Raw genomic sequence first — 57,671 nt, 5'->3', positions numbered from 1 at the left:
TGATCTATCCGGTTGCAGAGCTTTGTAACGCTGTTCCCATATCCTAATGGTGTGAGGCTTTATACCCGAGTATTGAGAAAGCTGGGATATGGAAAATACATTCATTGTTTAAATTTATGCAAAAATATCTAAACAAAATTCATGCCTTAATAATATTACAATCAGACCGTCAAATAAATAATGTAACGGCGCCGAAAAAAAGTCACTAAAAAAGCCGCGAAGGTTTTTCGCAGCTCTTTGAATTGAATTTAGAAAGGTAATTTCAGCATTTCAAACCATAGTAGAAAGGCTTAGTCCACTTTCTTCCAATGCTCTTCCACAACCATTCCATTAGGCAAGACCCCACTAGTTATCATTTTATCACCTTCCGTTTTGAATTTGTAAGCGACGGTTACGTTGTCATTCTGAGAGGGCTGGCTGCTGAATTTACTGGTGATCAATATACTGTCACCCTTAATTTCATAACTACCGGAGTTGTAAAGCTCTGGTTCTAATTGTCCTTCCAACAGGTATGCTTCATAGGTATCCGAAGTGTATGTTCTTTGCATCAAAAATTCTGTAGCAGCCTTTCGGGCTTTGCCGTTATAAACACCCCCAGCATATTGCCACTTGCCTTCGACCCCATTAGACGAGCATCCTGTAATTAGAATTAAGCAAATTGCCAATAATGCTGTTGTTTTCAATTTTTTCATAAATCTCAAATCCAGTTAATTCCTTTTTTTAATAAAGCTAGCGTTTTTTCTTCTTCGGATCCGGGTTTCGGTTTAAAGTCGTATTCCCAATTAGCCCGTGGTGGCATACTCATTAATATTGATTCAACCCGCCCATTGGTTTCAAGACCAAATTTTGTACCGGCATCATAAACCAGGTTAAATTCCACGTACCTGCTGCGTCGCTGGTATTGCCATTTTTTATGTTGCTGCTCAAATGGCTTGTCTTTATTTCTTAAAATGAGCTCGGTATAAATCGGTAGAAATGTTCTTCCTACGGCCTTGGAGAATTCAAATATTTCATCCCATTCAAGATTAGTAGATTCCGGATTAAGCCGGTCGTAAAAAATACCCCCTATTCCCCGGGTTTCAGATCTGTGCTTGATGAAAAAGTAATCATCTGCCCATTGTTTGAATTTATAGTAGAAGTCGCTGTTAAACTTATTGCAAGTATCTTTCAGACTTTGATGGAAGAATCGGGCATCCTCATCAATAACGTAATGTGGTGTAAGGTCTATTCCGCCGCCAAACCATCTTAGCTCTTTCCCAGAGTCAGAGGCCATTTCAAAATAGCGTATGTTCATATGAATGATAGGAATCCAGGGATGATTGGGGTGGATCACGATCGATACTCCAGTCGCAAAGAAATCATCTTCATTCACGCCGAATGCCTTTTGTATGCTTTCGGGAAGCTTTCCTTCAACGGCAGAAAAGTTAACACCTCCCTTTTCGATAATATTGCCATGTTGAATTATTCGCGTCCTTCCGCCCCCACCTCCCTCGCGTGTCCACGATTCCTCTTCGAACTTTCCTTTTCCATCAGAAAATTCTAGACCTGCACATATCTCGTCCTGGATCTGTTTATAAGCATCCGCAATTTGTTCCTTTGTGATCATCGCTCAAAAATGATGTTTTTATCAGAGATTTAATTCTTAAGAATGGAATTTTGATAATGCGATGATTCGTATGGTCTCTCTCAACAGTGCTTCACTATATTTTTTTATCAGCGGAAAATCACTGTCAACTGATTTCCACATAGTCCAGGTCTTTTCCAAAGGTTTCCTTTAACTGATACAAGGCAATAAGCGCAATGGCAATCGAAATAAAACCTACTGTCAATGCGCTATTGATAATTCCCATGCTGCCTTTAAGGGCTGTGAAAGAAAGTGTTGCGAGTACCAACGAGCCTCGTACAAAATTGGGTACAGTGGTTGTAACGGTAGCTCTTAAATTCGTTCCAAATTGTTCGGAAGCTATGGTTACAAAGGTTGCCCAATAACCCGAAGAAAACCCCAGGAACAATGCAAGCCAGATAAATTGTTGCGCGGTCATTCCCTTTGCATTTAAAAAAACAACTATACTAACTGCGGTAAGCAATAAAAAGGTTAACATAACCTTCTTTCTTGAACGAAGCATCTGGGCCATGAAGCCGGCAACAATATCCCCTATCGCGATGCCAATATAACACCACATGATTCCTGTTCCCGCAGAAATCGGGTCAGTAGCATTAAGTTCTTTTCCGAATTCAGGAGAGAAAGTAACCAAAACACCTACCACAAACCAAAGTGGTATACCAATAAGTATGCAACTCAGATATTTACGGAACCTCGGGCCATCGTTGAATAACATGAATATATTACCCCTGCTCACTCCATCATTTTTAACATTTTTGAACATTCCGGATTCGGCAAGACCAACTCTCAAACCAAGCAGAAGTAATCCCATTACACCTCCAATTATGTAAGAGGTTTCCCAAGAATAATGTTCCCCAACCAAGGCTGCAGCTACTGCCCCCAGTAACCCTACTCCGGCAACAATCATTGTCCCGTATCCCCTGTTCTCTTTACTCATTGTTTCGGTTACTAGTGTAATACCTGCACCAAGTTCACCTGCAAGGCCAATTCCTGCAATAAAACGGACAATGGCATAGGCTGGAACGGAAGTTACAAAACCATTTGCCATATTCGCCAGCGAATACAATAGAATCGATCCAAAAAGAACACTTATCCTGCCTCTTTTATCACCGATTATTCCCCACAGAAGTCCGCCGAGAAGCATTCCAAACATCTGGCTATTGATAAGCATCGTGCCAACGTCAAGCAGATCAGCATCGGGAACTCCCAGAACTTTTAAACTTTTGACCCTGATCACTGAGAAAAGGATCAAATCATAGATGTCGACAAAATAGCCTAGGGCGGCAACGATTATGATAAGCCGTATATTTTTTGAATTAGCAGCAGTTTGATCCATACATTTAATTTAAGCGTTCAATCTACAAACAAAATTGAAAAACCAAAAACAGACCCCGAATCAAATACTAAAAGCCATGTCAGTCAAATCACATTATCATTCGAATATTTTTGAAATCACCTCGTTTTGCTGATATTGCACGTATGGTTGTTTCCGAAAATCTCCTTAAATGGGCAATGCGTCTGTACCCACCTTTGTTTTTCCAGCGTATTTGGGTTAAGGAGTTTGATAAAGGATTTACCGGTGTTCATGTGAAGATTTCGAAAAGTTTCCTCAATACCAATTATAACAACTCCATCTTCGGCGGAACAATTTTTAGCGCATCAGACCCTTTCTACGCCCTGCTGTTTGACCAATTGCTAAAACGAAAAGGATTCAAAGTTCGAGTATGGTTGAAAAGTGCGAATATTCAATACCTAAAGCCTGGCAGAACCAATTTATATTTCAAAATTTCGTTAACACAAGACGATATAAACGAAGCTGAGGAGGCATTAAACACTGTTGGTAAGTTTGTAAAGGCGTTTCCCTTGGAAATCATAAATTCGAAAGGTGAACTTTGTGCATCAGTAATAAACGAGGTCTATGTCCGGAACTTGTTTTCAGGTGAAGAACGTACAGTTGCTTATTGATTTGTGAAACTGTGAACGCTTCCGGGTGCAAGTGTTTCGTTGACGATAAAACAAGAGAATTCAAATGAAAATCAGAAAGCTCATTTTGGAAGGTGAAGGTGTCAGCCAGGATTTTAAGAAAAAGATCACCAGTTGCGAAAAGATAGCTAAAACGATGGTCTCTTTTGCAAATAATAAAGGTGGAAGATTGCTCGTTGGGATTTCTGATGATGGTACGATTAGCGGGGTAAAATCTGAAGATGAGGAAAAATACATGCTTACCCGGGCAGCGCATTTCTATTGTAAACCAGCACTAGATCCAATCTTTGAAGAAGTATACGTTGATGATAAAATCGTTCTGATCGTCGAAATCAAAAAAAGCGAAATGAAACCTCATTATGCACTCGGCGAGGATAAGAAATGGTGGGTTTATATTAGGGTAAACGATAAGAGCGTGCTTGCCAGTAAGATAGTTGTCGACGTCCTCAAACGCGAAAACAATGAACAGGGAGTCTTTCTGGAATACTCTTCAAAGGAAAAAGCTCTGCTCGAATATCTGGAAGAGCACGAACGGATCACCTCCAGAGAATACAGCCATATGCTCAATCTTTCACGACGCCGCACTCACCGTATCCTGGTAAACCTTGTCCTCTCAGGGGTAATCAGAATGCATACTACCGAAAAAGAAGAGTATTATACTGCTTCTTAACACACCAAGCCATACCCGTTTCGTAACACATCAATGGTAAAACGGATTTATTACAAGTATAAACCCCATTACAAAACTAACCTTAAACTGGCAATACCAGTGGTAATTTCGCAGCTGGGCCATACATTGGTACATACAGCTGATAGTATCATTGTAGGCCACTTCGCTGGTACTATTCCATTGGCCGCCGTAGCCCTTGTGAACAGTATTTTTATGGTTGTGGTTGTAATTGGTATGGGAATATCTTATGGCCTTACCCCACTTATTGCTCAGGAAAGTGGCAGAAAAAATTTTAAAGAGTGTGGAAAGTTGCTGGCGAATAGTTTAATTATCAATTCAATAGTGGGCATATTGCTTTATGTCCTCGTGTATTATGGCTCACTAGCCGTAATTGATCGTATGGACCAGTCTCCTGAAGTGGTTAGGGAAGCAAAACCCTATCTGTCCCTGCTTGGACTTTCAATCATCCCGCTTATGGTTTTTATGACCTTTAAGCAATTCGCGGAGGGTCTTGGTTTTACGAAACAAGCAATGATGATTTCATTATGGGGCAATCTGTTTAACATTTGTCTTGGGGTGATATTCGTCAAAGGACTTTTTGGAATCAGTCCGATGGGTGTAAGTGGTGTGGGCTGGAGCACGCTAACGGACAGATTGATTATGGCGATTGTGATGGCGATTTACGTAATAAGATCGACACATTTCCGAGACTACCTTGGCTCATTTGCCATAAAGTCTATCGACGGTATCCGATCTTTAAGCATTTTGAAGATCGGTGCACCTGTTGCAATGCAATATACCTTTGAGGTCAGTGCTTTTAGTGCTGCAGCAATATTCATCGGAACCATAGGGGCTGTTGAGCAAGCCGCACACCAGGTAGCTATAAACCTTGCTTCCATGACTTACATGATGGCAAGTGGAATTTCATCGGCGGCAACGATTAAAACAGGTAATAATTTTGGCAGGGAAGATTACATGACCCTCCGACTTTCAGCTATTTCGAGTTATCATATCGTGCTGGGATTTATGGCAATAACGGCAATAATTTTCATTGGTTTAAACCAGTATCTGCCATGGATCTATACTTCAGACCGATCTGTCATAGCAGTTGCGGCTCAACTACTTATAATAGCAGGGTTCTTCCAGCTATTTGATGGAACACAAGTTGTTGGATTAGGAGTTTTAAGGGGAATCGGCGACGTAAATATCCCTACAATAATCACTTTCGTCGCTTACTGGATTATTGGTTTACCTACCGGTTACTATCTTGGGATAAGCCTTGGCCTGGGTGCCAATGGAGTATGGTACGGACTAACTGCAGGGCTTTTAGTTTCGTCAGGGCTACTTTTCCTGAGATTCCAGTATTTTTCTAAGAAACTGGTTCAACTAATTCATAAAGAATAGATGCAACCGGAATTTTGATTTCATTGTAAATCTCAGATTGCATTTTCTTGAGCCTTTCGTTGTGATCTTCCAGGCGGTCGTTAATATTCATATACCTGATCAGATCGCCTGTGCGAGTGTCAATAAAACGGTAACGTGTAAAGAATTGCTTTTCCATAATGCGAATCTACAATAAATTAATTGAAAATCAGCATTTTACCAAATATAAACTATATTAAAACTATTATAAAAAAAGATCCCCTGCCACCCTAAATGTATTGCAGTGAGCGTCAACTATATGCTTTATATTCGGAGAGTACCCGCCACCCATACTGATCTGCACAGGGATAGCGTGTTCCTTACATAGCCCAAGCACCATTGCATCGCGCTTCATACACTCTTGAATCGAAAGATTTAACTTCCCCAGTTTATCGGTTTCCAAAACGTCAACGCCGGATAAATAAAAGACAAAATCCGGTTTGAAGGTTAATAATATGTCACATAAGTGAATGTAAAGTAAAGTGACATAACGGAGGCCATTGGTACCATCCTCCAGTCCTAAATCCAGATCAGATTTCTCTTTCCTGAACGGGAAATTGCTTTCCGCATGCATCGAAAAGGTAAAAACCCGATCGTCCCTGGCAAATATCTCCGCTGTACCATTGCCCTGGTGCACGTCCAGATCAATAATTAAAATACGACTTGCCAAAGCATTGTCAAGTAGAAAATTTGCCGCTATAGCTTGATCATTGAGCAAGCAAAAGCCCTCTCCCCAATCGGAGCCGGCATGATGTGTGCCCCCTGCAACGTTCAAAGCAACTTTGTTTTTGATCGCATGAATTGATCCGTTTATTGTGCCCTGTGCAATTCGCATTTCCCTTTCAACTAACTCACGAGAAAGCGGAAAGCCGATCCTTCTGATCTCTGCAGGACTTAATGTCAAATCCCTCACACGCTCCCAATACGACTTACTGTGGGTTCTTAAAATCGATGATTCATCAACCGGATCAGGTGAATGAAGATCACTAGCGGAAATTAGGCCCTCGTGCAAAAGCTGCTCTGGTATAAGTTCGTACTTAAGCATCGGAAAACGATGCCCCGCTGGCAGAGGGTGCGCGTATATTGGATCAAAAGCGATGTAAAGGCTCAGGCTGATTTTGATAAAGGTTGAGTTTTGAATTTACCTGGCCGGAATAAGCGGATCAATAAGGCAATAACAATGACAATAAACGCGCCCCAGGCTGCATTAATCACATTTTGATATTGAATTTCGTCTACCTGCTGGCGCTTTAATGCAATCCCATACAAGGCCCAAAGAATAACCAGCCCAAAGAAAAAGTTCCGGCGGACGAATATTATAAAGAAGGAAAGCAGCGTGGCTACCCCAATCATAATAATTACCCAGTTTATCGATGAAATACCAAAGCCGCTCCAGTTAATTGCTACCAGGAATGCGCTCACATTGGCGATTGTCGCAATACAAATCCACCCAAAGTATATGCTCAATGGGAATTGTGTAAATACTTTACTGGATAACTCTCTTTCAGGGTTAGATATATGTGCCCTAACGCTGATCATGGTCAGGGTTACCAGCTGGATGATGATTAACAGTAATGACAAACCAATGGCTTCATTTACCCACGCTACAAGCCATGCCCCGGTAGCAAGGGTATTGATGATAAACAGTATACCGATAGCCCTGATATCGAAATCAGCCTGCTCCTGTTGGTTAGAATTAAATGCCTTTACCATATGGTAAATACAAAATGCAATTAGTGCAAGATAAATAAGCCCCCAAATGGCAAATGTTAAGCCTGCCGGGGCGAATAATGTCTCATACTTTGCTGACACCTGACCAACATCAAGGGAAGAGAGTTGTTTATTTTGTGCCAGATAAGATAAGCTCAGCATTATTGTAAGGCTCACTGTATTCAGGATGGCTAAAGATTTAGTTGTCATATCTGTTGAAGAATATTAAAAACCATAACATGAATTATACTAAAATGTTCAATGTTGCATACTGGCCTTGTAAAATTACATTCTTGGACGGCTGACAAATTGGTTTCCCTTTACGGAAAATCGCCATGGAATTGTTTTATATGGACCGTCGAAATTCATCCCAACTCGTGCAGATGCCACAACCTCATCATCAGCAAAGTTTTTCCCTTCGTCGGTGATCCATACAACGTCCCCTTGAAGGTCGGTTCCATTATGAAGCTTATTCAGTCCCAATGCTTGCGCCAATGCGCCTGGGCCCTGGCAAAGCCGTTGGTCCTGGCCATAGATGCGCCTTCTATCGCGCATAATATCAAGTCCCTCAATAGGTTCAAGAGCTCGTATTAAAGCTGCATGAGACATGCCTTCCTTCCCGGTTACTATGTTTACCATATCATGAATACCATAACAAATGTACATATACACGACACCTCCCGAGCTGTACATCATTTCGTTTCTTGGTGTTCTCTTATTGTTATAGGCATGAGAGCCCCGGTCATCCGGGCCCCGATAAGCTTCTGTTTCAACAATAATTCCCCCTGTCAGCTGCCCGTCGATTAGTGAATACAAGTTCTTACCAAGTAAAGCCCGGGCAACACTAATGACGTCATCCTGCTTATAGAAACTTAATGGCAACTTATTCTTCATTAAAATCAATGAGATTAACGATCATCGTCAGGTATTTTTCGTCAGTTTCATCAAAAGTGTTTAAATCGGCACTATCGACATCAAGAACGGCTACTACTTTACCGAATCTATGTAACGGAATAACAATTTCTGATTTGGAAGCCGAGCTGCATGCAATATGGCCTGGAAAGCTCTCTACATCCGGGACGATTATCGTCTTATCCTGTTCCCAGGATGACCCGCAAACACCTTTTCCCTTTTTTATACGAGTACAGGCTACCGGACCCTGGAACGGACCTAATACCAGCTCATCATTCTTTATCAGGTAAAACCCTATCCATAAAAATCCAAACTGCTCTTTAAGAGCTGCACTAATATTTGCCAGGTTCGCAATTAGATCTGGTTCACCTGAAAGCAATGCTTTAATTTGGGGTATAAGTGATTGGTACTGATCAGTTTTTGTACCCTGTATGATATTTAAGTCTTCAGCCATAAAGCAAAATTAGCAATGGACCATCAATAAGAAGCAATAATTAAGTCAATTTCATATCTTTTTGAATAAACACCTAAAGAATAAATTTCGATGGTTTACCTTTGGCCACTGTATCACAATTCCCTGGATCAAAAATGATCGTTTCCCTGACTATAATAAGGTATAGACCAATCCTAGTTCCTTTCGCACTTTTGGCTATGGCAATTCACCGCATTCCGCTCGCTATAGATAAAAAGTGCTCTTTCTGGAAGTTAATGGGTTCGGGTAGAAACGGGACTTTCGACCTCAATCCGGATTGGCAGCAGTGGGCGTTATTGGCAGTTTGGGAAGATAAACAAGACTTTGAGAATAGTTCATTTATTCAATCCTGGTGGAAAACATTTACCTACGAAAAGTGGACAATTTTCATGGAGCCTTTAAATAGTCATGGAAAATGGGATGGAAAAGAACCGTTTAGTTTTACTGAAAATGCTAAACCTGCGGATGGTCCCGTTGGCGTTCTGACTCGAGCTACAATTCGCTTCAATAAGCTAAAATCTTTCTGGAAGAATGTAGATCCGGTTGCTAAAATTATGGAAAAGGCTCCGGGCTACATAACATCTGTAGGAGTTGGGGAAGCACCTTTCTTTCGCCAGGCTACTTTTTCAATATGGGAAAGCATGGATACTATGAAAGCTTTTGCTTATGGATCTATAGAACATGGAGAAGTCATTAAGAAAACCCGACAGCAAAATTGGTATAGCGAAGAGCTTTTTGCACGGTTCCGTATACTTTGTTCCGAGGGAACTTTAAATGGCAATAACCCAATGGATGGTATTACAACTAATAAAATGGATGAATTATGAGAGTAGTAGCCGAATTACCACACCCGGATTGCAAGATCACGATCTTCTCGATGAACCAAAAATATATTATAAAACTTGAGAAGGGGAGTTTTGAACAGATCTATAAACTAGCAGAACTTGATATTCCCGAAGGTACAAACGGAGTTTTTCAAATCCTGGATGAAGACTTTATGAAAACTGCAGCCGAAAGATTTGACCAAATGAGAGCCGATTTTCATGCTGCATTCAAAAGGTATGATAGTTAAATATACCCGTTCGTACGAGTAAGGTATATCCTATAACAATCTCATTATCATATCTCTTTCGTTAAGGCCAAATTTAATTTTGCTAAAAAGGCCATCCCATACCAGTTACCGCCTTTCGATATAAACAAACACTAATCATAACTTTATCTATCATTCTGACTTAGTGTATTATATCTTTACTAACAAAATAATGTTTTGCCATAGGTTATTGCCAAATCATTGCAGAATAGACGTTAAATTTTAATTTTGATTGCTTGAAAGGCAAAGGAATTTTTTAGTATTTTTGAACTATGAAAATCAACTCGTCACGTTTTATCGTTTTAACTTTATTAGTTATTCTGGCAGCGTTCAGCCGTGCCCTCCCACTGGTCGTCGATCATACCTGGAATTTTACAGCAGTAGGTGCCCTGGCAATTTTTGCAGGTGCTCAATTTAATGACAAGCGCCTTGCATTCATTATGCCTTTGGCGGCGATGGCCCTTGCTGATCTGCTCTTTTTAAGAAACGGGTTCAGCCTGTTGGTTTACAGTGGATTTATTGCCATGGTAGCCTGTGGTTTTTTAATCCGAAATAAGGTCAATACAATGAACGTGATCCTGGCATCATTCATAAGTGCATCGGTATTTTATTTAATTACCAACTTTTCATTCTTCTACCCTGTAACCTTATATCCTCGTAATTTTGCAGGAATTATCGCTTCTTATACCGCAGCGCTACCATTCTTCAGAAATATGCTTTTAGGTAACCTCGTTTATTCAGCAGTTCTTTTCGGAAGTTTCTACTTATTATCGAAACGTTACCCAGTGCTTGCAAAAGCATAATTGTAAAATATAATAAAAAAGCCCGTCCTTTTAAGAAGACGGGCTTTTTTTATGCCCCAGTATTTAGCAGGCGGGCGACCAGCTTCGGAACTCCCAGGGAAGCCGGTTCGATTATTCGTTCCACATCACCGGGCACCGACGTTTCGTTCAGATCTACAATGAATTTTAACGCATTTTTCGGTACCAGGTCGATTAGCCCCGCAGCCGGATAAACCTGCAAAGAAGTACCAATGACAATAAATATGTCAGCCGTATAACAGATTTCCGCTGCTTTTTCTATCATCGGGACCGCTTCACCAAACCACACGACATGTGGTCGCAATTGAGATCCCTGATCACAAAGGTCCCCCATTTTTAACTCCCAGCCTTCTATATCGTACGTGAGGTTTGGATTGTTGTTAGATTGAGATTTAGTGATTATCCCATGCAAATGGACGATTGTAGAAGAACCCGCCCGCTCGTGAAGATCATCAATGTTTTGTGTTATGATAGTTACGTCGTATCCCTGTTCTAGCTTGACGAGAGCACGATGAGCATCGTTGGGTGCTGCTTCCCGAACAGACTTTCTGCGTTCATTATAAAATTGCTGAACGAGAACGGGATTCCGCTGCCAGGCCTCTGGTGTGGCAACATCGTAAACGTTATGACCCTCCCAAAGTCCGCCGGCGTCGCGAAATGTCCTCAGTCCACTTTCTGCGGATATCCCGGCACCTGTTAATATTACAGCTTTCTTAAGCATTGAAATTCATATTTATACAAAAATAGCGATGGATTTGATATCCACCGCTATTTAAATTTAAGGAGTAAAATTATGTATTCTGAAAGTGTTAACGAAAGTCAAGTCTGAATCCCGCATTGAAATTTAAGCCTTTAGTATTATAACCGCTGAAATCAACATAGTTCTCATCTAATAAATTCTTCACATCAGTAAAAATGGTAATCCTTTGTGTCGCTTTAAACTGCGCATACAAATCCACCATATTGTAAGCTTTCATCTCAGCGTCAATAGTTTTAAACGTGGAATTATCGAAGTAACGATCTTGCCTGTCTCCAGTAAATTTATAAATCAGGTTGAAGCTCAAAGCCTCACTTGCATCAAAACCAGTATTTAAGCCGAAGGAATCCTTTGGACGTCTGAATAGATTAAACGTTTGGCTGGCTGGTGTTGTTACTTCACCGTCCACATGGGCATAAAAGGCCGTTAGATTTAGCGATGTTATTGGCCTGTAGCCAAGTTCAACTTCGAATCCTTGATCTTTTTGATTGTTTTGATTAATGTACCCGAACACTCCCGGTGTAACCTGTCCAAAATCAATTACCTTATCAATATCACGTTTGAAGTATGAAAACGCAAAATTCAGGTTTGAGGTAAAATTAAAATCCAGGCCAGCTTCATAAGTAACGGATGTTTCCGGCTCTAAGTTCAGGTTACCATACTGCGAAAACAACTGATAAAGAGACGGCACCCGGTAAGCTGACGAAACATTAACGAACACCTTATACCGTTCGGCAAATAAATATGAAGGGTTGATGGTGTAAGTGAAATTACTTCCATACTGGCTATGGTCGTTCATACGACCGCCAAGTTCCGCCTGAAAGCCACTATTTGACCGTACAAATAAAGACGTGAAAAGGCTTTTAATATTATTATCAGCAAAAAGTGGGGGGCTGAATGTATTATGCTGGTGAGTTTTGGAAAAACGATAACTGGCACCGCTGGCTATATCGATATTACTATTGAAAGCATAATTAAAGTTGGCTTCCAGATGGCTTATTTTACCGCTATTATTGGTGATTGAACCATTATTGTTGTACCTGTTCCTGACATTGTTCTGGCTAACATTGAAACCGATCGCTCCTTTGTCAATAGTATACTTACCTCCCAGCCCAGCTAGTAACGCAGTCTTATCATACGTGTAGTTTTTGGCGTCAGCGAAGGCACCATTGTCTAAATCAGCCTGGTTATTATTACCCTGGAAATTCCCGCTTAGCCTGAATTTATTGGAGAGCTGTTGCCCCAGGTTTAACGATACTGATTTTTGATGAAATCCATCTTTATCAAAATTTGTTTCGCCCTTGCCGGGTGCAGCAGTTGAAAAGCTTTTTGAATCCAAATTAGAAGCATTAAAGGCTACTGATGTAGTTCCAATTTCACCATTCAATCCTAATACCTGTTTATAAGTATCATAGCTTCCACCGGTTGCGAGCAAACTTGCCGCTAATTTACCCGCACCTTTCTTAGTAATGATGTTTATCACACCAGCCACGGCGTCTGAGCCGTACAAAGTTGAGTTTCCGCCCTTTAGAATTTCTACACGTTCAACCTGATCAACCGGAATGGCTGATATGTTATATTCACCCGTTATTTCAGAAGCGTCATTTACTGGAATTCCATCGATCAGTATCAAGGTGTTGGCAGCTGAAGCACCGCGCAAATAAACAGATTTAACATCCCCCGGGTTGTTGCCGTTTCCTCCAATTGTAATTCCGGCAATATTGTTTAATACTTCTGGAAGAGTTCTGCCCTGGCTTTTGCTTAAGGTTTCAGCTGTGATAACCCGGGCAACTTTACCAATTTCCGAGATTTTTTTGGGTGAACGGCTGGCGGTAACTACCACTTCCCCGAGTGTTTCAGGATTACGATCCTGTGCAGATGCATTGCTGTAGAGCAATACAAATTGTGCAAGGCCGAGCCCTGCTGCAACGTAAAATTTTGTTCTTTTCATTTTGTTGTGAGTTAATTATCCCACAGCAAACAGATAATGAAGAAATACAGAAATGGCCCTGTTGTACACCAGTACCACTCAAGCTTCAATCCCCGAAAGCTATGAATTGTTAAGCTAAGGCAGGTCTTCTGACTTACTCCCGGTTTATCCGGCCTTCCCATCCGCCTGGGGCGAACAGTGACCATTAAATTGGATAACCGTTGTGGAGAACACAGCAGCGGGACTGTCCGGGATTCTAACCCGGTTCCCTTTTAATCCCGATCGTGAAATCGGGAACCTAAAGCGACGCAAATGTAGCAGAAGATTTAATAATTACAAACTTGCATATCGATCTCCGCGTGAGCACCTTCAATATCTCTGTTTATCATATATTTAACATATGAAATGTTAGTGCCCCTTCATCACATTGATTAAGGTATGCTCAAACCCTGAAAAAAAAGATCCTGCACAGAAAACCCAAAAATACGATTGAAACTTAATTAGTCATTCTGTGTTCATCGCTTTAACTAAATAGATTATGAAAGACATGCCTTTAACCGTTAGAAGATCGATTGAATTACTAGGCCTCTGTTTGCTCGGAGCATTACTAGTCCTGGGTCAGGGTATTATAATGCCTGTATTGATGGCATTTTTCGTCAGTATAATGCTGCTTCCGGTTTATCGGTTTCTCAGAAGAAAAAAGGTTCCTGAAGTCCTTGCAATCCTGCTCCCAATATTGTTAGTCGCCATATTCATCGCTGGAATCATCTGGTTTTTCTCCTCACAAATTAGCCGCCTTGTTGCCGACTTCCCGTCCATTCAGAAGAACGTGTCAATACACCTAAGCAGCCTGAGCGACTGGATCAATCAGAAAACTAATTTCAGCACTCAGGAACAAGTTAAATTTCTGAAAGATCAAAGTAATAAAATGTTCACTAATGCCGGAGCAATGGCCAGTGGCGCGGCTGTTTCACTTAGTTCAGTCTTCGTTTTCTTTGGCTTGATGCCGATTTATATTTACCTCTTTCTATTCTATAAAAATTTACTCCTGCGCTTTGTTTTCATCTGGTTTGAACCCAGCCAACACAAAAAAGTGGAAGAAGTAATGAAAGAAACCGAAGTGATCATCAAAAGCTATTTGATCGGCCTTGTGATACAGATCGCTTACATAACGGTTTTACTTGGTGGCATTCTGATGCTGATTGGAATAAAGCACGCATTGCTCATTGGGGTTATCTTTGCCATTCTAAACCTTATTCCTTACGTCGGGGCACTGGTTGGAAACCTGATTGGTGTGCTCCTAACCTTGACATCTTCCCAGGAAATAGGCCCAATTTTTATCGTTCTTGGTGTTATAGCCTTAGTGCAGTTCCTTGACAATAACATATTGATGCCCAGGATAGTTGGTTCTAAAGTAAGGATCAATGCATTTGCTGCTATCCTTGGAGTATTTATTGGGGGAAGCCTGGCTGGAGTGTCGGGAATGTTCCTTGCACTGCCGATGATTGCTGTACTTAAAATTATTTTTGACCGTGCAGATATGTTTAAACAATGGGGTGTGCTATTGGGCGATGAACGGCCACAAAAAAGTCCGATGAGTTTTCTGAGGTTACGTCGGAAAAGCGATAAGGTAACCCAGGAGATACAGGCTAAAGATGATATTAAGCCAACAAAGGCAAAGAAATAATTGCTGCTAAGAAATTATAAAAGATGAGCAAAAGATCTAGTGAGTGAATCAGCTGGACCATTTGCTCATCGTTAAGAATAGATTTACTATCTGATTGAATATAAAAGTGTGGCTCCCTTGTAATCAGGATTAACAGAAGGACTTAAGCTAAAATTGCTATTACTTCCTTTCTTATGCAATTGAGGAACTAAAATTCCTACTCCAGCTCCCAATGCATAACCTAACAAGTTGTCACTTAAAAAGTGCTGACCAGCCCGCAATCTCAAATATCCCACAGAAGCAGGTACAAGTGCTGCCGCTGCCCATACATATGGCTTCGCTTTTGAATCAGGATTAAAGTCCTGAAAAACTTTAGCCAGGAAAAATGTTGCAGTTGCTGTTGCGGCCGTATGTCCAGCATAAAATGCACGTTGAGAATCTTTATCCATACGCTTGTCTAACGGTGCTTCCGTACCGTAAACAAACGGTCGGCTTCTTTGGACAGATCCCGCAGTTAAACTAAACATGGCTCCGGTTATGGCCATAGATTCCGTGAACAGAACCATAATCTGCCCGGCTTTTTTGCTTTCATTCTTATTCAGAAGCATTACAACCGGTGCCGCAAATGAAGCGTAGAAAGGTATGTAGCTATCTTTATCTGCTTTTTCAGAAAAATCACCTGCACTAAATCTGTCGAATCCGTTTACATCGTCCGGCGTTTTCGCCATAGCTTCTGATACAGTCAGGGCATCTTTGTTCTTTATCATGTTTAAGCCAAGATAACCCAAACCAAGGCTACCGAGGATTATTGGACCATCAGCCTTAAAGGAAGTTTTGTAAGGGGAATCATTCTGGGCAAATGCAGAGAATGTGATAATCAGCGCTAGTAAAGTAGTAGTTATAGATTTCATAATATTTGATTTTGGAATTGTTCTTCAATTCCTAAGCCAAATAATGCAAAATCATATTTTACCGGGTCAGAGGGATCAAACTGACGCAGATTGTGAGTAAGCTCGAGAGCTGTCTGCCAGTCAACCTGCTTGCGCTGAATGAGCTTGAGTTTTCTTGCCACTCGCTCCACGTGCAGGTCTGTCGGACATATCAAATCCGCGGGTCGTAAAGACTTCCAGATTCCAAAGTCCACACCTTTGTCGTCATCCCTAACCATCCATCGTAAAAACATGTTTAAGCGCTTGCAGGTCGATTTTTGAAGTGGCGAGGAGACATGTTTTATCGTTCTCCGTGGAAAGTCTGGTAATGAAAAGAAGTACGACCTGAAATAATTAAGTGCGTTTTCAACGACCAATGAATTCGTCTCATGTGCGTAGCAAGGGGCAGAAGATGGCCTTGCTGATCCTGTATTACTATGCCAGGAAATCGTTGCAAAGTCATCACGAAATTCCGGCATACAAGGTTCATTTACCCGTGGATTAAATGCCGACTCCAATGAAGGATAAATTTTATAGTGTTGTTTAAAAAACTCAACAAAATAAAGCGTATCCGTATCGTTAAATGTACGATGTTTGAATTCGGTGAAACGCTTAAGGTCTGTATCCTGATGATTCATGATAAAATCATAAGGTGCCCCATCCATAAGACCGATTAGTTCATTGCACTTGTTGATTATGGTTTTACGTTGCCCCCAGGCCAGCATGGCCGACCAGAAACCCATAATCTCGATATCTTGTTTCAGTTGAAATTTATGGGGGATACAAACAGGATCTAGTTCAATAAAACCCGGGCGATTGTACAAATCGGCTTTCTCATCTAAAAATTCTTTTAAAGAAGTCCTATCAAATTGATGACTGCCGTTTTCCACTTCCACCTAAAGTATTACGATAGGGCTTGCTTGATATCCTCCAGCAAGTCCTCAATATCCTCCACTCCCACGCTTAATCTGAGCAGGTTATCAGTAACACCAACTTTTTCCCTTTCAGCCTTTGGAATAGACCCGTGGGTCATGGACACAGGATGATTGATAAGTGATTCAACGCCTCCTAGCGATTCGGCGAGTGAAAAGACCTTGAATGAAGAAGCAATTCTATACGTCTCCTGCAGATCAGCTCCCTTCAAGGTGATAGATATCATTCCGCCAAAATCACGCATTTGTTTCTTAGCAATGTCATGATTAGGGTGATCAATAAAGCCAGGCCAGTAAATCTTATCGACTTTCGGATGAGTCTTTAGAAATTCTGCAATCTGCCTTCCGTTTTCACAATGCGCTTTCATCCTTAAATGAAGAGTTTTTAAGCCGCGTAGAACGAGGAAACTGTCCATCGGTCCAGGAGTAGCACCACATGCATTGTAAATGAACCAAAGCCGCTTGTAGAGATCATCATCGTTCACCATTAAAGCTCCCATGACCACATCCGAATGTCCGCCCAAGTATTTGGTGACAGAGTGCATTACAATATCAGCCCCCAGATCTATCGGATTCTGAAGATATGGAGAAGCAAAGGTGTTATCAACAGCCAAAAGAACCTGACGCTCCTTTGCGATGCCTGCAACCGCTTTAATGTCCACAATCTGCATGGTTGGATTAGTCGGAGTTTCAATCCATATTAGTTTTGTGTTGCTGTTAATATGTTGTTTCACATTTTCAGCTTTGGTCATATCCACGAAATGGAATTTAATCCCATAATTTGCAAAAACCTTGGTGAATATGCGATAAGACCCCCCGTATAGGTCGTCTCCGGTAATAACTTCATCCCCGGGACTCAATAATTTCAATACGGCATCTGTGGCCCCCATGCCACTGGAAAAAGCAAGTCCGTGTTTTGCATTCTCTAATGCAGCAAGACACGATTCCAAAGCCTGACGGGTCGGGTTTGTACCGCGTGAATATTCAAATCCTTTGTTATCGCCCGGCGATTTTTGCCAATAAGTCGAGGTTTGATAGATCGGGGTCATTATTGCCCCTGTAGTAGGATCAGGTTCCTGTCCTGCATGAATAGCTTTGGTTCCGAATTTCATGTTAACGTATTTTGCAGCTCTACTGCTAGAAGCTGGTTAGTTTAGATTTTGAATTAGTCAATAAACTGATAACTCTTGACTCATTTCTTATTGTTGGGAATTACCGTCGGGTCAAGCTCAGTTCTGAATTTATAGCCCATTCTTTTCCCTGTTGGGTAGCCCGAGTTTGCACCCATAAATTGCTTTTCCTGAAGCGTAATTTGTCTGACCGTCTCGAAAGGTGGTGTCAAAAGATCAAAATCCATACAGTAAACTATTGCCAGCTGCAGGATCTCAATTATCTGACTCTGCTTAATCTTGCCTTTCCCAAATGAGTTAAAAAGGAAACCGAGCTGACTTTGTCCATCCACAAAAAAGTGCTCCTCCTCATTAATGAAAATCCTGCCAAGGAGGTATCCCATGTCGGAAGAACGATTGTATTTGAGCGAATCAGCCAGAAAATTGTGAATGTGAATTATTCCACAGTATTTCCTTGTCGGATTTGCTTTAACATAGGCCAACTGATTAACAGCGTGCTCAGGTGGGAAACTAAAGACATTACTGTGCATGGAGATCACTAAAACATCTCCCGAAAACTTTAACTGAGCTTCAAAATCACCTTTATCAGAATATGAGATATCAACAGTTGCGTCTTTGTCCTTAAAATCTGAACGCATCCTGGTTCCGATAGTTTCCAGTTCTGTTTTAAAACGACTGAAAACGTCAGAAGTGGTCCTGAATATCTGCTGCTTCAGACGTGCTTTATCTTCAAGCAGCTTAAGTATCTGATCATAAGGCGTCGTTTCTGCCATGGAAGTATCTTGTTAGCTTCTAATTCTTATTCGTAATCCCTTAATACGCCCTTGCAAACAATACACGTTGAGAAGATGGCTTTCCGGTAACCATGCACACACCTTCTTCCAACTTGTTATTCAAAGGAATACAGCGTATGGTGGCTTTTGTTTCATCCTTGATCCGTTTCTCAGTTTCGGAAGTACCATCCCAGTGCGCTGATACAAAACCTGCCTTTTCATCCAGGATCGCCTTGAACTCCTCATAAGTATTGGCCTCCCGGGTATTATCTTCCCTGAATTTCAAAGCTTTATTAAAAATGCTTTGCTGCATTTCGATCAAAAGATCCTCAATATGTCCAACTAATCCATCTCTGGAAATCGTCTGCTTCTCCTTGGTATCTCGTCTGGCTATCTCAATTGTTCCATTCTCCAGGTCGCGGCCTCCAATAGCGAGCCTCACCGGAACACCCTTGAGCTCATACTCAGCGAATTTAAATCCAGGCCGCAGTGTATCTCTATTGTCATACTTAACAGAAATGTTCTTTAGCTTAAGCTCCTTCGAAATTTCTTTTGCTAATTCTGATATCTTATCAAACTCCTCATCAGACCGATATATAGGGACGATCACCACTTGTATGGGTGCGAGTTTTGGTGGCAGCACTAACCCGGAATCATCAGAATGCGCCATGATCAATGCGCCAATTAATCGGGTTGAAACACCCCAAGACGTTGCCCACACATGGTCAAGCTTACCTTCTTTGCTGGTAAATTTAACATCAAAGGCCTTTGCAAAATTTTGTCCCAGGAAGTGACTCGTACCGGCTTGTAAAGCTTTACCATCTTGCATCAGCGCTTCAATACAGTAGGTATCCAAAGCACCGGCAAAGCGTTCGTTCGCTGTTTTCTTTCCTCGGATAACCGGAACTGCCATCCAATTTTCGGCAAAGTCTGCGTACACTTCAAGCATTCTTTCCGTTTCCTCTATAGCCTCCTGCGATGTGGCATGTGCTGTATGTCCTTCCTGCCATAAAAACTCTGCTGTCCGTAAGAAAAGGCGTGTTCTCATCTCCCACCGAACCACATTTGCCCATTGGTTAACAAGAATTGGCAAGTCGCGGTACGATTGTATCCAGCCTTTGTAAGTATTCCAAATAATCGTTTCTGAGGTAGGCCGTACAATGAGTTCTTCTTCAAGCTTTGCATCTTCGTCCACAATAATATTTCCGTTGCCATCATTCTTCAATCGATAATGAGTAACTACAGCACACTCTGTGGCAAAGCCTTCCACGTGCGAAGCTTCTTTTGAAAAGAAAGATTTCGGGATAAATAAGGGGAAATAAGCATTACTGTGACCAGTGTCTTTAAACATCTTATCGAGTGCAGCTTGCATATTTTCCCATATGGCGTAACCATATGGCTTTATAACCATGCATCCACGAACGGCAGAGTGCTCGGCCATGTCTGCTTTTGTAACAAGTTCATTATACCACTGTGAATAATCGTCTTCTCTGCTTGTTAAACCCTTGCTCATAACTTGAAACGGAATAGATTTCGTATATTTATTAATTGAATTGTTCAGTCAGCAAAGTTATAAAACTACCCGAGCTATTATAATTTTGAGATGCAACCATTCTAAGAATACTATCGTCTTGAAATTAAACGTTGATTATAACCAAATAACTGCCGTTATGAAAACTAAACTTACACACCTGCTGGCGATCTCATCGCTTCTGATCATGGGCTCCTGCGCAACAAACAAGCAAACAGCCCAGGTTGATCAAAATGATGATGTTTACTATTCTGAAGCAAAGGCTAAAGAAAAAGCAGAAGTTGTTGCTCAGGCTGATCCTGAGACCCGTAAATCCGACTATGTCACTGATGAGGAACTCTATCGGGACGCATACAGTGGTGATTATGCCCAAAGAATTTACCGCTTCCGTAATTACACTCCGTGGAGAGGATATTATAATAATATTTATGGATATAATTATGGCAGCATATACAATGGCTATTACGGCAACATGTACAATGGCTATTACGGCAACATGTACAGTAGCTATTATGATCCATTTTACAATCCGTTTAGCTTCTACGGCGGCCCCGGTATAAACCTGGCGGTAGGCATCAATGGAGGGTTCTTCAATTATAATCCTTGGAGATATTACGGATACAACTACACCAGTAATTTCTGGGGGACTACCTCTTACTATAATCCATATGGAATAGGCTTTGGGGGCGGTTACGGAAACGGATATTATGGTGGTGGCTACGGTGTTGGTCGTCCCGCTTATACTTCACCTAATTATCGTCCGCGGCCGGTAAGGGGATCAAATGGTCTTCCCATCGATCCTGGTGCTGTAAATGGCGGAAACGCTGGAGGCGTTATCAGAAACGGCAATAACCCTAATGTTATCCAGTCTGGCGGAAGTCGTGCCGGTCGTTATGACGGCAGTACTTCAACTGCTCCAACGTCAAGGCCTGCTGCAACACAACCAAGACCGGAGCGTGTCAGCCAGCAGCCGCAAAGGAGTTCTCAGCCAGAACGCATTAATTCCGCACCTCCGTCAAATAACAACAGCGGCGGCGGCAGAAGTGATGGTGGCGGTAGCAGCAGTGGTGGTGGCGGTGGCCGTCCATCAAGAGGAAATTAATGCCTATTAAGTAAAACCTTATGAATTTCAGAATACTATTATCCATGGCAGCCATAGTGGCTGCTACCGGACAAGCATATGCCCAATATTCAGGAGATGCCCTTCGTTTCTCGCAAACTCCCTTCGGAAGTACAGCCCGATTTAAAGCTATAGGAGCCCAAACAGGTGTTGGTGGCGACCTGAGTTCAGTTGGGGCCAATCCCGCAGGATTAGGTTTATTTACCCGCTCTGAATTTAGCCTCACGCCAGAATTCAACAGTTTTACTGCAGATGCTCAATATCTTGGTCAGAGAAACCTTGGACGGAAAGACCAAATGGGTCTTGCGCATGCTGCAGTTGTGTTTAACTCCACAGTAACCAAGCCTAAAGGAGCTCAGTTGGACAAAGGCTGGATCAGCTTCAATTTCGGACTGGGATATAACCGTACAAAGGGTTATGGCAATAACGTGACGTTCTCCGGCACAAACGGAGTTAATTCCGTTGCGGATTACTATTCTGAGTTAGCTACAGATAATTATGGTGCACCCAGCACCCTGCCGGTAGGAACCTTAGAGCGTATGGCGTATGATAACTACCTGATAGGCTATGACGCCGCTGGTTACTATTTCCCGGAAACGGATGTCAACAATGTGCAGACAAATACTACAGACAGGACCGGATCCCAGTCGGAAGTCAACTTTGCATTTGGTGCAAATTATGAGAACAAGTTATATATCGGAGCTAGTATTGGATTAGCAAGCATCAATTATAATAGCTACACTGAATATATTGAGGACGGCTATAATGTTACCGAAGGCAGTGACTATGTTCTTAATTTTAATCAGCGGCAGCTGACCAGAGGTTCAGGTATAAACGCAAAGGTTGGTGCTATCTTCCGTCCTACTGCAAACGTAAGACTTGGTGCTACTTTCCAAAGTCCCACCTGGTATACCATCGAAGATACCTACGCAGAAAATCTCGACACCCGTTATTCTAAAAGTGTTAATGGTGCAACTCAATACTTGAATGACGAAGAAGTATACGATTTCAGATACAAACTGCGAACTCCAATGAAGCTTAGTGGTGGTATTGGCTATTTCTTCGGAAATCAGGGATTCCTCTCCGCTGACGTGGACTTTGTGGACTATTCAACTATTAACTTCCTCCCATCACAGAATGGGGACAATGCACTGATCAACGATAATAACCGTGATATTTTGGATAATTACAAAAGCACTGTGAACTATCGCGTTGGAGCTGAATACAAGATTGAAAACATTATGCTGCGCGGTGGTTACGGAGTGCAGGGCAATCCTTATAAAAATCTATCTGACACCGATTTAAATACCAGCACCTATAGCGGCGGGTTGGGTTACAGAATAAGGAATTACTATGTTGACCTCACTTACCAGAACGTTGGCTTTAATTCAGACGTGAAGCCCTATACGCTTAATAATGGGACAGGCCCGATCGCGTCATTAAAGAACACCCGCCACAATGTCTTTCTGACTGTAGGCACACGGTTTTAAATTGTGCTTAAGATAAAAAAGCCGCCTCCTATTAATGGGGCGGCTTTTTTATTCCTCAATCAGTAGATCTTAGCTTTTTCCTGCAAATGATCTCAACATCCACGTATTCTTTTCCTTAAACTGCATAAACTTATTAATCAGGTCATTTGTCCCATCATCTCCTGCATCGGCAGTAGTGCTCATTATCTCGCGCTCAAGCTCGATAAGGTTGCTGAAATCATCCAGTATTGCTGCGACCATATCACTATCCTTCATTCCTATTGTGTTCGCTTCCTTAATTTTTGAAATCTTAATATAATCAGCAAACGTGCTGTAAGGTGATTTGCCTAGTGTTAATATCCGCTCTGCCAGCTCATCAATTGTTTGCTGGGCGTTATTATAAAGCTCTTCGAACTTTATGTGCAGTGTGAAAAAATGCGGACCCTTGATATTCCAATGGCATCCCCGAAGTTTTTGATAATGAATATGGTAGTTTGCCAAAAGATCATTTAACTGGTCTACAATAGGCTTCACTTCCTTTTCCTCTAAGCTGATTTCTTTAGCGTTCATGATAATTAAATCTGGTTAATATTTTTTCTGGTAACACTATACAAATTTCTTGCCTGAATAAGCGAATGGTAAATTAAATACTATGGTGACACTTAAATTGGCAAATTGACTTAATTTGCGAATTATGCGTCCCAATAATAATACACTTGTTCCAGGCTTGAATGAGAAGTTTTCTGGTTTCGTCTGGAAGATAAAAGTTCACGGCAGCGGCTTGTTAGCCATTGAAACCCGCAATTCTGAATCAAAGCAGGTTTCGTTTAGCTCATTAAATTTCAAAACTGGCCAAACGTATTTTAAGGAACGCTTATATCACGAAACCTGGAATCTCAGCCTGGCTTTTGCGGGAAGTCAAAACTTCATCCTCAATGCTTTTGAACATTCCCAAACACCGGAGAGCAAGGGAGTTCTTTCGGTTAGTGCAAGTGACGGAACAGTTTTGTGGGAACAATATAACATTTCTCTAAATGAGGTTCGCGACGGTGGATTGGGGGTGTACGACACCAGGATTCAGCCAAGAAAATACTATTGGATTGATCATCTCACCGCTTCACCTATAGCCCCGCCGGCAGTGGACAACCCTGCTGAAATTTCCTTTCCGGAATATGAAAATTCCTTTACTTTCCCGGGATTCATACAACACGGCGAAGTGGCAGGGGAAATATCATTCTTAGAACATTCTGGCAAGAATTTACTCAGTTTTCATGAGATCGAAGGAGGCCGAATGAAACAACGATTAGTTGTATATCAGGAAGATAAGATCCTGCTGGATGATATATTAATATCCGGTATACAAAAACTACAACCGGAAGCGTTCTTTATCCAGCAAAATCATCTTTTCTACGTTCGAAACAAGGAAGAAATACTTGCATATTTAGTATAATTGCAAACTTTTAACAAATTTAATTCAATGCTGATACGACTGGTATTATCACTTTGCTTTATCTTCTTAGTGGGTAAAGTGAATGCATCTATAACTCTAGATTCGATAAGTGTCGAGAACTTAAATGGCAAAAAAACTATAGTACATAAGGTTGAGGCAAAAGAAACCTATTATTCTATTGGCCGAAAATACAACGTTACACCACAATCCATTATACAATTCAACAGTAACAGAACACTCCAGATAGGAACTATTCTCAGAGTTCCAACAGACCGGTCATATTCAGCTCCTCAAGCTCAGGCAACTTATGAAAAACCAGAAGCTACCGCACCTTCCAAATTAGCTGTAATCGATTATAAAGTTGGGCCGAGGGAGTATCTGGTTGCGATAGCCCGAAAATTCAATACAACAGTTGAAGATATCAAGGCACTGAATAATCTAACCAGCAATAACCTTGCTATCGGCCAGATCATTAAGGTGCCCTACGGAAATACCAGCGCAGTCGTACCTCCACAGGCACCTCCCCTCGATATTCCTAAAGCGGAACCAAGAAACTCTTCGACTCAAATCGACAGCAGTATGAATGCTGGTGACCGACTCAAGTTGCCACCCGCCCGGTATGGCCTGCGTGAGGTAGATGAGCGCGGGGTCGCCATTTGGATCTCAGATGAAAACCTGGACGGAACTAAAATGCTTGCGCTGCATCAAACTGCCCCTATTGGCACAATTATTAAGATCACAAACCCAATGACCGGCAAAAGCACTTTCACTAAAGTTGTTGGTAAATTCTCTCAAAATGAGTCAACAAAAGATGCTATCATTGTTATAACGAAAGCTGCTGCTGATCTTATCGGCGCAATAGATAAACGATTTCAAGCAACGATAGTATACGGTGTCCCTAATGAGTAATAAGCCATTTGTCATTGGTATTGCCGGCGGTAGCGGTTCCGGTAAGACGTTTTTCTTAAAGTGTTTTCTGAATCATTTTAAAGATAATGAGGTCTGCCTGGTATCACAGGATGATTATTATTTCCGCGTCGCCCATAACATGACGGCAGAGGAAAATAAGCTTTACAACTTCGACGAACCCTGCACCATTGATAATGATCTTTTCATGAGCGACATTTCAAAGCTCATTAACGGGGAAACGGTATATCAGAAAGAATACACTTTCAATAACCCAAATGCTGAACCCAGGCTCCTGGAAATTAAACCAGCTCCAATTGTAATTGTCGAAGGGTTATTTATCCTGCATTTTAAGGAGATTTCAGAACTGTTGGACCTTAAAATATTCATCGACACCGACGAAGACATCGCATTGCAGCGCCGCTTAAAGCGGGATCTGCTGGAACGTGGCTATCCGGAAGGCGATGTGCTTTACAAGTGGAATAATCACGTCGTCCCTGCTTATAAAGCCTATTTGCTGCCATATAAAGACGAATGTGATGAAGTGATAACCAACAACACGCACGTGGCCGAAGATATTATTATGATCACTGATGAAATTTCGGAAAGGCTCAGAGCTACCGTGTTAAGTTCAGACACTTAACTTCTTACTTCTTCTCATTAACAACCCATCTTTCCTTAAGTAGTATCGTTGTGTGATTGCAAGCGCAGCGAAGCAATTTTAGTTTGATTCCAGGCAAATTTAACACACCTACAACATCATTTCAGGAATCTCTCCTTCAATAATTAACTCACCCGCAGTTGCTTTCTGAATGTCCTCAACAGTTACCCCCGGAGCTCTTTCAAGCAGCTTAAAACCCCCTTGTGGTACAATTTCTAATACTGCAAGTTCGGTGACTATCTTTTTCACACACCTGACTCCTGTAAGCGGCAGGCTACATTCCGGAAGCAGCTTACTTTCACCCGCCCTATTTACATGCTGCATGGCAACAATAATGTTTTTAGCAGAAGCCACCAAATCCATGGCACCACCCATACCTTTTACCATTTTACCTGGGATCTTCCAGTTAGCAATATCACCTTTCTCAGAAACTTCCATCGCACCAAGTATGGTCAGGTCCACTTTCTGCGAACGTATCATCCCGAAACTTAAGGCTGAATCAAATATCGCAGAACCTGGCAAAGTAGTTATGGTCTGCTTGCCGGCATTGATCAGGTCCGGATCCTCTTCTCCCTCAAAAGGAAATGGTCCCATGCCCAGCAGGCCGTTCTCCGACTGGAGTACAATATTTATACCTTCAGGAATATAGTTCGCTACCAGCGTCGGTATACCAATTCCCAGGTTTACGTAATATCCGTCCTTTATTTCCCGCGCAATGCGCTTTGCAATTCCGTCTTTATCTAACATTTCAATATGATGATTTGAAAATTTGTTAATTTGAAAATGTACTAAGTCGTCGATTTTGCCGAAGCAATTATTTTTGATAATACCTTGACGATAGATTGTATTTGTTGCGTGGGTACATCAGATACCGAAAGATATTCAGATTGCGAGATAAGTTCAAGGTAGTATTCCACTTCATCAGCTTCCTTCGCCGCTATTTTCATTTTATGAATAAAATCTGCCTTACTTTCTGCATTTTGAGCTTCTTTGACATTGGCTCCGATCGAAATCCCTGCCCGAAGTAACTGATCAGCCAATGAGTAATCACGTTTTTTTTGCAATTCCCTTGAACATCTGATTATCTGCAGAGCGAAATCGAATGTCAAAGTCACAATCAGATTTTCTTTGTCGTTTCGCATAGCATCATCAAATTAACAAATCTTCAAATTTCTCGTTCTGCCTTTCTATTCGTCCTCTGCTCTATCCTTTTCTCATAGTCCCTCCCCTGGAAGATCCGGTGTACAAAAATACCCGGGGTGTGAACGTGATCCGGATCGAGTTCTCCTACTTCCACCAGCTCTTCAACTTCTGCGATAGTAATTTTGCCTGCCATGGCCATAACCGGATTAAAGTTTCTTGCGGTAGAACGGTAAACAAGGTTACCTGCAGTATCACCCTTCCAAGCCTTCACGATTGCAAAATCAGCTTCAAAAGCTGCTTCCATAAGATAATCCTTGCCATTAAAATTGCGTACTTCCTTTCCTTTGGCTACTTCGGTGCCTACTCCTGCGGGTGTAAATATTGCCGGCATCCCGTAGCCTGCAGCCATGCAGCGCGTAGCCAGGGTACCCTGCGGAATAAGCTCAACTTCCAGTTCCCCCGAGAGTAACTGCCGTTCAAATTCTGCATTTTCACCTACATAGGAAGAGATCATCTTGCGCACCTGTTTTTGCTGCAGCATCAGCCCAATTCCAAAATCATCAACTCCTGCGTTATTAGATATGCAGGTAAGATCACTTGTTCCCTTCTTTACAAGGGCATTAATACAGTTCTCAGGAATACCGCAGAGCCCAAAACCACCCAGCATCAAAGTCATGCCATTGCTTATGTCCCGGATTGCTTCATCAGCATCAGTAACTACTTTATTGATCATACTTAATTGGTTAGTTGACGAAAATACAAAAGCTATCGGACTTTACTTCTTCATAAGCACAATGATCTTGTCATTCGAGCCATTACTCGTTGCCACAAATACTTTCCCCTCCGGTGAGACGCAAACATCTCTTAGACGCCCGTAAGTACCGCTAATTAGTTTTTTAGACTCATCTACTTTATCGCCTGCAGCGTTAAGCCTAAGCTGATACAGGGTTTCGTCTTTAAGAGTAGCCAGGATCAGGGAGTTTTTCCATTGAGGGATAGCGTTGTTGTTATAAAAATCCATTCCGGAAACTGCCAGAGTTGGTGTCCAGCGGATAATAGGCTGGGCGACATTGTTTGCGGTACAAAAGCTTTGTTCACCATTCTCATCACATAATCCATTCACTGTTGGCCAGCCAAAATTCCTGTTCTTCAGGATAATATTTACTTCATCGTCCTTGTCTGGACCATGTTCCGAGCTGTAAAGTTTGTCGTTAGCGAAAACTAGTCCCTGCGGGTTTCTGTGGCCAAAGCTCCAGACCGGATTGCCTGCAATAGGATTATCAGACGGGATAGTACCATCGAGATTAATTCGCAAGATCTTGCCGCTGGTAGAAGTCAGATTCTGGGCCGAGGGCTGATTGGATGCATCGCCGGTGGTGATATAAAGTTTAAGGTCTGAACTTATCAGTAAGCGGCTTCCATTGTGGATATTGGAAGCCGGAATGTTGTCCAGAATGATGGTAGGGCTCGTTAGCGTGGAACCATTGTAGGTATACCGAACCACTTTTTCCGTATATGTGCCGGCCTTGTCATAATTATAAACAACAAAAACGTGCGGATTTGCCGTAAAGGAAGGATGTATGGCCATTCCCAAAAGACCACCTTCTCCTGTCGCCTTTACATCAGGAATAGTGATAACATTTGTAACAGCACCTGTGCCTGGATTTACCCGGCTAATTCGCCCGCCTCGCTCCGTCATCCAGATCATATTGTCTGGCCCCCAGGTGATTTCCCATGGCAAAGTGAGATTTTGCGACAATACCTGTATATCAATTGTTGCGTCAGTCAGAACAGGCTCCGGATCATTCGAGGATTTCTTGCAGCCGCCATAGATTAGCAGCCCGGCAAAAAGGGTTAGTAAGAGTAGCTTTTTCATAACAGGAAGTTTGAAATTAAACATCCCGTAATGGAAATTGTTCTGCTATTTCAGGTACACGTATGTGATGCCATCCCCGCCCCGATCAGCATGTTCGTCTTCCATACGGTCTACCTGCGGATATTTACTCAAATACCCCCTGATAAGCTTACGTAAGATTCCATCACCCTTTCCATGTATTATTTTCAAGCTGTTCAGTCCCATCATCACCGCTCTGTCCAGGTATTTCTCTATTTCGTATAAGGCTTCGTCGCCCCTGCGGCCACGAAGGTCGAGCTCGGTACTGAAAGTTGAAAAATCCTGGGTGAGATCGTGAGCATACGATTTACGGATTTCTTTTGGTACAGCCTTATTGGAAATCTTTTCTACCCGCTTAAGCTTTACTACCGATCTTAGATCACCCATAGCCAGGATGACATTGTCTCGGGCTATCTCTATAACCTGTCCGATCGTTTCCGAATCCATTAGTTTTACCCAGTCACCTTTTTGCAATTCAGCAACAGTCTGCGGTTTAGGGGCTTTCTTTTCAGGGACAGTATGTTTCTTCAGTTCCTGCTCCAGGTTCTGACGCAACTTCTGTGTTTGCTCTTTCTCCGCCTTATTCTCTTTGATCTCTGAAATAGTATTCTCAATCAGCTTATTGGCATTCTTGATAATATTCTGAGCTTCAACCTTGGCATCCTTAATTATCGACCGTTTATTCTCCTCGAGATAGGTTTTCAACTGCTCATTCTCTGCCAGCATGACTTTCAACCTGCGCTCCCCTTTTTCCAGGGATACCCGCGTATCAATCAGCTCTTTTTTATCCCGTTCCAGATCAACCAGCAGTGTGTCAACTTTTTTCTGGTAATCACCAATTTTATTTTTCGCGGATTGGAGCACCTTTTGGCTCAGGCCGATCTTCTGGGCTATTTCAAATGCATATGAGCTTCCAGGCTTGCCCAGCGACAAGATATATAAAGGCTGCATTTCCTGGTTGTTAAATAGCATTGACGCATTTTCCAGTCCTGGTGTAGAGTTCGCAAAGGTCTTCAAATTGGAATAGTGGGTTGTAACCACCCCTCTAACTTTCTTTTGATTGAGTTCTTCCAGAACAGCCTCCGCAATTGGTCCGCCAAACTGGGGATCAGTTCCCGTACCAAATTCGTCAATAAGTATAAGCGTTCTCGAATTTGCCATTTCGATGAAGTTCTTCATCTTCGACAAATGCGCACTATAAGTACTCAGGTCACTTTCAATCGACTGATCGTCGCCAATGTCAGCACAGATTTGCTTGAACAGGCCTATTTTGGAATGTTCGTCAGCAGGAATCAACAATCCAGCCTGCACCATGATCTGCAATAAGCCCACCGTTTTCATACAAACCGACTTACCTCCAGCATTGGGACCAGAAACAACGATAACCCGCTGCTGCTCATCAACTTTGATATTTAAAGGTACAACTGTCTGCTGGTCTTTTTTAAAGTTCAGAAAAAGCAAGGGATGCCGTGCATTAATGAGATCCAATTCGGCTTCCTTAATCAAAACAGGCATTTCCGCGTCGATACTTATCGCGAACAGAGCTTTAGCGCGTACAAAGTCAAGCTTCGTGAGCAATCCATGGTACGATAGCAGCAAGGGCACATAGGGTCTCAATTCATCTGTTAAGGCAACAAGTAACTTGATGATTTCACGACGTTTTTCAAACTCTAAGTCCCGGATAATATTATTCAACTGGAACACTTCCTCAGGCTCGAGGTAAACGGTCTGCCCGGATGAGGATTCGTCATGAATAAAACCCTTTAACTTTCGTTTATTCTCTGCAAGAATTGGAATACATAATCTGCCGTCACGAACAGTCAGGTTTCCGTCTGCAGTCCAGCCATTGTTCTGGGCATTCTTAAATATCTGATCAATTCGCTTTCTTGCTTCTTGTTCTGCTTTGGCTATATCTGATGTTATATTTTGCAGCTCAGATGACGCATTGTTTTTAATTTTCCCTTTGGGATCAATAATCCTTTCAATCTTGCCTAATATGGATTTTTCAACCGGCAAGTGCTCAAACAGAGCTTGGAGATTTGTATACTGTCCCTCCCGTTCAAAAAAATAATGAATAACGGCAAACACTGTACTCAGCGACACAGATACCCTGAAAAATTCATCTTCCGTCAGGTAAGTCCCTTCGATCCGTGCTTTTTCCGCCAGGGTCTTGATATCGAAAAAGTTGGTTATAGGCAGCGGAGAGTCATTCAGCAGTATACTTTTAAATTCATTGGTCTGCCGCAGGAATTTATTGATATGATCAAAATTAGTCATCACACTAATCTTATCCACCATCTGCTGACCCATCGTGCTCAGGCAGTACGATTTGATCAACTCTTTTATGTCAAGAAATCCAAGCTTCTCAGCCGCGGTATTGGGGTAGATCATTTAACTAAGGTCTTCTTTCTTTGTTCCAGCTCGTAAATTTTATTCAACCTCTTCTCTTTTGCTTCCAGACGCTTACTTACTTTGCTGTACATACTGTCGAGTAATACGGGCTGAAGGCTGTAATACTTCATGCTCTTGTCGAAAACCGCTTTACTGGTGTTATGGTTTTTATAAACCGTGGCATAGTAGTTCTTCCCTTGTATCCTCAGCGTGTCACTGTACAAAAGTGTCGCCATATACCCGTCAACCACAGACAGATCAGTAAGGACCTCAACCATCTGCTTTTCTTCGAGAATTCCCTCCGGCGCCGCATGACGACGACAGGCAGTTAGCATGAAGATGGAAAGAAGCAATATAAATATGTGTTTCATCGCTGATGTTGGATGTTTCAGTACCCTCCGGTGTCTTTGTTCTTTAATCTTTGCTCTTGGTTCTTGGTTCTTGGTTCCTGTTTCTTCCCCCTTGATACTCTCCCTCTTATCCCGTAGGTTTACCCCTTTCAAATTTCATACAAAAATACGCATTTAATGAGCATTGCAGCTAACATATCAGCGATAAAGGATGAACTTAAAAATACCGGAGTTCAGTTAATTGCTGTCTCTAAGACTAAACCTGTAGAAAGCATCACGGAGGCATATGAAGCCGGACAGCGGATCTTTGGAGAAAATATGGTGCAGGAACTTGTAGAAAAGGCCGAGAAATTGCCAAAGGATATCGAATGGCACCTAATCGGTCATCTCCAAACCAATAAAGTAAAATACATCGCGCCGTTTATCTCGATGATCCATTCCGTCGACAGCATCAAACTGCTTCAGGAAATAAACAAGCAGGCCTTGAAAAACAACCGTGTTATCGACTGCCTGCTGCAGATTTATATCGCTGATGAAGACACTAAGTATGGAATGGATTTTGCTGAAACCATTGAGCTATTACGCTCCGACGAATTCAAGGCGTTAAAGAACATCAGGATAAGGGGTGTTATGGGTATTGCCACGCTGACAGAAAACCCACGGATGATCCGTGATGAATTTCATGAGCTTAAGACCTTTCATTCCGGCTTGAAGGAAACCTTTTTCCGGAAAGACCCGGGTTTCGATCAGGTTTCTATGGGCATGTCCGGGGATTATAAAATCGCCGTGGAGCAGGGAAGCACAATGGTAAGACTGGGTAGCACATTGTTTGGAAACAGAACTAAAAAGAATTAGCATTTGGGAAGTACAGACTATCTGCGCTTAAACTGACAACGATTAAACCTGATAATCAAGAATGGATATTACGATACGTGTAGCCCGAAAAGAAGATTGCAAACGCTTACTGGAGCTTGTTCAGGAACTTGCGGTTTACGAGCGCGCACCTGACGAGGTGACTGTCACCCTCGAGGAATTTGAAGATGCCGGATTTGGCCCTCGGCCGGTTTGGAAGGCTTTTGTTGCTGAATCTGAAGGCATAATACACGGGTTTGGACTCTATTACATTAGATACTCTACCTGGAAAGGCTGCCGTTTATATCTCGAAGATTTATTAGTAACGGAAGAAATGCGTGGTCAGGGTATAGGTAAGATAATTTTTGACAGGCTGATTGAAGAAGCAGTAGAGAAAGGCTTCAATGGAATGTCCTGGCAAGTACTCGACTGGAATGAGCCAGCAATTAATTTCTACAAGAAATACAACGCACCCCTTGATGGCGGATGGCTTAATGTTTCGCTTTCTAAAGAACAATTATCCAATTTCAACTAATTTAACCAGACTGGCAGGTGATTAAGATCTTTAAATTTGGTGGGGCATCTGTCAAGGATGCGGAAGGGGTAAAAACATTAGCGAATATCCTGGAATTACATAAGTCGGATAAAATCCTGATTGTCGTTTCGGCAATGGGTAAAACGACCAACGCTCTTGAAAAGCTGACAAAATCCTATGTTGCGCAAAACGAGGATGTACACCAGGTGTTCGATGAAATTAAGCAATATCATGAGCAGATTATGAATGATCTGTTCGAGGATAAAAACCATTCTGTATTTAATGATGTTGCAAACGCATTTATCGAGATAGACTGGATCCTGGAAGAAGAACCGCACCCGGAGTATGACTTTAACTATGATCAAATAGTATCTATTGGCGAGCTGGTATCCAGCCGGATTGTTGGGGCATACCTCGATTCTATCGGGTTAAAAACCCGTTGGGTAGATGCCCGTGGAATGATTCATACCAACAATACCTACCGTGAGGGCAAAATTGATCTCGACAAATCGCGTTCAGCTATCAAAGGACTTACGGATACACTTCAAGATCAATTTATAATCACCCAGGGTTTTATCGGAGGAACATCCGAGAACTTCACTACTACCCTCGGTCGTGAGGGTTCCGACTATTCTGCTGCAATCTTTGCTTCCTGTCTCGGCGCGGAGTCAGTCACCATCTGGAAAGATGTTCCCGGCGTACTGAATGCGGATCCGAAATTATTTGAAAATAGCCGGGTCTACAGCCATATTCCATATGTCGAAGCGCTTGAAATGGCTTATTATGGGGCAACCGTCATCCATCCCAAAACAATAAAGCCGCTGCAAAATGCCGGGATTCCACTGTTCGTCAAACCCTTTATGCAACCGCAGGACAGTGGTACCTGCATTGACGGTCAGCCAGACTTCGACAAGGAACTTCCTGCCATAATCGTAAAGAAAGAACAAGTTCTCGTGTCCATCCGTACGTCCGACCTGTCCTTTATTGATGAAGCAAGTTTAGGCACAATATTCAGTTCGCTTTCAGCGATCAACATAAAGATTAACATGATGCAGGTCTCAGCTCTGAGCCTTTCACTTTGCTGCGACTTCAATGAAGCTCGACTGGAACGGCTGATCAAAAAGCTTTCAGATTATAAGATCAGGTATAACACTGGCCTGGATCTGATAACTATCCGCCACTACACCCGGGCTGATATTGACAAACTCACGTCTAACAGGTCGGTTTTGCTGGAACAAACAAGCAGGAATACTGCCCAGTTTGTATTAAAGTAAGAGATTGAACAAGGCGATATTAAACCCACCAGTTCAGGAGTTTATACATGAAAATGCTCGTGCAGATGTCGCTGCTGTCAGTCTGGCGAAAAGTCCCTTCCCCGACGTCAACTCAAAAGAGCTCGCCCAGCAGATCGACGGAAGGAAGCGCTGTGAGGTGAAATTGCGCTTATGGCATAACACTCCGGGAATATATTACCCCGACAAACTGGCGCTCGAGCAATGCTCCTCAGAAGAAACTGCAAAATATAAGGCTAGGCTGGTTAAAGGTGAGAGTTTAATTGACCTGACCGGTGGCTTTGGAGTGGATGCAGGATTTATGTCCACTAAGGTAAATCATACTATTCATTGCGAACTTAATGAGGAATTATCGGCTATCTCGAACCATAACTCCCATGTGCTGGGCTTTAATATCGAACATATCCACTCTAACGGCATTGATTACCTGAAAGAATCTTCAAACCCCTTTGACACGGTTTATATCGACCCGTCCAGAAGGGTGAGTTCCCGTAAAGTGTTCATGTTAAAAGACTGTGAGCCAGATGTAGTGACAGAAATGAACCCACTGTCAGACAAATCTCAACGGATCATCATAAAGACTGCACCCCTCCTCGACATATCATTGACTATAAAAGAGCTGGGCAGCGTATCTGAAGTTCATGTACTGAGTGTAAGGAACGATTGCAAGGAAGTAGTTTATGTTATCGACAAAGGATCAAACGAAACTGATCCGCCAATCACCTGTGCTCTACTAAACAAAGAAGCAGTCCAGGAATTTACATTTCGGGCATCCGAGGAGAAAGCTTTTTTATTGGGACACTATTCAGCTCCCCGGGCTTTTCTTTACGAGCCGGATGTGGCCCTGTTAAAAGCCGGATGCTTTAAGCTGATAACAAGGGAATTCAAAGTTGACAAACTTCATCAGCATACGCACCTCTACACCTCGGACTTGCTCAGCAAAAGCTTTCCCGGAAGAACATTTACTGTGATCAGCACAAGGGAATACGGAGATTTTATCAAAAAGAATTCCCTAAAAAAAGCAAACATCATCTGCCGTAACTTCCCGCAAGATGCTGAGAAAGTCCGGAAAAAGCTCCGGATCAGCGATGGCGGTAATGATTACCTTTTATTCTGCACCGGCCCTAAAAACGAACTTTTGGTGATCCATTGCAACCGAATAGCTTAGTGTCTTAATAGGTAGGCTGGCTCTTTCTTTATGCTTTCTTGACATTCGTCGCCTGCAGTCCCTTCCGCCCCTCTTCTATATTAAATTCTACATTGTCGTTCTCCCTGATAGCATTTGCCCCGCCCTCAACATCTTTGAAATGAACGAAAATCTCCTTGCTATCATCATCATTTACGATAAATCCATACCCCTTCTGAGTATTGAACCATTTTACTTTTCCTGTTGCCATAATAAATAAAAAAATAAAAGCTCTATGTACTTAAACACAGAGCTATTAACTAATATAAATATAAAGAATCTCTCGTCATCCAAAAGAAATTATTTATTCCCTGGCGTTTCTAAATTCTAATCCCCTTTGCACAACAGAGGAGGTTCCAGCCTGCCTGCGGTAGGCAGGCTTTCGCTGGAATCGGCGTAAACCAGAAGCTATCACATTTTTCTGCGTCCCCTACGCTTTGTGGAAATCCCTGCCTGCCGACAGGCAGGTTGATTCTTGGTTCTTGATACTTGATACTTGATACTTGATTCTTGACTCTCGATCCTTCCTCCAACTATTTATTCGGTTGGGGAGTCATTCTCAAATACGGCTTAATCGCTGTATAACCCTTCGGGAACTTAGCCGGAATATCTTCGGTCTTAATCGCAGGAACAATAACCACATCCTCACCTTCCTTCCAGTCAGCCGGAGTTGCAACGCTATAATTTGCTGTAAGCTGCAAAGAATCAATTACGCGCAAAATTTCCTGAAAATTCCTTCCCGTAGAAGCCGGATAGGTGATCATCAGTTTAATCTTCTTGTCAGGTCCGATAATGAACAATGACCTTACGGTAAATGTCTCAGATGCATTTGGGTGAATCATCCCATATAGTTCAGCCACTTCTCTGTTCTCATCAGCAAGTATTGGAAAAGTCACCTCAACATCTTGTGTCTCGTTAATATCCTTGATCCAGCCTTTATGAGATTCTTCGTTGTCAACGCTTAATGCAATTACTTTTACGTTACGTTTCTCGAATTCGTCTTTAAGAGATGCCGTTTTCCCTAATTCCGTAGTACACACCGGAGTATAATCTGCCGGATGCGAAAACAATACCGCCCAGCTATCTCCTAAATATTCGTAAAAATCGATCTCACCCTGAGATGATTTAGCCTTAAAGTTTGGCGCAATATCGCCTAGTCTTAAACTCATAATACCTTGATTTAATTCCCTATCAAAAATATAATAGACTACTAATTTAGTGGATATTCGTTAGCAATTCAAAAAAAATACCCCTTAATTGAATAATGGGGTATTTATTTACAGTGCGATGAGGAAAGTTATATGTTGTACGTTTTACGTTGTACGTAACTAAACGCTCGCTTATCCACCCAGACGTATAACGTAAAACGTACAACGTACTACTTACTTCTGTTTCAACTTCAACTTCTTATCATAACTCATCCCTCTAAACCTGTTTCCATCAAGTTTATCAGTCATCACTTCAGCTTCTTTTACCGACATGGGTTTAACACTGCTGATAGTCGTATTCGGCTTAATCAGGCTAAATGTTCCTTTTTCGGAATAGCTCAGAGCTGCTGCTAGTAATGATTCGGTTTTGTCGCCAAAATCTTTTGTCACATCATCTGCAACAGTGAAATCAGGTGTCATACCGGTGTAGTAACCGCCGACATTCTGTGAATTCTTGGTTTCAAACTGTGGAATATAAAGGTCAAGCTTATCAATGCCGATGGCAAAGAATCCAACTGGCTTACCGTAAGTTGTCCTTCCAATTAGCTTAACATCCATATGCGGTTTCAAGTTATTGATAAGTAGCTCACTCGCAGAGGCTGTTCCTGAAAGAACCAAGAAATAAACCTTGCTGATATTCGCAGAACCAACTTTCGCAAAAACCTCTCTGTTTGCCGCAGGCTTGTAATCAATGTCAGCATATGTAGCATATACTCCATTTACCCCGCCAGTAAATGGCTGTAATTTACCATTGCCGTCTGTTAGTGGTTGATTTGATAAAATACTAGCTTTACCATCCTGCATCGTTTTGGTCCAGAACGTAGTATACATGGTGGTCCCGTTCAATGATGCTGGTGCTATCAGATTGGTAAACACATCGGCTGTTGCAACAGAACCACCTCCATTATACCTCAAATCGACAACAAGCTCGGTAACACCGGCCGCAGTAAACTCGGCCATCTTTGCTGTCAGGGCATCTCGGGAGTTGGTAGTAAAGCTATTGAATACAATATAACCTACTTTCTTGCTGCCCGCCGTTAGCACCGAGGTATGGAATATCGGTGTGGTGGCATATGTACCGCGATTAACTACTACGTCTTCTGTTGTTCCGTTCGGCTTTTGAACAGTAAGACTCACCGTATTGGCCGATCCAAATACAGCATCACTCACAAAAGCAACGTTAGCATCTGCACCAGTACTCAGTTCAGTTCTGCCGTTGATCTTGGTAATCCGGTATCCGCGCTTAAGCCCTTTGCCGGCTGCTGGCGAGTTCGGAGAAACATACTTGATCCGCAGGTCGCTTGTTGGGGTCGTACCATTATAAAAAACAGAAAAACCATAGTCACCGCTTACCCCGCCTAGTTCTGATGAAACAGATCCATCATCCAGGAAGGAATACTTATCTACAGGCTTGCCTGTTCCCGGCAATTTAATAATAGCATCTAACACCGCCTGGTTACTAGCATAACTGCGTGGTTTAAAAGCATCATATGATGGGAATGGCTCATTCCAGTAATAGGTTTGTGCGGCATACAGGAATATAGAATCTTTAGTGAGCTCTGCTCTGGTTGGTGGTGTTACGACTGGCGGTGTAACGGGTGTTGGAGTAGGTTTTGGATCTTTCTTACATGCAGAAAAGCCAATCAGAACACCAAAGGTCAGGATTACAAGCTTTTGAATAGTTGACTTAATTATCATTGTTTATTTTAATTTATAATTGGTTTTTCACTAGTTACAAGATGAATTTACAGAAAGTCATCCACATTCACATAATCTACTCCGCATGATGCCGCAAAATCTTCATCTGTTTGGGTAGCTCCTATGATAACAACTTCTTTCCGTACTAAGTTATTGTCTTTGAGTATATACGTTAATACGTCTGGTTCGGGTTTAAGTTTTATTTCTTCTGCATAAAAAACGCGAAGATACTTTTCCAGGCCATTCCATTCCAGCTGCCGGATCTTATTGAGCTGAATTTCGGGCTTACCATTGGTGATTAAAAACAGCTGTTTTCGGTCAACTATAATCTCCTGCATCAGCTTCAACACTTCCTTGTACATTAGCAGCTTTAAAGGAAGAATGGCCGAATAGTGCAGTCTGTCAAAGTTGAGCCTGTATTTCTCATCGATATTAAAGGCCTCTTTTGCCTTATCAAAAATTTCAACTGCACCATGATGCTCATAGGCCGTTTTAAAAAAAGACGTGAGTTCTGCAGAAGAGGGCACGCCTTCTGTAAACTCGATAAAGTTTGAAAAAAGGTAATAAACCTGTAGTAAATAGTCTTTCTCGGGGTAAATAACATTATCCAGCTCGAATACAAATGCTTTCTTCCCCGGATCGAAGTCTTTATATTCCAGCATCATTCACTAAATATAAGCTATACTCTGTTTTTTGTTCTTTGGTTGCCCGGCTAAATACGCCGGTCTCATTTTTCAATTGCATATCATTGCCCACTGCCACTCCTGCTACTAGCATTCCCCCGTCCAGCACACTTATCTCGCCTGCCTTTTGAGCCACCTTATTTGCCTTTTTATCAAGCCATTCATTGGATGGGATCATCAGCCTGATCTGGTATTCATCAAAAAGGTCTCTTGCTTTAGCGAGCTCACGAATTTCTCCAATCCTTAAAGGGTATACTTTTGTGATACCAAGATCGAGACAGGCTTTTAAGGTTTCGTGGACAAAACTTGGGGAGTCATAATGCGGTATTACCAAACTTGTCTTTCCAGGAAGCTGTGGAAGCTCACTCACATCGGCAAATACCACAGGCTGAGCATCTCGTTCTCCACTTCTCGTTTCTCGCTTCTCGGTTCTCGCTTCTCCCAAAATCCGCTCAAGCCGGTACGATTCCGGACTTAAGCCTGCAGTTATCAATACGGGCATTGCTACATGATTATTTGTCCGTCTTTCATAATGATCTTGCGATCCGCCATGTTCGCCAGGTTCTCGTTATGGGTAACGATCACAAACGTCTGCTGCAAGCGATCCCGAAGATCGGCAAACAGCTGATGCAGGCTCTCGGCATTATTCGAATCCAGGTTCCCTGATGGTTCATCAGCCAGAATAATGGATGGACTATTGATCATTGCTCGTGCTACCGAAACTCTTTGCTGCTCCCCTCCCGACAATTCATTCGGTTTATGATTAGCACGGTCTTTCAAACCCAGCAGATCCAGCAGCTCCCTTGCCCTTTCTTCGGTCTGCTTTTTACCCTTATTAGCTATATAAGCAGGAATAGCAATATTTTCGAGGGCGGTGAACTCGGGCAGCAGGTGGTGAAACTGGAAGATAAAGCCAATATGTTCGTTACGGAAAGCGCTGAGTTTTTTTGGTGAAAGCGTTGCGATATCTATGTTATTCAGGCGCACCGTACCCTGATCCTGGCGATCAAGCGTACCGATAATATGAAGCAGAGTACTTTTTCCTGCTCCGGAAGCTCCTACAATCGTGATGATTTCGCCTTTTTGTACTTCGAGGTCAACGCCCTTAAGGATATGAAGTTTTCCGTATGATTTATGAATTCCTGTTGCCTGAAGCATATATAAGGTCAGATTGGAATTGCAAAGGTGCAAATTGTTTACAATACTGTTTGCAGACTGCAACAAAAACAGTGATTTTTTAAGAATTGCTTAACCTGAATTTTCAGGTTTCCACATAAAAACGTAGTTTTACTTCAAATAATAAGTACATGAACATTCACGAATATCAGGGTAAAGCAATATTAAAGAGCTTCGGTGTCAGAGTTCAGGAAGGCATCGTTGCATCAACTGCTGAAGAGGCTGTTGAGGCAGCTAAAAAGCTGAAAACAGAATACAATTCAGACTGGGTTGTAGTAAAAGCACAGATCCATGCGGGTGGTCGCGGTAAAGGCGGCGGCGTTAAGCTCGCAAAGAATCTTGATGAGGTGAAAGAAAAAGCGGGCCAGATCATCGGCATGCAGCTGATCACCCCTCAGACCGGTCCGGAAGGCAAGCTGGTTAGTAAAGTTTTGATTGCACAGGATGTGTATTACCCTGGAGAAAGTGAAACAAAGGAGTTTTATGTTAGTGTCCTTCTTGATCGTGCCAAAGGTCGTAACATCGTGATGTATTCTACCGAAGGCGGTATGGATATCGAAGAAGTAGCAGAGCACACTCCGCACCTTATATTTAAAGAAGAAGTAGATCCTAAGGTTGGCCTCCAGGGCTTCCAGGCTCGTAAGATTGCATTCAACCTCGGACTTAGCGGCGATGCATTCAAGGATATGACCAAGTTTATCGCTGCATTATACCGTGCATACGACGAAACGGATTCATCCATGTTTGAGATCAACCCGGTTCTGAAGACTTCAGACAACAAGATCCTTGCTGTTGATGCGAAAGTAAACCTGGATGATAACGCCTTATTCCGTCACAAGGATTACGAAGCAATGCGCGATACCAGCGAAGAGGATCCAACAGAAGTTGAAGCCAGCAAATCAAACCTGAACTATGTAAAGCTTGATGGAAATGTGGGCTGTATGGTTAACGGTGCCGGTCTTGCCATGGCAACTATGGATATCATCAAGCTTGCAGGCGGTGAGCCGGCAAACTTTCTGGATGTGGGCGGAACTGCAAATGCTGAAACGGTGAAAGCTGGTTTCAATATCATCCTTTCTGATCCAAACGTAAAAGCTATCCTGATTAACATTTTTGGCGGTATTGTTCGCTGCGACCGTGTTGCACAAGGTGTCATCGATGCTTACAAAGAGATCGGAAATATTCCGGTGCCAATCATCGTGCGCTTGCAGGGAACCAATGCTGTAGAAGCTAAAAAACTAATAGACGAATCAGGACTGAAAGTATACTCTGCTATTTTGTTGAAAGAAGCTGCGGCTTTGGTAACGAAGGTTTTGGAGGAGAAGTAATAAGGAACAAAGAGCAAAGAATAATGACACGCCCCCGGTAATTTATCGGGGGCGTTTTTTATTGCCGATATTCTTAAGGGTGCGTGAGCGGTGTGTACGCTAGTGCTCCCCTTCCTGCAAGGGGAGCTGTCCTGCTTTTGGCAGGGCTGAGGGGTCAAATCCTACCCCTGTCACTATCGTACAGCCTGCTCATAAAGTGTCCCATGCAGCGCCTTAAGCGTCCCCTCAGACATCTTTACCACCTTCCGGTCATACGTCATCAGGCCATTCGTTTCAACCTCAACATCTGTAGTCTGCGTGTAGATTGCTGCAGATAGTCCCAGAGGAATCAATACCCGAAGATCAGTGATCAATTTGGTGTAGCGCTTCAACAGTTCTTCTTTAGTTTTAAAGCTTTGATAACCCCAGTTTCCTTTGTCCAGCCACGTATGACCCTCGATCGGCAGACCCAAGCCACCGAACTCACCCAAAACGAGTACCTGCTTGTCACCAAATAAAATCGGAACCGGCATTGCTGGATCGGGATAGTTGTGAAGATCGGCTATATGCCCGACAGGAAAGTAATTACCGCCACTCGCGCTGTTTACTAATCGTGACGGATCTTTCTTCATCGTCCATTCCGTAATTTCTTTCGTTTTGAACTGTCCCCAGGCTTCATTGAATGGTACCCACATCACGATAGAAGGAAAGGGGTGCAAAGCCTCCATAATTTTTTCCCACTCAACGCGGTACGATGTTTCAGAGGCTTCCGATCGTAACTTATCCTGTGGTTTTCCGGATATCTGACCCGGCCTGCTGTCCCACGCCGACCCTTGTATGTCGCCGCTCGGCATATCCTGCCAAACCAACATACCAAGCTTGTCGCAGTGGTAATACCAACGTGAAGGCTCAACCTTAATATGCTTCCTGATCATATTGAAGCCCATGTCCTTCGTTTTCTGCACATCAAATGCCAGCGCTTCATCCGTTGGCGCAGTGTAAAGACCATCCGGCCACCAGCCCTGGTCGAGTGTGCCGTACTGGAATAAAAACTTATTGTTTAGTAACATGCGCTGTATCCCTGCAGCATCTTTCTGCATACTAATTTTGCGCATGGCGAAATATGAGCTTGCCTCATCTACAATCTTACCCTTCCTGATCACAGAAACTTTCAGATCATAAAGAAAGGGTTGCGAAGGGCTCCAGAGCTTCGGATCGCTGATCGTCAGTGTATGGCTTTCTCCTGCACTGCGCACACTATTGCTTACTTGTTTTGCCCCATCCCACGCGCTTACCGCAACCTGGTCCCCGGCTTCCGCATTCGTGACTTCTACATTCACATCAAGCGCATTACGGTCAATATCAGGAGTAGGCTTCAGCGTGGTGATATAGGTTTCCGGAAGCGATTCTAACCAAACCGTCTGCCAGATCCCCGTCACTGGGGTATACCAAATTCCATGGGGATTTTTGGTTTGTTTGCCCACTGGCTGAGTGCCGTCATCCGTAGGATCAAACACCCGCAGGGCTATTTCCTGCTGTTTGCCTTTCTTCAGAAACGAACTGATATCAAAACTGAAAGGATCGAAACCGCCTTTATGCGCGCCCACCTTCCGGCCGTTTACATAAACTTCGCACTCCCAGTCCACCGCGCCAAAATGAAGCAGCACCCTGGGCTTTTTCAGGTTATTCGACAGTTCAACAGTCCTTTTATACCACAGAATCGAATCCTTCCCTACCCTTTTACCCACACCGGAAAGTGACGACTCGATAGCAAAGGGAACCAGGATCTCATTATCAAAGCCAGATGGAATATCCCGTTGGTCTAATTTCGTCAACTTATATTTCCATAGGCCATTGAGATTTTGCCAGTTACCGCTACGAGCCAATTGCGGTCTGGGATATTCCTGTAGGGCATTGTTAGGAGTTACCTTCCCAGCCCATGGGGAGGATATTTTTCCGGTCACCGCTTTCCAGGGTTCCTGAGCGGCCAATGGGTGTAGTAAACATGAAAGAATTAGCAGTACGAAGTAGTTTTTGAATGCCATAGGTGGTCGGGTATAAGTTTGTTTGTATCAAATATATAAAGATTAGCATTTAGCCGTAAGATTAGTTCTTATTGTGAATTATGGAAATTACTCCTCGACTGGTGTAATTGGTTACGCTTTCATTTATCCTGATACGCGAATTAAATTTATTGAAGATTATTCCACCACTCATAGAGTAGGCCTAGTTCTTTACTCCAGGTCAGATAGCGCACCCCCACCGCTGCGCCATGCGCTACTTAATCTAATGCTGAGTCTTTATCTGTGGTTTAACGCACTCCCTCAATAGCGGGACGGAATGACCGTGAACGAAATTCAGTGCACGCGCTCAAGCAGCGTCCAGTAGCTGTCAACCGTCCGCTGTCAACCTTCAACTCATAAAATAACTTTTAGCAGAGTCTTCATACTTACCCCTCCTTCGCTACACTACGGCGGGCGCAGCGCCTATTTGCAACAACGAATTTCGTTCCTGTACGCTTCGCAGAAGTCTTGATTCTTGGTTCTTGATACTTGGCTCTTAAAAAATAACTTTTAGCAGAGTCTTCATACTTACCGCCTATTTCGCGTTCGGTGTACTTCCGAAGTTCGGAATCACCATACTAACGGCACCATTGGGGATTTGAACCCTGACTGTAATGCACCAGCCTTAATCAGTTGAAAGTGGACAGTGGAAGTTGACGGTTAGCATGATGCATAGCCAGTCGAATAAGTAGCGCTCCTCTCCGCTCAGCCGCTGTCAACTGTCAACTCTCAACTATGAGGGAGGCCCGCGGTGTGTACGCAAGCGCTCCCCTGCCAAGGGGAGCTGTCCCGCTTATTGCGGGACTGAGGGGTTATCCTCTCCGCCCCAGCCGCTGTCAACCCTCAACTGTCAACTGTCAACTATGAGGGAGGCCCCCGTCCACTTAACCGCCCCAATCTTTGCTCTTTGCTCTTTGTTCCTTGCTCCCGCATTCCACGTACCTGGCTACCTGAGAAATCGACCGCACCAACCGCCTCCTTCGGTACACCCCATCTCCTGCCCGCCCACCAGCCCGCTCAGGCCGTGAGTTAATACATTGAATTTTGATCTTGCCATTTTAGTAAATTTTAAAAGTTTAAAAAATCAGCGCCTTTGTTATACCGGTATGTGGTGCTCGGATCAAACATCGCAAGCATTTAAAAGCCAGCGAAATTCTGACCGGATTTGACCGAATTTGACCGAATTTGACCGACCTCGTGGCATAAACCCGCAAAAAATCGTGTGATCATGAAAAACCCGCAGGTTTACGCAAGGTCAAAGACAGTGCTATCTAAGGGTGATCTCAGGGTGATCTCAGGGTGATCTCAGGGTGATCTCAGGGTGAGGAACAAGGGAGAATTAGGACTGGAATACGTGCGGTTTTTCGGTAATAACCTGCAAGTATTGCTGGCATAAGCTCGCTGTGCACTCGGCGAACTTTGTGTTCTTCCTCTGTGCACTCCGCGTTAAAACCTAAGTGCTTTACAAGCCGAGGCTTGCACATAATGTTAATTTCACCACGAAGGACACAGAGGAAGGAAGGGAGAACACTAAGGAAGACACGGGTAAGATTTTTTGTCCTTGGTTTAAGAATTTATTGGGTCCTTAAATTTAACAGACTAGAGGTTCCAGCCTGCGCTGGAATGACATGGCTTTTTAGTAAAATTAGGAGATTCCAGCCTGCGCTGGAATCTTATTTCATAAACCTGTTCGCCAAGTCTAAAACCGATTGCCGATGGTAATAACATCTGCCCCCAATTTTAAAGTACGGCAGGATGCCATCCCTACGACGCCGATAAATGGAGCTGGTACTCCAATGTAGATTATTTCTCAGGTCGGTATCGTCCCACCAGTCGCCTAACTCTGCAGCTCGGGCCGCTTTATCTGCATGTGCAAAATCATTCGCTTCCCGGCCTCCGGCTGATCCGTGGTTAACGATCAGCTGCAACTGGGCGACGAGCGATTTAAGTGCAGATAAGTCCAGGCCTTTCAAGTGGAATAGTTTTACCACAAATTTCCGGACGACCCTGGTTATATCCTAGTTATAAATGGTTATATCTGGTTATATTTTGGTTATATCTGGTTATATTTTGCATATATCTGCTTATACTTCCTTATATTCTTATGCATGGGCGGGCATTACAGCGGCAGACCCTACTTTTACTTTTTTTTGATCACATCCATTTTAAGCTAAACATTTCTCCTATCGGAATGCCTTCAGCTCCCAAATTAAATGAGTTTTACCAGGGAGGTTGGTTATCCTTGCCAGTCCTATTATCCGTGAATTTTGATCTCCTCACTTAGCATCGCGACAAACTTCTCAATCTTCGATTTCCTTAATTCCGGATTCTTAGTTCCACGAATCCGATAGTTGAATGCAAAAGTATTCGCCTTATTCAACGTCGCCCAAAATGCTTTCGCTTTCGTATTGGCCTCCAGCGCCGCAGCAAAATCCTCAGGCATTGTCATCGTCGCCGGACCAGCATAAGCAGCGTCCCACCGCCCGTCTGCCTTTGCCGCATCAACTGCTGCAAGTCCGGCTGGCTTCATCCTGCCCGCCTTCTCCAGTTCAGCAATCTTTGCTACATTAATCTTAGACCATACACTCTTAGCCCGGCGGGGAGTGAAACGCTGCAGGAAATATTGCTCATCATAGGTCTGCTTCTGTCCGTCGATCCATCCATAGCATAGGGCGACGTCGAGGCCCTCAGCGTAACTGATAGTCACACGTCCCGATCCTTTCTTAGCGATCTTCAGCCAAAGACCTACGTCAGAGATATGAGCCTCAATCCATTCCGAAAACGCAGCTGTTGTCTCAAATGATAGCACAGGCAATCCATCCTTTAATTCCAAATCCATATGGTGCGTAAGTTAAAAAAAATGGATGATTTCTTGTTTGAGCCCTTCCCGATCAACCACTCAGATTCCAGCGAACGCTGGAATCTCCCAATTTTAGATAAACGTGATGTCATTCCAGCGAAAGCTGGAACCTCCCAATTTCAAATAACTGTTTTGTCATTCCCGCGAAGACCTGCGTACGGTAGGCAGGCTGGAACCTCGTGCCCTCCCTTAAAAGGCTTGTGAATATTCCTGATTAATCGATCGCCTAAACTCCCATATTCAAATATAATAAACCAAAGGCCCGTTTGATTGTCAATTTCAATATGGAACCATTTGAAATTAATCTAGTTGGAGAGAATTTAACCGTTACGCCAATCGAAAATGGCAGCTATGTAATCACAAAAGCTGGTAGAGAAGTTACTGTGTTAGTGCCGGAAATAACCGATGGTGCATTGACGATCTGGAAGTCGAAGGACATGTCGATAGACCAGGCTATGCAGATTGGCGAACTAATCGAAGAACATTACCTTTAAACCAGGTTAACGAATCCGAAAAAGCGGATAGGCATTTTTATCAAATTATTTCCCATGCATTTCGGCAGAGACAGTAGCACAGAATTAGGCGACATTGACTTTACACTGCCGCCGGATCATCCGGTTACTTCGGACACCCTGCAACGCAAAGGTGATCCCTCAAATTTCGATCTGCGAATCGGCAGTTCACTCTGGGGCCGCAAGGAATGGATTGGAACCTTGTTTCCTGAAAAGACTTCAGAAAAGAACTTTTTGACAGAGTACGCCCGGAAAGTCAACTACATTGAATTAAACGCTACATTTTACGGAATGCCTCCCCGCTCCCGTATAGACGGCTGGTATGAAAAGGCCGCCGGTAGGGATTTTATATTTGCCCCAAAAATACCAAGAAGCATCACCCATATCCTGAGGTTTAAAAATACAGGTGAACGCATCCGCGAATTCCTTGATGTGGTCAGTGGGTTAAAAGAAAAGCTCGGGCCGGTATTCTTTCAATGTAATGATAATTTCAGACCTGACCAGTATCCTTTGCTAATCGAAGCGCTGGATAATGCGACATCATCATATAAGACCGGGACATTTACCGTGTTTGTCGAGCTACGCCATGAAGAGTGGTTCGCAGATCCGGAGTTTTTCGATCGCGTTGCCACCGACCTGGCTGCACGGAATATTGGCCTTGTGCTTAATGATACTCCTGTCCGACGGGATGTCTTACATATGGCGCTTACCGTACCAAAGCTGTTCGTTCGTTTTAACGGGAACGGCGATCATCCGGCCGATGAAAATCGCATCAGGAATTGGGCTAAACGGATCGCTAGATGGAAAGCTCAAGGCCTGACAAATGTTTATTTTACCATCCATCAGGAGGATATAGAAACTTTTCCAGTCTCACTGGAGCGGGTCCGTGCTATCTTCGCAGAACATAGTGTATAGCAGTGATTACTTTTGGTCCATATGCGACCACCTTCGGGGTCGGGATGACACCATAAACAATTTCTATATAGATTTGACCCCTTCAGGGTCACGCCGACTACCCTTAATCCTATGAATCCTATCATCCTATGAATCCTGTCTCCTATCAATCCCCATTAATCCTATGAATCCTATCATCCTATGAATCCTATCATCCTATTAATCCTATCATCCTATGAATCCTAGTATCCTATCAATCCTATCATCCTATGAATCCTATCATCCTATGAATCCTATGAATCCTATCATCCTATGAATCCTGGTATCCTATTAATCCTAGTCCTAAACAAAAAAAGGGAGCCTCTCGACCCCCTTTTCATAATTACATAATAAACAATCTTATTTCACGGTATCAACTACCGCTTTGAAAGCTTCCGGGTGATTCATTGCAAGATCAGCCAAAACCTTACGGTTTAATTGGTTGCCGTTTGCAGTTAATTTTCCCATTAATGCTGAATATGATAATCCGTGCTGACGGGCACCTGCGTTGATACGCTGGATCCATAATGCTCTGAATTCTCTTTTCTTGGTTTTACGGTCACGGTATGCATATTGCAAACCTTTCTCGACTGTGTTCTTAGCAACGGTAAAAACCTTGCTTCTTGATCCCCAATAGCCTTTGGCTAGGTCTAAGACCTTTTTTCTTCTTCTTCTTGACGCTACTGCGTTAACCGAACGTGGCATGTTGTTTTGTGTTTTGGTAAGCGGTGTCCCTTCTCGGAAACTTTAAGACCTGATACCTGGTTAAATTAATTTGTTACTTATTTGCCGATTGTAAGCATACGTTTAACGTTGCCCATATCTGCGTCAGATACTAAACTGCTCTGACCTAAAGCACGCTTGCGTTTAGTGCTCATCTTGGTTAAGATGTGGCTCTTGAAAGCGTTCTTTCTTTTGATTTTACCTGTTCCAGTAAGCTTGAAGCGCTTTTTTGCACTGGAACACGTCTTCATTTTTGGCATAACTCTGTTTTATATTTATTTGTCAATGATTCTTATTCGTGATAACTGTCAACTGTCAACTTATCAATTACTTTTTACCCGCGTTTTTCGGCGCTACCGTCAAAAACATCCTCTTTCCTTCTAACTTCGGTAACTGTTCTACTTTACCCACATCTTCCAATGCCTGGGCGAACTTTAATAAAAGGATCTCTCCCTGCTCTTTGTAAACAATTGCACGGCCCTTGAAGTGAACATAGGCTCTCACCTTCTCACCACCTTCAAGGAATCCGATCGCATGCTTCAGCTTAAACTGGAAATCATGATCGTTGGTATTAGGCCCAAAACGGATCTCTTTAATGATCGTTTGTTTTGCATTGGACTTAATTTCCTTCATTTTCTTTTTCTGCTCGTAGATAAACTTGTTGTAGTCAACAATCTTACATACAGGCGGAACTGCATTTGGGGAAATCTCAACAAGATCAAGATCTTGTTCAATCGCCATTGCTAAAGCTTCTCTGAACGGATAAATACCCGTGACAACGTTGTCACCGGTAACCCGGACCTCCGGGGCCCTGATCAGATCATTGATCTTGTGCTCAGCTTCCTTCTTTTTAAACGGAGGGCGTGGTCCTCTATTAAATCCTGGTCTTCCTAATGCCAAATTACTATTTACTTAAATTGTTATTTCTTTAACTAACTGATTGCTAAACTCTTCCAAGGTCATGCTTCCTGCATCCCCGTGGCCATGTTTCCTAACAGAAACCATACCATCATTCATTTCCTTTTCACCAATTATGAGCATGTACGGTATCTTCTTCACTTCGGCATCGCGTATTTTGCGGCCAATCTTCTCATCTCTGGAGTCAATCAAGCCGCGAATATCGGAATTATTAAGCGATTCTAAAACTTTTTTTGCATAATCCTCATATTTTTCAGAGATCGGCAGCACGATAAATTGCTCGGGTGTAAGCCATAATGGAAATTCGCCGGCGCAATGTTCAATAAGCACCGCTACAAAGCGCTCCAGCGATCCGAAAGGTGCCCTGTGGATCATTACCGGGCGGTGTTTCTGATTATCGCGGCCAGTGTACTCGAGTTCAAATCGCTCCGGCAGATTATAATCTACCTGGATGGTTCCCAGCTGCCATTTTCTGCCCAATGCATCCTTTACCATGAAATCGAGCTTCGGACCGTAAAATGCGGCTTCGCCAAGCTCAACTACAGTTTTCAGTCCTTTCTCTTCGGCTGCTTCAATGATGGACGTTTCAGCCAGCTGCCAGTTCTCATCAGTACCGATATACTTGGTTTTGTTTGCCGGATCACGAAGTGAAATTTGAGCGGTATAGTCCTCAAAGCCAAGGGCTTTAAAAACATATAATACCAGGTCAATTACCTTCTTGAACTCTTCCTTTACCTGGTCCGGGCGACAGAATAAGTGCGCATCGTCCTGGGTGAAACCACGTACACGGGTCAGGCCATGCAGCTCGCCACTTTGCTCATAACGGTATACTGTTCCGAACTCGGCATACCGTACAGGCAGATCTTTATAGGATCTTGGTTTAGTTTTATAAATTTCGCAGTGGTGCGGACAATTCATTGGTTTTAAGAAGAACTCCTCTCCTTCCTGCGGGGTTTTTATCGGCTGAAATGCATCAGCACCATATTTATCATAGTGGCCGGAAGTAACATAAAGATTCTTGTGCCCAATATGCGGGGTAATCACCTGCTCATAACCGGACTTAACCTGTGCGCGCTGCAGGAAATTCACCAGCTTCTCGCGTAAAGCAGTTCCTTTTGGAAGCCATAGCGGCAGGCCCATTCCTACTTTTTCCGAGAAAGCAAAAAGCTCCAGCTCTTTACCAAGCTTGCGATGATCGCGTTTCTTGGCTTCTTCGATCATGTGCAGGTAATCGGTCAGTTCGCTTTGTTTCGGAAAGGTAACTCCATAGATCCTGGTAAGCTGTTTACGGGTTTCATCCCCGCGCCAGTATGCCCCGGCAACGTTCATCAGCTTAACCGCCTTAATGAAGCCAGTATTGGGGATATGCGGCCCGCGGCAGAGATCAGTAAAATTGCCCTGGGTATAGAATGTGATGGTGCCGTCAGTAAGATCCTTGATCAGATCCAGCTTATACTCATCATCCTTTTCAGTAAAATATTTAACAGCCTCATCTTTAGAAACTGCTGTTCTGGAAAACTCAGCCTTGGTGCGGGCCAGTTCCATAATCTTCTCTTCAATCTGCTTAAAGTCGTCGGAAGAAAACTCGCGGTCGCCGAAATCTACATCATAATAAAAGCCGGTTTCTATCGCCGGACCAATACCAAACTTAGTTCCGGGGTATAGCGCCTCCAAAGCCTCTGCCATCAGGTGAGCTGAAGAATGCCAGAACGTATTCTTGCCTTCGAGGTCGTTCCAGGTAAGCAATTTAACTTCGGCATCAGCCTCGATCGGGCGGGAAGAATCCCAAACCTGTCCGTTAACCTGTGCTGCTAGTACATTTCGCGCTAAGCCTTCCGATATCGAAAGGGCAATCTGGTGGGCTGTCACGCCCTGCTCATATTCACGAACGGAGCCGTCCGGAAGGGTAATCTTAATCATATACAAAATGATTTATTAGTTATGTAAAATGAAACAAGCGGTCATATACAGAGTGACCATCAATTCGGGTGTAAAAGTAGGGATTTAAGTTATACGTTGTACGTTATACGTTGTACGTTATACGTTGTACGTTCTTGTCATACACGGTACCGGGTATGATGTCGATAGATTTGGTATTAGCGATGGGTACGCTAGTGCTCCCCTTTTTTCAAGGGGAGCTGTCCCGCTTATTGCGGGACTGAGGGGTTTAAATATACGATTATATTAACATACAGAAGCCTCACGACAATTCACTCCACATATTTCGCCACCAAAATAACATTAACCACAAAAATCATCCAGCACATATAAAAGATAATTGGCGTTGCAGCAAAATTTCCAAATTCAGAACGGTTTATAATTGCCGAGTAAAGGCCGGAAGTAAATAGTAGTAAAAAGAATTCTATGAACATGTATTTTTTGAACATGTATAAATTGAATAGATCTTTTGCAGCACTTGACTTTTTGAAGCCTATAATCCCAAACAGCACGCCCATTATTAAGGCAACCATCCCTATGATCGGGTCCTTATCATCTCCAGTGTGCAGCGACTCATAGAATAAAACGACGCATATAACTACATACAGCCAGGAAAAAGTTATGAAAAAGAGCTTGAAGGTTTTAAAACTTATCTGCATGTTAGTAGGTCATAAGGTACGGGAGACCCGCGGGCCGAAGGCCGGCCCGTCTACAAAAGCTAAGCGATGTGTACGTTTCTTAAGCCTCAGCACTGCATCCCCGTTCACCGTCAATCCGCATTGGCTGGTGCGGCAACCGCAGGCCACGCCTCAGTAGTTGCTTCAATAGCATCAGGCGCAGCGGCGGCTTTTTGTTACTTTTCAGCTGAAGGAAAAGTAAAGATGCCCACGCGGCATTAGCGGAAATCTCAATAAAACACCGTATACAACGCCGTCAATATCCCCACAATAATCACCGACCCCACAATAAACCCTGGCGAACACCTGAACATACTCGTATCAATAACCAGCGCTTTATGCCTTTCCTTACCACTCCTGTCAGCAAGGCTCATCACAACCATAAGCAGCATGAGGAAAACAAAAACAACTGTCATCCGATCCATAAAAGGAAAATCCGGGAAGGCACCGTTCGTCCACAATGGCAGGAATTTAAGTACTGTAGAAAGCGGAATAGTCAGGATAGCGGATGTAAGAGCTGCAGCGGATGTGGTTCTTTTCCAAAAGAATCCCAGCAGGAAGATGGAAAGTACTCCCGGAGAAATAAAGCCGACATATTCCTGGATAAATTGGTAGGCCTGATCGAGGTTCCGCAATGCCGGCGCAACAATACTTGCCAGCACCATGGCCACGATGACGGTGATCCTCCCGGTGCGTACCAGCTGCTTGTCTGAAGCGTCTTTTTTGAAGAACTTTTTGTAGATGTCCAGTGAAAATATAGTTGAGATACTATTTGCTTTTCCTGCAAGCGATGCAACGATCGCTGCGGTCAATGCTGCAAATGCAAGTCCCTTAAGACCGTTCGGTAACAGGTTCATTAAGGTCGGGTACGAATGATCCGGTTTTACCAATCCGTTCACGTCCGTCATCTCCGCCTGGAACATGCCATTCTGATACATGACATACATCGTGATTCCCGGGATCACAACAATAAGCGGGATAAGGAGCTTCAGGAATGCCGCGAAAAGAATTCCTTTTCGTGCTACCGGCAAACTTGCTCCCAAAGCGCGCTGCGTGATATATTGATTACAGCCCCAGTAGTTCAGGTTATTGATCCACATCCCTCCGATCAATACCGACAGGCCGGGCAAGTCGGTATAATATGGGTTCGACTTATCAAAAATCATGTGGAAGTGGGAAGGTGCTTTGTCTTTAATAACCGCGAGGCCTTTCAGAATATCTCCTCCATAACCGAATTTTTCGGATACCAGTGTAAGTGCGAGGTAACAGGTTACCAGTCCGCCGAGGATGAGCACCAGAACCTGGATCACATCCGTATATCCAATAACTTTCATCCCTCCGAGGGTAACGACGATAGAAAATATCCCCAGGCCAACCATGCACCATTCGAAGCTGATGCCCGAGATGGAATTAATAGCCAGAGCACCCAGGTAAATGATGGAGGTTAAATTGACAAACACATATACCAGCAACCAGAATATCGCCATCAGCGTTGCTACAGTATCATTATAACGCTGTGAAAGAAACTGCGGCATCGTAAATATGCCGTTCTTCAAATAGATCGGAATAAAAAATACCGCCACAATGATCAGCGTAGCCGCTGCCATCCACTCATAGGATGATATAGCAAGCCCCAGCGCGAAGCCTGAACCCGACATCCCGATGAAGTGCTCGGCCGAAATATTCGAAGCAATCAGCGATGCCCCTATTGCCCACCAGGTAAGCGAGCCCTCAGCCAGGAAGAACTCCTTCGAATCCATCCCCCCTGCCAGCTTCTGTTTGGCTGTTTTTTGATGGTACACCCAGTACCCATAACCACTTACAACGATAAAATATATAAAGAAAACTACATAATCCAGGGATTGTAAATGGTTCATAGCGGGCTTGTGATTGGATGAGATTATTTTTTAAGATAAATATTTAGTTAAGATAAAGGGTAAAGTAGAAATGAACAAAGAGCAAGGAGCAAAGAGTAAAGACTATACCCGGTTAAATAAACATATTGTTCGGGTGGCCAAAATGGTCATTTACCGACCTGAAAAAGTCTTTTATCTTTGCTCCTTATTCCTTGCTCCAATGAACAACTATCTTTTGGGAAATTACGATCCCCTTGGAATTCACACCCCCGAGTCTTGATTCTTGGCTCTTGTTTCTTGGTTCTTGCTCCTTGCTCCCTTCTAGTATCCCGGATTCTGCTTCAAATACCCCGGCAAATTCGACGCACCGTCGATTGCAGTTTGTGGTATCGGAAACACCCTTTTATTCTTATCAGAATTGGTCTTTTCAGTCCAGGTGCCTTCATATTTTCCAAAGCGGATCATATCAGGGCGTCTGAGCATCTCCCAGTAAAATTCAAAGCCACGCTCGCGGAAAAGAATATCCAGGGTCATGGATGTAAGCGGAGCCGCTGGTTTAGTGAATGTACGTGCGGCTCTCACAAAGTTCGCGTCAGCTAGTGCACTGGCAGCATCTCCTTTTCTTAGCTTGGCTTCAGCACGCATCAGGTAAACATCAGCAAGACGCAGGATCACGATATCGTGCTCCCCGAAGTTACGGCCGCTTACCGAGGTCTTACTGAATTCATATTTCAGCACTCTGTAGCCGGTATTATAATTACTGCCGGCAACGGTATAATCCACATTTTCAGTGAAATCAACTGGCAGTGTCGGCCTGTTGCGGGTATTGTAAAATAGTTTACCAACTTTCATCTTGCCATCTGCGCACTTTTCAAATACGCCGTTAGTTCTCAGCAGTCCGTATTGCTGACCGCGCAGGATACCCCTGTTCACATTAAATACGGCAGCATCTACACACTCGGCAGCTGGATTGGTATAGATGTCCAGGTTTTGTCTGTGGAAACGCGGATCAGCTACTGCCGGATCAAGCGGAAGATTAGCATTCACCCAGGTGCGGTAAAAGTCTGGGGTAATAGCCGGTCCATCGGTTCCGTTGGCTCCGGTATAGGCCGGAAGCGGGAACTGGTCGCCGGATATAGAGAAGTATGCCATACGGTTATGGCCGTTAAGGTTCGCGCGCTGATCCACAGCGAAGATCAGTTCTTTATTGGTGTGATTGTTATCATTGAAAATGGAGAAGTAATCTGCTGCTAAAGCATACTGACCTGAATTAATGATCTTATCACTGTATTCGATTACCTTATCCATGTCCTCCGTTTTGAAGGTAAATGTGGGTGCATATACGTCGCGATATACCGCTGAGTTCAGGTATAGACGGGCAAGCAGCCCCCAAACCCCACCTTTGGTTAAACGGCCGGGGCCGGTGGTATTTTCAAGTACTGGCTCGATGGCAAGTAGTTCTGATTTGATGTAGGCAATAGCTTCCTCTCCTCGAAGGATCTTCGATGTTTCTTTTACATCTTCTTTCACAAAGATTAAACCCCAAAGGTCAAGCGTAAGCATGGAGTAATAAGCTCTCATACCTCGTGCTTCTGCCAAAAGAAGTTTTGCACTCGGATCAGGGTTAGACGGCAGCGCATTGATTGCCGTTACAGCCCGCGACAATCCAATCAGGATATGGTCCCAGGTGTTCTTCACATTCACATCCGAACTGATGTTTTCATGTTTGTGAAGCTGCTGATAGATGCCGTTATCGCCCCAGTCGGTACCGCCGCGGAATGGCAGGATGGCCTCATCAGTCGAGATCTCCTGCAGTGAAAAATAATTGGTGTGCGTAAAGATATCTTCAAGCTTTGCGTATGCCGGCACTGTTATGCCTTCTGCCTGTTGGAGACTGGTTAATCCGCTGGTTGAGGCTTCGTCGAGGATATCTTCTTCGAGCTTCGAGCAGCTATTCATTACTGTCAGGCCTATAGTAAGCAGGAACAGGGTTGATATTTTCTTTTTCATTACTTAAATATTAAAATGAAAGGTTTAGACCAAAGATTACTGATTTTGCCCTCGGATAACTTAGAAAGTCTATACCGTAAGACGATACCCCGCCAATGGCACGGTCAGCATTTACTTCTGGATCGTAACCATCGTATTTGGTGATCACAAAAAGGTTTTGTCCGGTTACCGACAGACGCAAGGTATTAGCCCAGCCTATGCCGAGTTTACTGGTATTGAAGTTATAACCAAGTGAAGCATTGTTCAGCCTGAAATAAGCTCCATCCTTCAGATAACGGGTGCTCACCATGGCTGCATTATTGATCGATTCTTTTGTATTAGCAACTGATTCTGGTGTTGCATTCACGTTCTTGGCAAGTCTTAATTTAGAGAAGCCCACATTAGCGGTATAGTCGTAGGTTTTGTTGCCTGACACCCCGTTCATGTTTACGCTCAGATCAAAGCCTTTAAATGCCACGCTTCCAAATACACTATAAAGCATATCAGGTACTGCGGTTCCTGCAGAGATCCGGTCTTTATCTGTAATGATATTATCTCCGTCGAGGTCGCGGTAGGTGCTTAAACCGTTGGCATCAAATCCGGTGAATTCTTTCAGGAAGAATGTCCCGATTGGCTGACCATTGAGGTATCCATTGATAGTGGATGAGGTGATCCCTGCACCTGATACCGAACCGGAAGGAATTATAGAATATGGCGAATTCTCAACTTTGTTCTTGGTATGGGTGATATTTCCGCCAATATTATAAGTGAAATTATTTCCAGTGGTATGGCTGTAGTTAAGGGCAAATTCAACACCCTTGTTGGTAACGGTCATGTCTTTCACATTCGACCATACCGTTGATGCCGGTTGAACAGGATCTGCTGGTATTACCTGTAACAGGATATTATCAGAGACTTTGTTAAACACATCAAGGGTTCCTGACAATGCGCCATTAAACAATCCAAAATCAAGTCCTATGTTAGTTTGCTTCGAAGTTTCCCACTGAATATCCGGATTGGCAAGCCTTGAATACGTTGTACCTGCGGCGTAAACAGAAGTAGAGTTGAGCGGGTAGCTGGCCGATGCCAGTGAACTAAACAGGGCCTGGGTGATCTTTGGTGGAATTTCCTGGTTTCCGGTGATTCCGTAACCCGCACGCAGCATGAGGTTGCTGAACATGGAATTCTTAAGAAAACTTTCTTCAGATATCTTCCATCCCAATGAGAACGACGGGAAATAGCCATACTTGTTGTTCGCTCCGAACTTCGAAGAACCGTCGGTCCGGAAATTAGCCGTCAGCAAATATTTACTGTTGTATTGGTAGGTTACCCGGCCAAAGAATGATTGCAGCTCATTATTGAATGCAAAACCTCCGGGGCGATTATTTGCGAGGGTAAGCTCCTGACCAACACCAGGGTTATAAATCGGGTCTGCATTACCCACAATAAATTTGTTAATACTGTAATTACGGCCCTGAACAAAGATCTTCTGGAATGAGTGACCACCCAATGCTGAAACATTGTGCTTA

Annotated in this window: 58 protein-coding genes, 1 pseudogene and 1 riboswitch (2 of these 60 cut by a window edge); of the genes and pseudogenes, 19 read left to right on the top strand and 40 right to left on the bottom strand. The window is 43.2% G+C overall.

What is annotated here, in order from left to right; translation table 11 throughout:
- From B5X60_RS03445 to B5X60_RS03430, 4 genes are all read right to left on the bottom strand, one after another.
- On the bottom strand, positions 1–105 hold the 5' portion of the coding sequence (locus B5X60_RS03445) for a MerR family transcriptional regulator (RefSeq protein ID WP_079701255.1). The gene continues 789 nt to the left of window position 1, outside the view; only the first 105 of its 894 coding nucleotides appear in the window; the start codon lies at positions 103–105; its stop codon lies beyond the left edge, outside the window.
- 185 nt (positions 106–290) lie between these two features.
- Positions 291–692, bottom strand: coding sequence for a hypothetical protein (locus B5X60_RS03440; RefSeq protein WP_079701254.1), 402 nt, complete (start codon positions 690–692; stop codon positions 291–293).
- Positions 693–697: 5 nt separating this feature from the next.
- Positions 698–1,606 (bottom strand): oxygen-dependent coproporphyrinogen oxidase, encoded by a 909-nt coding sequence (gene hemF / locus B5X60_RS03435; protein ID WP_079701253.1) that lies wholly within the window; start codon positions 1,604–1,606, stop codon positions 698–700.
- A 124-nt stretch (positions 1,607–1,730) separates the two neighbouring features.
- The gene (locus B5X60_RS03430; RefSeq protein WP_079701252.1) at positions 1,731–2,960 is read right to left on the bottom strand and encodes an MFS transporter; all 1,230 of its coding nucleotides are present in this window, start codon (positions 2,958–2,960) and stop codon (positions 1,731–1,733) included.
- A gap of 143 nt (positions 2,961–3,103) precedes the next feature.
- Between B5X60_RS03430 and B5X60_RS03425 the strand changes: the two genes are divergently transcribed.
- The 3 genes from B5X60_RS03425 (at position 3,104) to B5X60_RS03415 (ending at position 5,681) form a co-directional block, all read left to right on the top strand.
- Positions 3,104–3,589, top strand: coding sequence for a DUF4442 domain-containing protein (locus tag B5X60_RS03425; protein ID WP_079701251.1), 486 nt, complete (start codon positions 3,104–3,106; stop codon positions 3,587–3,589).
- Positions 3,590–3,653: 64 nt separating this feature from the next.
- The gene (locus tag B5X60_RS03420) at positions 3,654–4,277 is read left to right on the top strand and encodes an RNA-binding domain-containing protein (protein ID WP_079701250.1); all 624 of its coding nucleotides are present in this window, start codon (positions 3,654–3,656) and stop codon (positions 4,275–4,277) included.
- 33 nt (positions 4,278–4,310) lie between these two features.
- Positions 4,311–5,681, top strand: a complete 1,371-nt coding sequence (locus B5X60_RS03415) for an MATE family efflux transporter (protein WP_079701249.1) — start codon at positions 4,311–4,313, stop codon at positions 5,679–5,681.
- On the opposite strand, the gene B5X60_RS03410 is transcribed toward B5X60_RS03415, so the two are convergent.
- The 5 genes from B5X60_RS03410 to B5X60_RS03390 form a co-directional block, all read right to left on the bottom strand.
- Positions 5,647–5,838 (bottom strand): hypothetical protein, encoded by a 192-nt coding sequence (locus B5X60_RS03410; RefSeq protein ID WP_079701248.1) that lies wholly within the window; start codon positions 5,836–5,838, stop codon positions 5,647–5,649. The two genes, B5X60_RS03415 and B5X60_RS03410, sit on opposite strands and share 35 nt — an antisense overlap.
- 66 nt (positions 5,839–5,904) lie before the next feature.
- Complete coding sequence (locus B5X60_RS03405; RefSeq protein ID WP_079701247.1) at positions 5,905–6,744, bottom strand: histone deacetylase family protein; 840 nt, start codon at positions 6,742–6,744, stop codon at positions 5,905–5,907.
- Between the two features lie 62 nt (positions 6,745–6,806).
- Complete coding sequence (locus tag B5X60_RS03400; RefSeq protein WP_079701246.1) at positions 6,807–7,619, bottom strand: hypothetical protein; 813 nt, start codon at positions 7,617–7,619, stop codon at positions 6,807–6,809.
- Positions 7,620–7,694: 75 nt separating this feature from the next.
- On the bottom strand, positions 7,695–8,303 hold the full coding sequence (locus B5X60_RS03395; protein ID WP_079701245.1) for a DNA-3-methyladenine glycosylase: 609 nt from the start codon (positions 8,301–8,303) through the stop codon (positions 7,695–7,697).
- On the bottom strand, positions 8,293–8,775 hold the full coding sequence (locus B5X60_RS03390) for a GAF domain-containing protein (protein WP_079701244.1): 483 nt from the start codon (positions 8,773–8,775) through the stop codon (positions 8,293–8,295). The genes B5X60_RS03395 and B5X60_RS03390 overlap by 11 nt, the downstream gene beginning before the upstream one ends.
- A 197-nt stretch (positions 8,776–8,972) precedes the next feature.
- Between B5X60_RS03390 and B5X60_RS03385 the strand changes: the two genes are divergently transcribed.
- From B5X60_RS03385 to B5X60_RS03375, 3 genes are all read left to right on the top strand, one after another.
- The gene (locus tag B5X60_RS03385) at positions 8,973–9,620 is read left to right on the top strand and encodes a DUF3291 domain-containing protein (protein WP_245803460.1); all 648 of its coding nucleotides are present in this window, start codon (positions 8,973–8,975) and stop codon (positions 9,618–9,620) included.
- Positions 9,617–9,865: a hypothetical protein gene (locus B5X60_RS03380; protein WP_079701242.1), complete on the top strand. Its 249-nt coding sequence runs from the start codon at positions 9,617–9,619 to the stop codon at positions 9,863–9,865. The genes B5X60_RS03385 and B5X60_RS03380 overlap by 4 nt, the downstream gene beginning before the upstream one ends.
- A gap of 290 nt (positions 9,866–10,155) precedes the next feature.
- Positions 10,156–10,686 (top strand): DUF6580 family putative transport protein, encoded by a 531-nt coding sequence (locus B5X60_RS03375; protein ID WP_079701241.1) that lies wholly within the window; start codon positions 10,156–10,158, stop codon positions 10,684–10,686.
- Positions 10,687–10,735: 49 nt separating this feature from the next.
- Here B5X60_RS03375 and B5X60_RS03370 read toward each other — a convergent pair whose 3' ends face one another.
- Positions 10,736–11,425 (bottom strand): SIR2 family NAD-dependent protein deacylase, encoded by a 690-nt coding sequence (locus B5X60_RS03370; RefSeq protein ID WP_079701240.1) that lies wholly within the window; start codon positions 11,423–11,425, stop codon positions 10,736–10,738.
- An 88-nt stretch (positions 11,426–11,513) separates the two neighbouring features.
- Positions 11,514–13,412, bottom strand: a complete 1,899-nt coding sequence (locus B5X60_RS03365) for a TonB-dependent receptor plug domain-containing protein (RefSeq protein ID WP_079701239.1) — start codon at positions 13,410–13,412, stop codon at positions 11,514–11,516.
- A gap of 101 nt (positions 13,413–13,513) precedes the next feature.
- Positions 13,514–13,708, bottom strand: a riboswitch (cobalamin riboswitch).
- A gap of 221 nt (positions 13,709–13,929) precedes the next feature.
- Between B5X60_RS03365 and B5X60_RS03360 the strand changes: the two genes are divergently transcribed.
- The gene (locus B5X60_RS03360; protein ID WP_079701238.1) at positions 13,930–15,078 is read left to right on the top strand and encodes an AI-2E family transporter; all 1,149 of its coding nucleotides are present in this window, start codon (positions 13,930–13,932) and stop codon (positions 15,076–15,078) included.
- A gap of 86 nt (positions 15,079–15,164) precedes the next feature.
- Here the strand turns inward: B5X60_RS03360 and B5X60_RS03355 are convergent, their stop codons facing one another.
- The 5 genes and pseudogenes from B5X60_RS03355 to proS form a co-directional block, all read right to left on the bottom strand.
- Positions 15,165–15,968, bottom strand: a complete 804-nt coding sequence (locus B5X60_RS03355) for a phosphatase PAP2 family protein (RefSeq protein ID WP_079701237.1) — start codon at positions 15,966–15,968, stop codon at positions 15,165–15,167.
- Positions 15,965–16,882, bottom strand: a complete 918-nt coding sequence (locus B5X60_RS03350) for a TIGR02757 family protein (protein ID WP_245803459.1) — start codon at positions 16,880–16,882, stop codon at positions 15,965–15,967. Before B5X60_RS03350 ends, B5X60_RS03355 begins: the two co-directional genes overlap by 4 nt.
- A gap of 8 nt (positions 16,883–16,890) precedes the next feature.
- Positions 16,891–18,036 (bottom strand): annotated as a pseudogene (locus B5X60_RS03345) (cystathionine gamma-synthase); the annotation flags it as partial.
- 74 nt (positions 18,037–18,110) lie between these two features.
- Positions 18,111–18,821: a hypothetical protein gene (locus B5X60_RS03340; protein ID WP_079701235.1), complete on the bottom strand. Its 711-nt coding sequence runs from the start codon at positions 18,819–18,821 to the stop codon at positions 18,111–18,113.
- A gap of 40 nt (positions 18,822–18,861) precedes the next feature.
- Positions 18,862–20,334: a proline--tRNA ligase gene (proS, locus tag B5X60_RS03335; protein WP_079701234.1), complete on the bottom strand. Its 1,473-nt coding sequence runs from the start codon at positions 20,332–20,334 to the stop codon at positions 18,862–18,864.
- A gap of 157 nt (positions 20,335–20,491) precedes the next feature.
- Here proS and B5X60_RS03330 point away from each other — a divergent pair, with 157 nt between their 5' ends.
- Complete coding sequence (locus tag B5X60_RS03330) at positions 20,492–21,454, top strand: hypothetical protein (protein WP_139377349.1); 963 nt, start codon at positions 20,492–20,494, stop codon at positions 21,452–21,454.
- A 20-nt stretch (positions 21,455–21,474) separates the two neighbouring features.
- Complete coding sequence (locus tag B5X60_RS03325) at positions 21,475–22,962, top strand: OmpP1/FadL family transporter (RefSeq protein ID WP_139377348.1); 1,488 nt, start codon at positions 21,475–21,477, stop codon at positions 22,960–22,962.
- A 69-nt stretch (positions 22,963–23,031) separates the two neighbouring features.
- Here the strand turns inward: B5X60_RS03325 and B5X60_RS03320 are convergent, their stop codons facing one another.
- Positions 23,032–23,511 carry a Dps family protein gene (locus B5X60_RS03320; protein ID WP_079701231.1) on the bottom strand — a complete coding sequence of 160 codons (480 nt, stop codon included), beginning with the start codon at positions 23,509–23,511 and terminating at the stop codon, positions 23,032–23,034.
- 124 nt (positions 23,512–23,635) lie between these two features.
- On the opposite strand from B5X60_RS03320, the gene B5X60_RS03315 reads away from it, so the two are divergent.
- From B5X60_RS03315 to B5X60_RS03305, 3 genes are read left to right on the top strand one after another with little or no spacing between them, the layout of a single operon-like run.
- A complete protein-coding gene (locus B5X60_RS03315; protein ID WP_079701230.1) occupies positions 23,636–24,391 on the top strand; it encodes a DUF4905 domain-containing protein in 756 nt (251 codons plus the stop codon).
- Positions 24,392–24,418: 27 nt separating this feature from the next.
- Positions 24,419–25,300 (top strand): septal ring lytic transglycosylase RlpA family protein, encoded by an 882-nt coding sequence (locus tag B5X60_RS03310; RefSeq protein ID WP_079701229.1) that lies wholly within the window; start codon positions 24,419–24,421, stop codon positions 25,298–25,300.
- Positions 25,293–25,940 carry a uridine kinase family protein gene (locus B5X60_RS03305; protein ID WP_079701228.1) on the top strand — a complete coding sequence of 216 codons (648 nt, stop codon included), beginning with the start codon at positions 25,293–25,295 and terminating at the stop codon, positions 25,938–25,940. The genes B5X60_RS03310 and B5X60_RS03305 overlap by 8 nt, the downstream gene beginning before the upstream one ends.
- A gap of 108 nt (positions 25,941–26,048) precedes the next feature.
- On the opposite strand, the gene B5X60_RS03300 is transcribed toward B5X60_RS03305, so the two are convergent.
- Genes B5X60_RS03300 through B5X60_RS03275 form a run of 6 tightly spaced genes read right to left on the bottom strand, consistent with a single transcriptional unit; the run spans position 26,049 to position 31,757 of the window.
- Positions 26,049–26,705, bottom strand: a complete 657-nt coding sequence (locus B5X60_RS03300) for a CoA transferase subunit B (RefSeq protein WP_079701227.1) — start codon at positions 26,703–26,705, stop codon at positions 26,049–26,051.
- A gap of 41 nt (positions 26,706–26,746) precedes the next feature.
- Positions 26,747–27,100 (bottom strand): four helix bundle protein, encoded by a 354-nt coding sequence (locus B5X60_RS03295; RefSeq protein ID WP_079701226.1) that lies wholly within the window; start codon positions 27,098–27,100, stop codon positions 26,747–26,749.
- A gap of 23 nt (positions 27,101–27,123) precedes the next feature.
- Positions 27,124–27,834 (bottom strand): CoA transferase subunit A, encoded by a 711-nt coding sequence (locus tag B5X60_RS03290; RefSeq protein WP_079701225.1) that lies wholly within the window; start codon positions 27,832–27,834, stop codon positions 27,124–27,126.
- Positions 27,835–27,876: 42 nt separating this feature from the next.
- On the bottom strand, positions 27,877–28,977 hold the full coding sequence (locus tag B5X60_RS03285; RefSeq protein WP_079702288.1) for a PQQ-dependent sugar dehydrogenase: 1,101 nt from the start codon (positions 28,975–28,977) through the stop codon (positions 27,877–27,879).
- Positions 28,978–29,022: 45 nt separating this feature from the next.
- Positions 29,023–31,386, bottom strand: a complete 2,364-nt coding sequence (locus B5X60_RS03280) for an endonuclease MutS2 (protein ID WP_079701224.1) — start codon at positions 31,384–31,386, stop codon at positions 29,023–29,025.
- The gene (locus B5X60_RS03275) at positions 31,383–31,757 is read right to left on the bottom strand and encodes a DUF4296 domain-containing protein (protein ID WP_139377347.1); all 375 of its coding nucleotides are present in this window, start codon (positions 31,755–31,757) and stop codon (positions 31,383–31,385) included. Before B5X60_RS03275 ends, B5X60_RS03280 begins: the two co-directional genes overlap by 4 nt.
- Before the next feature lie 156 nt (positions 31,758–31,913).
- Between B5X60_RS03275 and B5X60_RS03270 the strand changes: the two genes are divergently transcribed.
- From B5X60_RS03270 to B5X60_RS03255, 4 genes are all read left to right on the top strand, one after another.
- A complete protein-coding gene (locus tag B5X60_RS03270; RefSeq protein ID WP_079701222.1) occupies positions 31,914–32,591 on the top strand; it encodes a YggS family pyridoxal phosphate-dependent enzyme in 678 nt (225 codons plus the stop codon).
- 61 nt (positions 32,592–32,652) lie between these two features.
- Complete coding sequence (locus tag B5X60_RS03265; RefSeq protein WP_079701221.1) at positions 32,653–33,123, top strand: GNAT family N-acetyltransferase; 471 nt, start codon at positions 32,653–32,655, stop codon at positions 33,121–33,123.
- Positions 33,124–33,140: 17 nt separating this feature from the next.
- On the top strand, positions 33,141–34,397 hold the full coding sequence (locus B5X60_RS03260; protein WP_317043732.1) for an aspartate kinase: 1,257 nt from the start codon (positions 33,141–33,143) through the stop codon (positions 34,395–34,397).
- A gap of 4 nt (positions 34,398–34,401) precedes the next feature.
- Complete coding sequence (locus B5X60_RS03255; protein ID WP_079701220.1) at positions 34,402–35,583, top strand: THUMP-like domain-containing protein; 1,182 nt, start codon at positions 34,402–34,404, stop codon at positions 35,581–35,583.
- 28 nt (positions 35,584–35,611) lie between these two features.
- Here B5X60_RS03255 and B5X60_RS03250 read toward each other — a convergent pair whose 3' ends face one another.
- The 6 genes from B5X60_RS03250 to B5X60_RS03225 form a co-directional block, all read right to left on the bottom strand.
- The gene (locus B5X60_RS03250; protein WP_079701219.1) at positions 35,612–35,812 is read right to left on the bottom strand and encodes a cold-shock protein; all 201 of its coding nucleotides are present in this window, start codon (positions 35,810–35,812) and stop codon (positions 35,612–35,614) included.
- 322 nt (positions 35,813–36,134) lie between these two features.
- Entirely contained in the window at positions 36,135–36,770 is a 636-nt protein-coding gene (locus B5X60_RS03245; RefSeq protein WP_079701218.1) for a peroxiredoxin, read from the bottom strand.
- A gap of 213 nt (positions 36,771–36,983) precedes the next feature.
- Complete coding sequence (locus B5X60_RS03240; RefSeq protein WP_079701217.1) at positions 36,984–38,507, bottom strand: S41 family peptidase; 1,524 nt, start codon at positions 38,505–38,507, stop codon at positions 36,984–36,986.
- A 47-nt stretch (positions 38,508–38,554) separates the two neighbouring features.
- Positions 38,555–39,172, bottom strand: a complete 618-nt coding sequence (locus B5X60_RS03235) for an HAD hydrolase-like protein (protein ID WP_245803458.1) — start codon at positions 39,170–39,172, stop codon at positions 38,555–38,557.
- Entirely contained in the window at positions 39,156–39,692 is a 537-nt protein-coding gene (locus tag B5X60_RS03230; RefSeq protein ID WP_079701216.1) for an ATP-grasp domain-containing protein, read from the bottom strand. The genes B5X60_RS03235 and B5X60_RS03230 overlap by 17 nt, the downstream gene beginning before the upstream one ends.
- Positions 39,693–39,694: 2 nt before the next feature.
- Positions 39,695–40,348 (bottom strand): ABC transporter ATP-binding protein, encoded by a 654-nt coding sequence (locus B5X60_RS03225; protein WP_079701215.1) that lies wholly within the window; start codon positions 40,346–40,348, stop codon positions 39,695–39,697.
- Positions 40,349–40,497: 149 nt separating this feature from the next.
- Here B5X60_RS03225 and sucC point away from each other — a divergent pair, with 149 nt between their 5' ends.
- Entirely contained in the window at positions 40,498–41,694 is a 1,197-nt protein-coding gene (gene sucC, locus B5X60_RS03220; RefSeq protein ID WP_079701214.1) for an ADP-forming succinate--CoA ligase subunit beta, read from the top strand.
- A gap of 173 nt (positions 41,695–41,867) precedes the next feature.
- On the opposite strand, the gene B5X60_RS03215 is transcribed toward sucC, so the two are convergent.
- The 3 genes from B5X60_RS03215 to B5X60_RS03205 all read right to left on the bottom strand — a co-directional run bounded on the left by B5X60_RS03215 (position 41,868) and on the right by B5X60_RS03205 (position 46,575).
- A complete protein-coding gene (locus tag B5X60_RS03215) occupies positions 41,868–43,718 on the bottom strand; it encodes a glycoside hydrolase family 2 protein (RefSeq protein ID WP_079701213.1) in 1,851 nt (616 codons plus the stop codon).
- 1,691 nt (positions 43,719–45,409) lie between these two features.
- Positions 45,410–45,709: a helix-turn-helix domain-containing protein gene (locus tag B5X60_RS03210; RefSeq protein ID WP_079701212.1), complete on the bottom strand. Its 300-nt coding sequence runs from the start codon at positions 45,707–45,709 to the stop codon at positions 45,410–45,412.
- 281 nt (positions 45,710–45,990) lie between these two features.
- Positions 45,991–46,575 carry a YdeI/OmpD-associated family protein gene (locus B5X60_RS03205; protein ID WP_079701211.1) on the bottom strand — a complete coding sequence of 195 codons (585 nt, stop codon included), beginning with the start codon at positions 46,573–46,575 and terminating at the stop codon, positions 45,991–45,993.
- A 305-nt stretch (positions 46,576–46,880) separates the two neighbouring features.
- On the opposite strand from B5X60_RS03205, the gene B5X60_RS03195 reads away from it, so the two are divergent.
- Together B5X60_RS03195 and B5X60_RS03190 are read left to right on the top strand one after the other, a co-directional pair.
- Positions 46,881–47,090, top strand: a complete 210-nt coding sequence (locus tag B5X60_RS03195) for a hypothetical protein (protein ID WP_079701209.1) — start codon at positions 46,881–46,883, stop codon at positions 47,088–47,090.
- Positions 47,091–47,144: 54 nt separating this feature from the next.
- The gene (locus B5X60_RS03190) at positions 47,145–48,023 is read left to right on the top strand and encodes a DUF72 domain-containing protein (RefSeq protein ID WP_079701208.1); all 879 of its coding nucleotides are present in this window, start codon (positions 47,145–47,147) and stop codon (positions 48,021–48,023) included.
- A 378-nt stretch (positions 48,024–48,401) separates the two neighbouring features.
- Here the strand turns inward: B5X60_RS03190 and rplT are convergent, their stop codons facing one another.
- The 8 genes from rplT to B5X60_RS03145 form a co-directional block, all read right to left on the bottom strand.
- Positions 48,402–48,746 carry a 50S ribosomal protein L20 gene (rplT, locus tag B5X60_RS03185; protein ID WP_079701207.1) on the bottom strand — a complete coding sequence of 115 codons (345 nt, stop codon included), beginning with the start codon at positions 48,744–48,746 and terminating at the stop codon, positions 48,402–48,404.
- Between the two features lie 77 nt (positions 48,747–48,823).
- Positions 48,824–49,024 carry a 50S ribosomal protein L35 gene (rpmI, locus tag B5X60_RS03180; protein ID WP_079701206.1) on the bottom strand — a complete coding sequence of 67 codons (201 nt, stop codon included), beginning with the start codon at positions 49,022–49,024 and terminating at the stop codon, positions 48,824–48,826.
- 67 nt (positions 49,025–49,091) lie between these two features.
- Positions 49,092–49,664 carry a translation initiation factor IF-3 gene (gene infC, locus B5X60_RS03175; protein WP_079701205.1) on the bottom strand — a complete coding sequence of 191 codons (573 nt, stop codon included), beginning with the start codon at positions 49,662–49,664 and terminating at the stop codon, positions 49,092–49,094.
- Positions 49,665–49,676: 12 nt separating this feature from the next.
- Positions 49,677–51,602, bottom strand: coding sequence for a threonine--tRNA ligase (gene thrS / locus B5X60_RS03170; RefSeq protein WP_079701204.1), 1,926 nt, complete (start codon positions 51,600–51,602; stop codon positions 49,677–49,679).
- A gap of 290 nt (positions 51,603–51,892) precedes the next feature.
- Positions 51,893–52,279, bottom strand: a complete 387-nt coding sequence (locus tag B5X60_RS03165; RefSeq protein ID WP_079701203.1) for a hypothetical protein — start codon at positions 52,277–52,279, stop codon at positions 51,893–51,895.
- 248 nt (positions 52,280–52,527) lie between these two features.
- Positions 52,528–54,174 (bottom strand): sodium/sugar symporter, encoded by a 1,647-nt coding sequence (locus tag B5X60_RS03160; RefSeq protein ID WP_079701202.1) that lies wholly within the window; start codon positions 54,172–54,174, stop codon positions 52,528–52,530.
- Between the two features lie 300 nt (positions 54,175–54,474).
- Positions 54,475–56,163, bottom strand: coding sequence for a RagB/SusD family nutrient uptake outer membrane protein (locus B5X60_RS03150; protein WP_079701200.1), 1,689 nt, complete (start codon positions 56,161–56,163; stop codon positions 54,475–54,477).
- Between the two features lie 10 nt (positions 56,164–56,173).
- On the bottom strand, positions 56,174–57,671 hold the 3' portion of the coding sequence (locus B5X60_RS03145) for a SusC/RagA family TonB-linked outer membrane protein (protein WP_079701199.1). 1,520 nt of this gene lie beyond the right edge of the window; only the last 1,498 of its 3,018 coding nucleotides appear in the window; its start codon lies off the right edge, out of view; its stop codon occupies positions 56,174–56,176.

The organism is Daejeonella lutea (genome assembly GCF_900168015.1).
GTDB classification, from domain to species: Bacteria; Bacteroidota; Bacteroidia; order Sphingobacteriales; family Sphingobacteriaceae; genus Daejeonella; species Daejeonella lutea.
Note: the sequence above shows the minus strand (reverse complement) of the source record. Positions and strands in the feature narration are given on the sequence as shown.

Bases quoted from the DNA above. Each gene is read 5' to 3' on its own strand.
- B5X60_RS03440 (WP_079701254.1), bottom strand. From the start codon at position 692: ATGAAAAAATTGAAAACAACAGCATTATTGGCAATTTGCTTAATTCTA.
- hemF (WP_079701253.1), bottom strand. From the start codon at position 1,606: ATGATCACAAAGGAACAAATTGCGGATGCTTATAAACAGATCCAGGAC.
- B5X60_RS03430 (WP_079701252.1), bottom strand. From the start codon at position 2,960: ATGGATCAAACTGCTGCTAATTCAAAAAATATACGGCTTATCATAATC.
- B5X60_RS03425 (WP_079701251.1), top strand. From the start codon at position 3,104: ATGGTTGTTTCCGAAAATCTCCTTAAATGGGCAATGCGTCTGTACCCA.
- B5X60_RS03420 (WP_079701250.1), top strand. From the start codon at position 3,654: ATGAAAATCAGAAAGCTCATTTTGGAAGGTGAAGGTGTCAGCCAGGAT.
- B5X60_RS03415 (WP_079701249.1), top strand. From the start codon at position 4,311: ATGGTAAAACGGATTTATTACAAGTATAAACCCCATTACAAAACTAAC.
- B5X60_RS03410 (WP_079701248.1), bottom strand. From the start codon at position 5,838: ATGGAAAAGCAATTCTTTACACGTTACCGTTTTATTGACACTCGCACA.
- B5X60_RS03405 (WP_079701247.1), bottom strand. From the start codon at position 6,744: ATGCTTAAGTACGAACTTATACCAGAGCAGCTTTTGCACGAGGGCCTA.
- B5X60_RS03400 (WP_079701246.1), bottom strand. From the start codon at position 7,619: ATGACAACTAAATCTTTAGCCATCCTGAATACAGTGAGCCTTACAATA.
- B5X60_RS03395 (WP_079701245.1), bottom strand. From the start codon at position 8,303: ATGAAGAATAAGTTGCCATTAAGTTTCTATAAGCAGGATGACGTCATT.
- B5X60_RS03390 (WP_079701244.1), bottom strand. From the start codon at position 8,775: ATGGCTGAAGACTTAAATATCATACAGGGTACAAAAACTGATCAGTAC.
- B5X60_RS03385 (WP_245803460.1), top strand. From the start codon at position 8,973: ATGGCAATTCACCGCATTCCGCTCGCTATAGATAAAAAGTGCTCTTTC.
- B5X60_RS03380 (WP_079701242.1), top strand. From the start codon at position 9,617: ATGAGAGTAGTAGCCGAATTACCACACCCGGATTGCAAGATCACGATC.
- B5X60_RS03375 (WP_079701241.1), top strand. From the start codon at position 10,156: ATGAAAATCAACTCGTCACGTTTTATCGTTTTAACTTTATTAGTTATT.
- B5X60_RS03370 (WP_079701240.1), bottom strand. From the start codon at position 11,425: ATGCTTAAGAAAGCTGTAATATTAACAGGTGCCGGGATATCCGCAGAA.
- B5X60_RS03365 (WP_079701239.1), bottom strand. From the start codon at position 13,412: ATGAAAAGAACAAAATTTTACGTTGCAGCAGGGCTCGGCCTTGCACAA.
- B5X60_RS03360 (WP_079701238.1), top strand. From the start codon at position 13,930: ATGAAAGACATGCCTTTAACCGTTAGAAGATCGATTGAATTACTAGGC.
- B5X60_RS03355 (WP_079701237.1), bottom strand. From the start codon at position 15,968: ATGAAATCTATAACTACTACTTTACTAGCGCTGATTATCACATTCTCT.
- B5X60_RS03340 (WP_079701235.1), bottom strand. From the start codon at position 18,821: ATGGCAGAAACGACGCCTTATGATCAGATACTTAAGCTGCTTGAAGAT.
- proS (WP_079701234.1), bottom strand. From the start codon at position 20,334: ATGAGCAAGGGTTTAACAAGCAGAGAAGACGATTATTCACAGTGGTAT.
- B5X60_RS03330 (WP_139377349.1), top strand. From the start codon at position 20,492: ATGAAAACTAAACTTACACACCTGCTGGCGATCTCATCGCTTCTGATC.
- B5X60_RS03325 (WP_139377348.1), top strand. From the start codon at position 21,475: ATGAATTTCAGAATACTATTATCCATGGCAGCCATAGTGGCTGCTACC.
- B5X60_RS03320 (WP_079701231.1), bottom strand. From the start codon at position 23,511: ATGAACGCTAAAGAAATCAGCTTAGAGGAAAAGGAAGTGAAGCCTATT.
- B5X60_RS03315 (WP_079701230.1), top strand. From the start codon at position 23,636: ATGCGTCCCAATAATAATACACTTGTTCCAGGCTTGAATGAGAAGTTT.
- B5X60_RS03310 (WP_079701229.1), top strand. From the start codon at position 24,419: ATGCTGATACGACTGGTATTATCACTTTGCTTTATCTTCTTAGTGGGT.
- B5X60_RS03305 (WP_079701228.1), top strand. From the start codon at position 25,293: ATGAGTAATAAGCCATTTGTCATTGGTATTGCCGGCGGTAGCGGTTCC.
- B5X60_RS03300 (WP_079701227.1), bottom strand. From the start codon at position 26,705: ATGTTAGATAAAGACGGAATTGCAAAGCGCATTGCGCGGGAAATAAAG.
- B5X60_RS03295 (WP_079701226.1), bottom strand. From the start codon at position 27,100: ATGCGAAACGACAAAGAAAATCTGATTGTGACTTTGACATTCGATTTC.
- B5X60_RS03290 (WP_079701225.1), bottom strand. From the start codon at position 27,834: ATGATCAATAAAGTAGTTACTGATGCTGATGAAGCAATCCGGGACATA.
- B5X60_RS03285 (WP_079702288.1), bottom strand. From the start codon at position 28,977: ATGAAAAAGCTACTCTTACTAACCCTTTTTGCCGGGCTGCTAATCTAT.
- B5X60_RS03280 (WP_079701224.1), bottom strand. From the start codon at position 31,386: ATGATCTACCCCAATACCGCGGCTGAGAAGCTTGGATTTCTTGACATA.
- B5X60_RS03275 (WP_139377347.1), bottom strand. From the start codon at position 31,757: ATGAAACACATATTTATATTGCTTCTTTCCATCTTCATGCTAACTGCC.
- B5X60_RS03270 (WP_079701222.1), top strand. From the start codon at position 31,914: ATGAGCATTGCAGCTAACATATCAGCGATAAAGGATGAACTTAAAAAT.
- B5X60_RS03265 (WP_079701221.1), top strand. From the start codon at position 32,653: ATGGATATTACGATACGTGTAGCCCGAAAAGAAGATTGCAAACGCTTA.
- B5X60_RS03250 (WP_079701219.1), bottom strand. From the start codon at position 35,812: ATGGCAACAGGAAAAGTAAAATGGTTCAATACTCAGAAGGGGTATGGA.
- B5X60_RS03245 (WP_079701218.1), bottom strand. From the start codon at position 36,770: ATGAGTTTAAGACTAGGCGATATTGCGCCAAACTTTAAGGCTAAATCA.
- B5X60_RS03240 (WP_079701217.1), bottom strand. From the start codon at position 38,507: ATGATAATTAAGTCAACTATTCAAAAGCTTGTAATCCTGACCTTTGGT.
- B5X60_RS03235 (WP_245803458.1), bottom strand. From the start codon at position 39,172: ATGATGCTGGAATATAAAGACTTCGATCCGGGGAAGAAAGCATTTGTA.
- B5X60_RS03230 (WP_079701216.1), bottom strand. From the start codon at position 39,692: ATGCCCGTATTGATAACTGCAGGCTTAAGTCCGGAATCGTACCGGCTT.
- B5X60_RS03225 (WP_079701215.1), bottom strand. From the start codon at position 40,348: ATGCTTCAGGCAACAGGAATTCATAAATCATACGGAAAACTTCATATC.
- sucC (WP_079701214.1), top strand. From the start codon at position 40,498: ATGAACATTCACGAATATCAGGGTAAAGCAATATTAAAGAGCTTCGGT.
- B5X60_RS03215 (WP_079701213.1), bottom strand. From the start codon at position 43,718: ATGGCATTCAAAAACTACTTCGTACTGCTAATTCTTTCATGTTTACTA.
- B5X60_RS03205 (WP_079701211.1), bottom strand. From the start codon at position 46,575: ATGGATTTGGAATTAAAGGATGGATTGCCTGTGCTATCATTTGAGACA.
- B5X60_RS03195 (WP_079701209.1), top strand. From the start codon at position 46,881: ATGGAACCATTTGAAATTAATCTAGTTGGAGAGAATTTAACCGTTACG.
- B5X60_RS03190 (WP_079701208.1), top strand. From the start codon at position 47,145: ATGCATTTCGGCAGAGACAGTAGCACAGAATTAGGCGACATTGACTTT.
- rplT (WP_079701207.1), bottom strand. From the start codon at position 48,746: ATGCCACGTTCGGTTAACGCAGTAGCGTCAAGAAGAAGAAGAAAAAAG.
- rpmI (WP_079701206.1), bottom strand. From the start codon at position 49,024: ATGCCAAAAATGAAGACGTGTTCCAGTGCAAAAAAGCGCTTCAAGCTT.
- thrS (WP_079701204.1), bottom strand. From the start codon at position 51,602: ATGATTAAGATTACCCTTCCGGACGGCTCCGTTCGTGAATATGAGCAG.
- B5X60_RS03165 (WP_079701203.1), bottom strand. From the start codon at position 52,279: ATGCAGATAAGTTTTAAAACCTTCAAGCTCTTTTTCATAACTTTTTCC.
- B5X60_RS03160 (WP_079701202.1), bottom strand. From the start codon at position 54,174: ATGAACCATTTACAATCCCTGGATTATGTAGTTTTCTTTATATATTTT.
- B5X60_RS03150 (WP_079701200.1), bottom strand. From the start codon at position 56,163: ATGAAAAAGAAAATATCAACCCTGTTCCTGCTTACTATAGGCCTGACA.